Annotated in this window: 49 protein-coding genes (1 of these 49 running past the window's edge); 18 read left to right on the plus strand and 31 right to left on the minus strand. The window is 48.8% G+C overall.

Annotated elements, in window-relative coordinates; all coding sequences use genetic code 11:
* Positions 1–253 precede the first annotated feature (253 nt).
* Positions 254–841: a D-glycero-beta-D-manno-heptose 1,7-bisphosphate 7-phosphatase gene (gene gmhB, locus L9G74_RS08950; RefSeq protein WP_238895969.1), complete on the minus strand. Its 588-nt coding sequence runs from the start codon at positions 839–841 to the stop codon at positions 254–256.
* A 290-nt stretch (positions 842–1131) separates the two neighbouring features.
* Between gmhB and L9G74_RS08955 the strand changes: the two genes are divergently transcribed.
* A complete protein-coding gene (locus tag L9G74_RS08955; protein WP_238895970.1) occupies positions 1132–2208 on the plus strand; it encodes a ketoacyl-ACP synthase III in 1077 nt (358 codons plus the stop codon).
* Positions 2209–2256: 48 nt separating this feature from the next.
* Here the strand turns inward: L9G74_RS08955 and L9G74_RS08960 are convergent, their stop codons facing one another.
* From L9G74_RS08960 to L9G74_RS09010, 11 genes are all read right to left on the minus strand, one after another.
* On the minus strand, positions 2257–2940 hold the full coding sequence (locus L9G74_RS08960) for an exonuclease domain-containing protein (RefSeq protein ID WP_238895971.1): 684 nt from the start codon (positions 2938–2940) through the stop codon (positions 2257–2259).
* On the minus strand, positions 2940–4787 hold the full coding sequence (locus tag L9G74_RS08965) for a DUF294 nucleotidyltransferase-like domain-containing protein (RefSeq protein WP_238895972.1): 1848 nt from the start codon (positions 4785–4787) through the stop codon (positions 2940–2942). Before L9G74_RS08965 ends, L9G74_RS08960 begins: the two co-directional genes overlap by 1 nt.
* A gap of 690 nt (positions 4788–5477) precedes the next feature.
* A complete protein-coding gene (locus tag L9G74_RS08970) occupies positions 5478–7211 on the minus strand; it encodes a sodium:solute symporter family protein (protein ID WP_238895973.1) in 1734 nt (577 codons plus the stop codon).
* Positions 7212–7223: 12 nt separating this feature from the next.
* On the minus strand, positions 7224–7490 hold the full coding sequence (locus L9G74_RS08975) for a DUF4212 domain-containing protein (protein WP_238895974.1): 267 nt from the start codon (positions 7488–7490) through the stop codon (positions 7224–7226).
* A 261-nt stretch (positions 7491–7751) separates the two neighbouring features.
* Complete coding sequence (locus L9G74_RS08980) at positions 7752–8393, minus strand: thiol:disulfide interchange protein DsbA/DsbL (protein WP_238895975.1); 642 nt, start codon at positions 8391–8393, stop codon at positions 7752–7754.
* A 302-nt stretch (positions 8394–8695) separates the two neighbouring features.
* Positions 8696–9520 (minus strand): Rossmann-fold NAD(P)-binding domain-containing protein, encoded by an 825-nt coding sequence (locus L9G74_RS08985; RefSeq protein WP_238895976.1) that lies wholly within the window; start codon positions 9518–9520, stop codon positions 8696–8698.
* A gap of 28 nt (positions 9521–9548) precedes the next feature.
* Positions 9549–10745, minus strand: coding sequence for an HD-GYP domain-containing protein (locus tag L9G74_RS08990; protein WP_238895977.1), 1197 nt, complete (start codon positions 10743–10745; stop codon positions 9549–9551).
* A gap of 152 nt (positions 10746–10897) precedes the next feature.
* A complete protein-coding gene (locus L9G74_RS08995) occupies positions 10898–11365 on the minus strand; it encodes a DUF2919 domain-containing protein (RefSeq protein WP_238895978.1) in 468 nt (155 codons plus the stop codon).
* A gap of 87 nt (positions 11366–11452) precedes the next feature.
* Positions 11453–13456, minus strand: a complete 2004-nt coding sequence (gene ligA / locus L9G74_RS09000; RefSeq protein WP_238895979.1) for an NAD-dependent DNA ligase LigA — start codon at positions 13454–13456, stop codon at positions 11453–11455.
* A gap of 62 nt (positions 13457–13518) precedes the next feature.
* The gene (gene zipA, locus L9G74_RS09005) at positions 13519–14427 is read right to left on the minus strand and encodes a cell division protein ZipA (protein WP_238895980.1); all 909 of its coding nucleotides are present in this window, start codon (positions 14425–14427) and stop codon (positions 13519–13521) included.
* Positions 14428–14449: 22 nt separating this feature from the next.
* The gene (locus L9G74_RS09010) at positions 14450–17863 is read right to left on the minus strand and encodes an AAA family ATPase (RefSeq protein WP_238895981.1); all 3414 of its coding nucleotides are present in this window, start codon (positions 17861–17863) and stop codon (positions 14450–14452) included.
* 209 nt (positions 17864–18072) lie between these two features.
* Between L9G74_RS09010 and cysZ the strand changes: the two genes are divergently transcribed.
* Positions 18073–18843, plus strand: a complete 771-nt coding sequence (gene cysZ / locus L9G74_RS09015) for a sulfate transporter CysZ (protein ID WP_238895982.1) — start codon at positions 18073–18075, stop codon at positions 18841–18843.
* A 28-nt stretch (positions 18844–18871) separates the two neighbouring features.
* On the opposite strand, the gene L9G74_RS09020 is transcribed toward cysZ, so the two are convergent.
* Positions 18872–21445 carry an EAL domain-containing protein gene (locus tag L9G74_RS09020; RefSeq protein WP_238895983.1) on the minus strand — a complete coding sequence of 858 codons (2574 nt, stop codon included), beginning with the start codon at positions 21443–21445 and terminating at the stop codon, positions 18872–18874.
* Positions 21446–22040: 595 nt separating this feature from the next.
* Here L9G74_RS09020 and cysK point away from each other — a divergent pair.
* The gene (cysK, locus tag L9G74_RS09025; RefSeq protein ID WP_238895984.1) at positions 22041–23009 is read left to right on the plus strand and encodes a cysteine synthase A; all 969 of its coding nucleotides are present in this window, start codon (positions 22041–22043) and stop codon (positions 23007–23009) included.
* Positions 23010–23098: 89 nt separating this feature from the next.
* Here the strand turns inward: cysK and tehB are convergent, their stop codons facing one another.
* Positions 23099–23950: an SAM-dependent methyltransferase TehB gene (tehB, locus tag L9G74_RS09030; protein ID WP_238895985.1), complete on the minus strand. Its 852-nt coding sequence runs from the start codon at positions 23948–23950 to the stop codon at positions 23099–23101.
* 82 nt (positions 23951–24032) lie between these two features.
* Positions 24033–24485, minus strand: coding sequence for an Hsp20 family protein (locus L9G74_RS09035; RefSeq protein WP_238895986.1), 453 nt, complete (start codon positions 24483–24485; stop codon positions 24033–24035).
* A 330-nt stretch (positions 24486–24815) separates the two neighbouring features.
* Here L9G74_RS09035 and L9G74_RS09040 point away from each other — a divergent pair, with 330 nt between their 5' ends.
* A complete protein-coding gene (locus L9G74_RS09040; RefSeq protein ID WP_238895987.1) occupies positions 24816–25823 on the plus strand; it encodes a glutathione S-transferase family protein in 1008 nt (335 codons plus the stop codon).
* Positions 25824–25827: 4 nt separating this feature from the next.
* Here L9G74_RS09040 and L9G74_RS09045 read toward each other — a convergent pair whose 3' ends face one another.
* The 4 genes from L9G74_RS09045 to L9G74_RS09060 all read right to left on the minus strand — a co-directional run bounded on the left by L9G74_RS09045 (position 25828) and on the right by L9G74_RS09060 (position 28945).
* Positions 25828–26070, minus strand: a complete 243-nt coding sequence (locus tag L9G74_RS09045) for a DUF3389 family protein (protein WP_238895988.1) — start codon at positions 26068–26070, stop codon at positions 25828–25830.
* A gap of 77 nt (positions 26071–26147) precedes the next feature.
* Positions 26148–26630 carry an FKBP-type peptidyl-prolyl cis-trans isomerase gene (locus L9G74_RS09050; RefSeq protein WP_238895989.1) on the minus strand — a complete coding sequence of 161 codons (483 nt, stop codon included), beginning with the start codon at positions 26628–26630 and terminating at the stop codon, positions 26148–26150.
* Between the two features lie 161 nt (positions 26631–26791).
* A complete protein-coding gene (locus L9G74_RS09055; RefSeq protein ID WP_238895990.1) occupies positions 26792–27664 on the minus strand; it encodes a WYL domain-containing protein in 873 nt (290 codons plus the stop codon).
* Between the two features lie 75 nt (positions 27665–27739).
* Complete coding sequence (locus L9G74_RS09060; protein WP_275297350.1) at positions 27740–28945, minus strand: lytic murein transglycosylase; 1206 nt, start codon at positions 28943–28945, stop codon at positions 27740–27742.
* Positions 28946–29153: 208 nt separating this feature from the next.
* Here L9G74_RS09060 and L9G74_RS09065 point away from each other — a divergent pair, with 208 nt between their 5' ends.
* Positions 29154–29513, plus strand: coding sequence for a DUF2750 domain-containing protein (locus L9G74_RS09065; protein ID WP_238895992.1), 360 nt, complete (start codon positions 29154–29156; stop codon positions 29511–29513).
* Between the two features lie 9 nt (positions 29514–29522).
* On the plus strand, positions 29523–30164 hold the full coding sequence (locus tag L9G74_RS09070) for a hypothetical protein (RefSeq protein ID WP_238895993.1): 642 nt from the start codon (positions 29523–29525) through the stop codon (positions 30162–30164).
* Positions 30165–30178: 14 nt separating this feature from the next.
* Here the strand turns inward: L9G74_RS09070 and L9G74_RS09075 are convergent, their stop codons facing one another.
* Entirely contained in the window at positions 30179–31123 is a 945-nt protein-coding gene (locus L9G74_RS09075; protein WP_238895994.1) for a chemotaxis protein CheV, read from the minus strand.
* 152 nt (positions 31124–31275) lie between these two features.
* Here L9G74_RS09075 and L9G74_RS09080 point away from each other — a divergent pair, with 152 nt between their 5' ends.
* Entirely contained in the window at positions 31276–31845 is a 570-nt protein-coding gene (locus L9G74_RS09080; RefSeq protein WP_326521510.1) for a lipocalin family protein, read from the plus strand.
* A 91-nt stretch (positions 31846–31936) separates the two neighbouring features.
* Here L9G74_RS09080 and L9G74_RS09085 read toward each other — a convergent pair whose 3' ends face one another.
* Complete coding sequence (locus L9G74_RS09085; RefSeq protein WP_238895995.1) at positions 31937–32551, minus strand: class I SAM-dependent methyltransferase; 615 nt, start codon at positions 32549–32551, stop codon at positions 31937–31939.
* A 153-nt stretch (positions 32552–32704) separates the two neighbouring features.
* On the opposite strand from L9G74_RS09085, the gene L9G74_RS09090 reads away from it, so the two are divergent.
* The 5 genes from L9G74_RS09090 to L9G74_RS09110 all read left to right on the plus strand — a co-directional run bounded on the left by L9G74_RS09090 (position 32705) and on the right by L9G74_RS09110 (position 35445).
* Complete coding sequence (locus L9G74_RS09090) at positions 32705–33247, plus strand: LON peptidase substrate-binding domain-containing protein (protein WP_275297334.1); 543 nt, start codon at positions 32705–32707, stop codon at positions 33245–33247.
* Between the two features lie 93 nt (positions 33248–33340).
* Positions 33341–33949: a sigma-70 family RNA polymerase sigma factor gene (locus L9G74_RS09095; protein WP_238895997.1), complete on the plus strand. Its 609-nt coding sequence runs from the start codon at positions 33341–33343 to the stop codon at positions 33947–33949.
* Complete coding sequence (locus L9G74_RS09100; protein WP_238895998.1) at positions 33942–34595, plus strand: ChrR family anti-sigma-E factor; 654 nt, start codon at positions 33942–33944, stop codon at positions 34593–34595. The genes L9G74_RS09095 and L9G74_RS09100 overlap by 8 nt, the downstream gene beginning before the upstream one ends.
* Positions 34596–34818: 223 nt before the next feature.
* Positions 34819–34992, plus strand: coding sequence for a hypothetical protein (locus L9G74_RS09105; RefSeq protein ID WP_238895999.1), 174 nt, complete (start codon positions 34819–34821; stop codon positions 34990–34992).
* A 177-nt stretch (positions 34993–35169) separates the two neighbouring features.
* Positions 35170–35445: a hypothetical protein gene (locus tag L9G74_RS09110; protein WP_238896000.1), complete on the plus strand. Its 276-nt coding sequence runs from the start codon at positions 35170–35172 to the stop codon at positions 35443–35445.
* Here the strand turns inward: L9G74_RS09110 and L9G74_RS09115 are convergent.
* Positions 35435–36349, minus strand: a complete 915-nt coding sequence (locus tag L9G74_RS09115; protein WP_238896001.1) for a pyridoxal-phosphate dependent enzyme — start codon at positions 36347–36349, stop codon at positions 35435–35437. The two genes, L9G74_RS09110 and L9G74_RS09115, sit on opposite strands and share 11 nt — an antisense overlap.
* A 332-nt stretch (positions 36350–36681) precedes the next feature.
* On the opposite strand from L9G74_RS09115, the gene L9G74_RS09120 reads away from it, so the two are divergent.
* From L9G74_RS09120 to L9G74_RS09130, 3 genes are all read left to right on the plus strand, one after another.
* Positions 36682–37095: a YccF domain-containing protein gene (locus L9G74_RS09120; protein ID WP_238896002.1), complete on the plus strand. Its 414-nt coding sequence runs from the start codon at positions 36682–36684 to the stop codon at positions 37093–37095.
* A 471-nt stretch (positions 37096–37566) separates the two neighbouring features.
* Positions 37567–37902, plus strand: coding sequence for a hypothetical protein (locus L9G74_RS09125; protein WP_238896003.1), 336 nt, complete (start codon positions 37567–37569; stop codon positions 37900–37902).
* Between the two features lie 575 nt (positions 37903–38477).
* The gene (locus L9G74_RS09130; RefSeq protein WP_238896004.1) at positions 38478–38954 is read left to right on the plus strand and encodes an EVE domain-containing protein; all 477 of its coding nucleotides are present in this window, start codon (positions 38478–38480) and stop codon (positions 38952–38954) included.
* Between the two features lie 122 nt (positions 38955–39076).
* Here the strand turns inward: L9G74_RS09130 and L9G74_RS09135 are convergent, their stop codons facing one another.
* Positions 39077–40732: a DUF8614 domain-containing protein gene (locus tag L9G74_RS09135; RefSeq protein WP_238896005.1), complete on the minus strand. Its 1656-nt coding sequence runs from the start codon at positions 40730–40732 to the stop codon at positions 39077–39079.
* 446 nt (positions 40733–41178) lie between these two features.
* Between L9G74_RS09135 and L9G74_RS09140 the strand changes: the two genes are divergently transcribed.
* Both L9G74_RS09140 and L9G74_RS09145 read left to right on the plus strand, forming a co-directional pair.
* Positions 41179–43050 (plus strand): methyl-accepting chemotaxis protein, encoded by a 1872-nt coding sequence (locus tag L9G74_RS09140; protein ID WP_238896006.1) that lies wholly within the window; start codon positions 41179–41181, stop codon positions 43048–43050.
* Positions 43051–43288: 238 nt separating this feature from the next.
* Positions 43289–45445: a M3 family metallopeptidase gene (locus tag L9G74_RS09145; RefSeq protein WP_238896007.1), complete on the plus strand. Its 2157-nt coding sequence runs from the start codon at positions 43289–43291 to the stop codon at positions 45443–45445.
* A gap of 90 nt (positions 45446–45535) precedes the next feature.
* Here L9G74_RS09145 and L9G74_RS09150 read toward each other — a convergent pair whose 3' ends face one another.
* The 6 genes from L9G74_RS09150 to L9G74_RS09175 all read right to left on the minus strand — a co-directional run bounded on the left by L9G74_RS09150 (position 45536) and on the right by L9G74_RS09175 (position 53601).
* Positions 45536–46693: a hypothetical protein gene (locus L9G74_RS09150; protein ID WP_238896008.1), complete on the minus strand. Its 1158-nt coding sequence runs from the start codon at positions 46691–46693 to the stop codon at positions 45536–45538.
* Between the two features lie 124 nt (positions 46694–46817).
* Complete coding sequence (locus tag L9G74_RS09155; RefSeq protein WP_238896009.1) at positions 46818–47507, minus strand: hypothetical protein; 690 nt, start codon at positions 47505–47507, stop codon at positions 46818–46820.
* A gap of 28 nt (positions 47508–47535) precedes the next feature.
* Positions 47536–50361, minus strand: coding sequence for a hypothetical protein (locus L9G74_RS09160; protein WP_238896010.1), 2826 nt, complete (start codon positions 50359–50361; stop codon positions 47536–47538).
* A 242-nt stretch (positions 50362–50603) separates the two neighbouring features.
* A complete protein-coding gene (locus L9G74_RS09165) occupies positions 50604–51605 on the minus strand; it encodes a family 43 glycosylhydrolase (RefSeq protein WP_238896011.1) in 1002 nt (333 codons plus the stop codon).
* A 133-nt stretch (positions 51606–51738) separates the two neighbouring features.
* Entirely contained in the window at positions 51739–52644 is a 906-nt protein-coding gene (locus L9G74_RS09170) for a zinc metalloprotease HtpX (protein WP_238896012.1), read from the minus strand.
* Between the two features lie 33 nt (positions 52645–52677).
* Positions 52678–53601 (minus strand): DnaJ C-terminal domain-containing protein, encoded by a 924-nt coding sequence (locus L9G74_RS09175; RefSeq protein WP_238896013.1) that lies wholly within the window; start codon positions 53599–53601, stop codon positions 52678–52680.
* A gap of 566 nt (positions 53602–54167) precedes the next feature.
* Between L9G74_RS09175 and L9G74_RS09180 the strand changes: the two genes are divergently transcribed.
* On the plus strand, positions 54168–55064 hold the full coding sequence (locus L9G74_RS09180; RefSeq protein ID WP_238896014.1) for a hypothetical protein: 897 nt from the start codon (positions 54168–54170) through the stop codon (positions 55062–55064).
* Positions 55065–55290: 226 nt separating this feature from the next.
* Here L9G74_RS09180 and L9G74_RS09185 read toward each other — a convergent pair whose 3' ends face one another.
* A complete protein-coding gene (locus tag L9G74_RS09185) occupies positions 55291–56892 on the minus strand; it encodes a hypothetical protein (RefSeq protein WP_238896015.1) in 1602 nt (533 codons plus the stop codon).
* Between the two features lie 414 nt (positions 56893–57306).
* Positions 57307–57671, minus strand: the final stretch of a protein-coding gene (locus L9G74_RS09190; RefSeq protein ID WP_238896016.1) for an alpha/beta hydrolase. Its footprint extends 493 nt past the window's final position; 365 of the gene's 858 nt are visible here — the last part of the coding sequence; its start codon lies beyond the right edge, outside the window — the gene reads right to left on this strand; its stop codon occupies positions 57307–57309.

The following is a 57671-nucleotide window of genomic DNA, read 5'->3' on the forward strand; positions in this document are numbered from 1 at the left end:
AAAGTCGATAAATCGTTTGTCGATATACCACTTTGAGAGTGCCCACACAGATTGCTTGATAACTTGTTAAAGAGCATTCCAACAGATAACTGCCAGAGGCTGCCGCGTCTTATCGCGAGTCAGTGGAAGCGAATTATAGGGACTGAATTAATTTGTGCAAGTGCAAATAACCGATAATTTTCAACTTTCGGTACAACCGCTCAGTTTTTAATCCAACCCTACCTATTTAGTCTAAAAAATCAGCTAGTCGGTACTATTTTTGCTGTTGCTTAAGATAATTTGGCACGTCGGCAATAGAATCCAACACTACCGTAGCCAGTTGTTCGCCTTCTTTATCAATGGCTTTACCTGTGCGAACTAAGATACGAGTCGCCACACCAGCGGCAATGGCGGCGCGCATATCATCTGCTTTGTCACCCACCATGACACTCTGTGCCATGTCGATTTTGAGGAAGCGCTGTGCGCTGACCAACATGCCCGGTTTAGGTTTGCGGCAATCGCAGTCTTGCTTATATTCACCCAAACCTTGTTCAGGATGATGGGGACAATAGTAGATACCATCCAAGTCGACACCTTTGTCGGCGAAGTTCCAATCCATCCATTCAGTCAGCTGTTCAAATTCATCTTCGCTATAGTAGCCGCGCGCAATTCCCGCTTGGTTGGTCACCACGACTAAGAGGTAGCCTTGCTGCTTGATTTCACTACAAGCCTCAAACACACCTTCGATATATTCGAATTCATCAATCGTATGTACATAGCCTGAGTCGACGTTGATAACACCGTCTCGATCCAAAAACACCGCTTTTTTCACGCTGTATCTCCCAAATTTGTCTGAGCGCATTATAGGTAGTTAGCAATAAAATGCAGCCTCTATCCACAATAAAAGAGGTGATTTATCGCAACTTTTTACCGGCTTTCATGCTGATTTAATCCGGCTATGTTTATCGAACTTTATTTATGGCAAATGACGGGTTAACCTAGGGCGCATTGAACAGATCCTCAATAACACACCATATCCTGCTTGTTCAGTTCAGAACCTAGGTTTAGCGATATACACGTGCGAGTATGTTCGATCCACATCGAATAATAGTTAGCCGCGACGTCTAGCGTCGACAATGAGAGTATTTTTATATGCAGTACGCCACGATTACTGGCTGGGGTAAATGTGTTCCGCCCGCTACTTTAACCAACGACGATTTAGCTACCTTTATGGAAACCTCTGACGAGTGGATTAAGCCTCGCACTGGGATTAGCCAACGTCATATTAGCCACGTTGATACCTCTGAACTTGCTTCCGTAGCAGCCAAACACGCGCTAGCAGCAGCCGGTCTTGAGGGCAGCGATATCGACATGATCATTTTGGCGACAGCGACGCCGGATACCTTGATCCCCAACATTGCATCGACGGTACAAGCCAATATTGGTGCTAACTGCGCAGCGTTTGACATCAATGCCGCTTGTAGTGGCTTCTTGTATGCCTTGAGTTTGGCGACAGGCCAAATCAAAAGTGGCGCGGCGCGTAAGGTGTTAGTGATCGGTGCTGAACGTTTGAGCTTTTTCATTGATTGGTCACGCCGCGATACTGCCGTGCTGTTTGGTGACGGTGCTGGTGCGGTCGTTGTAGAGGCCACAGACAAGCAAGAAGGCGTATTAAGCTACGAGCTGAATAATGACCCTGAAGGTCGCGAAATTCTCAAAGCTAGCTTCGGCTCTGGTATGGACCGTTATTCTGCCGACTCGCTGGATTTCTTTATCCAATTTGATGGCCGTGAAATCTTTAAACGCGCTATCCAAGGTATGGCTAATCTCAGTGCCAAAGTGTTGGAAAACTGCGATATGGATAAAGACCAAGTTGACTTAGTGATCCCGCATCAAGCCAATGAGCGCATTATCGACACCTTAGTGCATAAGATGAAGATTGACCCGGCCAAAGCGTTTGTCAACATTGCCAACTACGGCAACACCTCAGCAGCAACCATTCCGATTGCGATTTGTGACGCTTTGGAAAAAGAGTTAATTAAGCCTGGCCAGAATATTTTGTCATGTGCATTTGGTGCCGGCCTGACAAGCGCGGCGATGTTGCTGAAATGGGGTGAGCGTGTCACACCGATTGCCACCTCAGATGCTGAATTGCCACCTTGTGACAAAACAGGGCTTGAGTTGATTAAACGTGCGGTTGATTACTTCTACCGCCACCAAAATAGTTAAGTAATTTTGGTGTATCGAAAGCGTCCAACCTTGGGCGCTTTTTTATGGTCAAAACCAAAAGAGATAATCATCTAACGGTTGTTTTGACCAATGGCTAAATGCCGTTTGTGCCAAAAACAGTTCACCGCAGGCGGTGGCGTCGATTAAAGCGTTGTGAGCCGCATATAGCGGTAGATGATAACGTTTACGACAAGCGTGTAACCGCAGGCTGCCCTGCTCTATCACGTGACGATCTCGCATCAGGCGCCGCTGTTCAATCTGCAAAGTATCAATGACCGGCACATGTAGCGGCCGTTGATACACTTGCTGACTTAATCTCGACAGAAACGCGATATCCAACATGCCATGATGAAAGATCATCAACTTGCCATAGGTCATCTGCAATAACCAAATCAACATCTCTTGCTGTGTTAACGTGCTCGCTTGTAACTGCTGATCGACAATGCCATGAATGGTGGCACTCTGCCCAACGCTACCGTCAATACACACTAAGCGATGTTGCGCCTTAGCTAACAGCAAACGTCCACGCTCAATGGGAATTAAGCCCACCGAAATGATCTGATCATGCTGAGCATTTAATCCGGTCATCTCCAGATCGAGCGCGACTAAGGGCACATGTTCCAACGACGATTGCTGCAGCAATGGCTGTAATGCCGATAGATAATCAGCTAAACCGTCATCAGCGCGCCACAACTGATACTGCAACCGCCAGCGATGCCACCGACTCGCCATTAAAAGCTCCGCATAAATTTGAGCCGCAATGCCGCTTGGCTATCATGTACCACTTTGAAAGCATCGCGTAGCTGGTGCCGCATTAATGATGACAAGGTTTGCGGCTTAAGAAAGTTGGTCAGAGGTTGTTGTTGCTCGAATTGCTCACCTTGGTTTGCCAGTCGCATATGCGCAATAAACTCCAACGCATCGGCAAGGTTGAGGCCATCTTTGCGACTTAACACACCTGCATCAATACAGCGTTTGATTCTTTTAGCGGTATTCACCTCGGCAATGCCCGCAGATAACGCGTATACCCGCGCGATATCATTGATCAGCGCACTACCACGATGCTTTAAGTCGATGCCTTTTACCTCAGTACCATCGCGCTCCAACACAAATTTGCGGAAAAAGCCGAGCGGCGGCGATTCCGTTAAGGCGTTGCCTGTGAGCGCCGCTAAAAAAATATCGTTATCTTTGGTGCGCTTAAGTACGGATTGCTGCAAACTTTCAAACAAACTGCTCGGCCCATAAACTGCCCGCATATCAAAGAAGATACTGGCGTGCATCAACGCTTTGGGATCGGGGCTGGCCACCCAATCAAAAAACTTTTGTTGCCAGCGAGCATGCGACAGCATCCATTTAGGGTTCTGCGCCATAATCTCGCCGGGGCAGAACATATAGCCACACTCGTTTAGGCCACTGCACACTGCCGACGCCAACGCTTGAAAGTAGTCACGAGCTGGCGCGTCAGGCTCTTCGGCCAATAACAAACCGTTATCTTGATCGGAACACGCCACTTGGTCTTGCCGACCTTGCGAGCCAAACGCCAGCCAACAAAACGCCATCGGCGCCTCACCTAACAGCGCTTGATTTAGGGTGATCAGTTTGCGGGTCAACGCATCCGTCACGCTAGTGAGAATGCGGCCAATCTCTTCGGCACGCGCATCTGCACTGATGAGGCTTTGCAGCAATTGGGGGATTTGGCGACTCACGGCGATAAGTTCCGGCAACTGCTGTTGCCGCTCAATTTCACGAATCAGCAGCAGTGGTTGTGACGATTGGCTTTTGATGATGTCGGTGGATGTCACCATGCCGATAGGAATGCCATTCTCCACCACGGGCAGATGGTGAATATTGTGTTCGCTCATCAGCAACATCGCCTCAAACACCAAGGCTTTGGCATCGATCGACACCGGATGCTGAGTCATCGCCAGCTTCACACTCACCTCTCCGTTGAGGCCCTCGGCCAGAACACGATTACGCAAATCGCGGTCGGTGAGAATGCCGACTAACTTGCCGCCATCCAATACTAATGCTGACGACACATGCTGGCTACGCATCAGGCTGGCGGCATACGTCACAGAATCATCAGCGGCGACACTCAGCAAATGCGCCGAGATCAAACTGGAAATGCGATTGGTGGTCACCGCATCTCGATTCTTAAAGCGGCGTTCATGTCGTAGCCGTTTAGCATAAGCACGGTTAAAGAAGCGGTCAAAATGCCGGTGTTGCAGACGTAACCGATCAAATTCGGCAGGTGGCAGATGATAAACTAAGCCGTCTTCAAGGATCAGCACTTGGTTACTGATGCCTTCGCCCGACAGCAAGGACGGAAAGCCAAAGTAATCGCCTTCGCCCAACCTATCGACCAGTTCACCATCTGCATCGCGCACTTCAAAAGCGCCACTACGGACGATATAAAGCATGGGATTATTTTCATCTAACGGCACGGCCACCGACGCTTTACTGTAGTAGCCGATAGACAATGCGCGGCAACAATGCTCCAAGGTATCGATCGGCAACTCACTAAATGGCACTAATTGCTCAAGAAAACTGCGAATGGGTAACAGTTCAGATTCATCCATAGCGGCTATCGTTAGCTTTATTATCAGTCGCTTAATAATGGTCGCAGAAGCTAAAACCAACCACTTGTCTTTGGTCTAATACCTCACACATCAACCGATATATAGATCCGTTATTTATCAATGTCAGCGTTCAAGTGTGGATGCCAGACCGACATAAGCCTATTTTTAATCGATTGTTTAATAGAAGGTTTTCTCATCGAAAAACTGCTTAGGTCTGCGGCTCATGCTTTGTGCGATTCAGCGCATGTGCAGCGCGAAATGTGCAACGCCACCTGGGCGGTTTATCTTTGCTGGTTGTGTTGCAGCAGGACGAGCGAGATGTAGGCAAGGCAGGTGATGTGCCGTGCGATGCTCCACCAACAGCACCTAACGCTGAATAAATTGCGCGCTGTCGCTGTCCAACGGGTTCATTTAAACCAAAGATAAACAGCCTCTCGTTCAAATAGCGAATGGTTGTAGTGACAATTCACGCTGGTGCTATTTCTATCGAGCTGTTCGTTATCTTCGTAGCCGCGCTTGTGTTAGCGCAGTTTATCGCGATGGCATTAGTCATGCGTGGCTCATCGTCGTAAGAATTGCGTAGCGATTTATCTGATGGGCGATGACTGTCGCCCATTGGCACCAGTCTTATGGTCAAATTCAGGCAAAAAGAAAGGCGCATTCTGCGCCTTTCTTCATATTAATATCTGCTTAGTGACCTGACGCTTCTCCCGCACCTTTCGGGAAGCGGATAGAATCCACCATCTGCTGCACTTCCTCCGGTACATCAGCCGTCATTTTACTCACCACGACCGCCACAACGAAGTTGATAATCATCCCCACCATACCAATACCTTCCGGTGAGATACCAAACAACCAATTATCAGGTACGTTAGCCGCAGGGTTGATGAACTTGAAGTAGATGATATACGACGCCGTAAAGCCGAGGCCCAATACCATCCCCGCAATGGCCCCTTCCTTATTCATACGTTTAGAGAAGATGCCCATCACAATCGCCGGGAACAATGACGATGCCGCGAGACCGAAGGCAAATGCCACCACCGCCGCCACAAAGCCTGGCGGATTGATCCCGAAGTAACCCGCAATCACAATCCCCACTGCGGCTGCGGTTCGGGCGTACATCAGCTCTTTCTTGTCAGAAATATCTGGCAAGAAGTTCTTCTTCAACAAATCATGTGACACTGAGGTAGAGATAACCAGCAATAACCCTGCAGACGTCGACAATGCCGCCGCCAAGCCCCCAGCCGCGACCAACGCGATAACCCACGCTGGCAAATCGGCGATTTCAGGCGTTGCTAATACGATAATGTCATTGTCGATTTTCATCTCGTTGGTAGAGGTGTCATCGATCTTGCCTTTACCGTAATACATCAAGCCATCACCGTTCTTGTCGTTCCATTTGATAAGGCCGGTACGCTCCCAGTTTTTGATCCAATCTGGCGCAGTTTCATGTGCCACACCTTTACCATCTGGACCATTAATGGTCTCAATCATATTAACGCGAGAGAACACAGATACCGCTGGTACAGTAGTATACAGCACCGCGATGAATACCAACGCCCAACCAGCACTGGTACGGGCATCTTTTACGCGTGGCACCGTAAAGAAGCGTACGATGACGTGAGGTAAACCAGCAGTGCCGACCATCAATGCAGCAGTAATGGCGAACACATCGATGGTACTCTTACTGCCTTCTGTGTATTCATTAAACCCGAGCTGAGTCTGCAACCCATCGAGCTTTTCAAGCAGATAGACCCCCGTATCATTACCTGCCGCATCAACCACCGTTGAACCGAAACCAATCTGAGGGATCACGTGGCCAGTCATCATCACAGAGATAAAGATTGCTGGCACCATAAAGGCGAAGATCAGTACACAGTATTGCGCTACTTGGGTATAGGTGATGCCTTTCATGCCACCAAGTACCGCGTAGAAGAACACCACCGCCATACCGATATACACCCCCGTATCCACTTCAACTTCGAGGAAGCGAGAGAACACCACGCCGACACCGCGCATCTGCCCTGCGATGTAGGTAAAGCAGATAAAGATGGCACACACCACCGCAACCACTCGGGCGGTTTGCGAGTAGTAACGCTCACCAATGAAATCGGGCACAGTGAACTTACCAAATTTACGCAAGTAAGGAGCCATACAGAGCGCCAACAGCACATAACCGCCGGTCCAGCCCATCAAGTACACGCTACCATCGTAACCAACGAATGATATGATCCCCGCCATCGAGATAAACGAAGCAGCAGACATCCAGTCAGCAGCAGTCGCCATACCATTCATTACTGGTGGCACACCACCGCCAGCGACGTAGAAATCTTTAGTCGAGCCGGCACGAGACCAGATCGCAATACCGATGTAGAGCGCAAATGACAGCCCTACGATCAGAAAGGTTAATGCTTGAACGCTCATGTCGATGTCCCCTTAGTCTTCGTGTACGTTATATTTTTTATCTAAGGCGTTCGCTTTGTATGCGTAGATAAAAATCAGCGCAACGAACACATAAATGGAACCTTGTTGAGCAAACCAAAAGCCCAATTTAAACCCCATGAAATGTATTCCGTTTAAAGCGTCGGCAAACACGATGCCGCAGCCATAGGACACGGCGAACCAGACTGCCAAAAGTCCTAACACTAGACGCAGGTTTTCGCGCCAGTAACTCAGTGCCTTCTCGTTGCTATCAAAGCCCATTGCGACTTCCCCTTTTTACAATTAAGTCACATTTAATCTAGCAATAGCGATGTGGGTCACAATCGCGACCTTAGTCTATGGAAAAGTTAACGTAAACGTAATCATTAGCGATTTATCATATTAATTAGTCAGTTAACGTATAAGTAATACAATAGGATTTAAAAAGGCGTTTGGCGGAAATTAGACCAATGTCGATAGGAATACGTTGAAAAAGATAAAAAAAGCCGGCGAATACACCGGCTTGACGCTGCAATTTATCAGTTAAGGTAATTCTGTTAGATAAACGATGAACTTTGCTAAACCTTGGGCATCTTTCGGTTTATTCACAATAAGATACTTACCGTTGACTAACAAAGATGGTACTCCACTGATGCCGGATAATTGCGTTTGTGAATCATAATTTGATAAGGCGAGTTTGAGATCAGCGGATGACAGCACTTTTTCTACATCATCGCGCGCGACGCCCTGTTGTTCAAAAAAACTGAGCAAGTCTTCATCACGTTGAAACGGCAGATGCTGTTCATGAATACGACTGAAGATCTCACGATGAACCTGATTAACCACCTTAAATGTCTTGGCGATGTAATACGCTTTTTGGCTCATGATCCAGTCTTTACGACCAGCCCCTACTGGCGTGCGCTCAAACGCGACTTTGCCTTTCAGTAACTCAGCCGTTGCATTCATTTGCGGATCTTGATTGTAACAGTGTGGGCAGTTGTAGGAGAAAAACTCGCGCACTACCGGACCTTCCACCTCAGGAAAACCGCTCACTTCTTGATAGTCTATGCCAGCTTGATACTCACCCGCTTGCGATTGGCTAAACGCAGCAGCTTGTACTTGGGTGAATGCGGCACTGAGCAGCAGTAGCGACAGAGTGGTGGTGATAAATCGTTTCAACAACATGTAATAAATACCTCTTCATGGTGTGACTAGGGGGTTGGCCTTTAGTGTTTAATTTTGTTCACATTAAACACGTGATGAGCGAGGCGCAGCCAGTGACGCTTAGTCAACTAAGCGAACTGGTAGCAACAAAGTTCAGGAGGCGTTTAAATGTACCCTTCGCGCAGCAATTAATAATTCACGCGACAACACGCAGCCGAAAAATACTCATAGGCGTAGCGCCCGTCTTTAACGGTGGCGCTGCACATGTATCGCTTGCCCGCGTCAAAAACGCCCAAAGAACGAGGACCGTAGCCGCATGGTGCTTAACTCAATAAAGCTTTAGCGTCACGGTATTGATACGTGAAGTCAAGCGTTGAGCAGATAAGATCCCCCACCACGACCTTACCATCTCCCTGATGAGATTCGAGAAAATGTGGTGCTGGCAATCCCAAAGATAGCGCTGCTTCGGTGTAAAACTGATCTTTACGCACATGCACAGGTGACACTAGGTTATACGTGGTACTGCGCTGCTGACTGTGCAGAATTTTACGCACTGCGGTAATACAATCTTCCAGATGTACCAGGTTGACTAGATTGTCACCATTGGGCAGATCCGTTTTGCCCGCTAAGAAGCGGCCAGGATTACGCCCTGCCCCCACTAAGCCACCAAATCTGACCGTGGTGACGACTAATCGTTCCGAGGACAGCGACTGCATTAATTGTTCAGCTTGCTGCAACACCCAACTGGACGTACCGTGCTCGGCTTCCACCATGTCTGCCTCGGTTAACCAGCCTTGGCTCTGTGGGTAGGCACCAGTACTGCTGACGAATACCAATTTTTTAAGTTGGCTTTGCTCAATGGGCGCAATGAGCAGGCGCAGTCTATCGAGATAGTCTTGCTCACCCCGTCTTAACCCCGGAGGAATATTGACGACCAATGCCGACACATCAGCCAAAATACTGTGCAATTGCGCGCTCGCGGACTCATGTGCCAAATTCAACAAGGCTGCATCAATGCCTGCATCACGCAACTGCTGTAACCCATCTTCTGTTGTTTTGGTACCGATCACTTCCGTACCACTAGCCACTAACGCTTTTGCTAATGGAAAACCAAACCAACCACAACCAATTACTGCAACTCGTTTCATTCACGCTATCCTTATTAGCTGTGATTTCCTAACAGATATAAAAACTTATACCACTATCAGCCTGCAGTGTTTTGCTGGCACCACGGCTTAAATCTGATGGTTTAATCGCCGCCTCAACCACCACATTTTCATCCATCAAAAAACGGTATTGGGCATCATTGCCCTCGACAGTACATGACCATACCTGTGGTTTCGTCGTCTCGCTAGTCGTTAGCATCACTTTGGCGATTAAACCATCACTGAGCTGCACTATGGTGCCGGGGGGATAGATACCTAACACTTTGACTAAGGTTTGAATCAACGTCTGCTGATGCATACCCGCGCGGTTTTTAAACAGATGCCCCAACGCAATTTGGGGCGAACTAATATCGTCGCGCCAAAGCTGACTATCAAAATCATTGGCAAGCGACACCAGTTGAATCGCCAGCGAAATCTTATCGCCTTTAAGCCCATCAGGATAACCAGAACCATCATAAAATTCATGATGATGCAGCACGATATTGAGCACCTCATCGCTAAACATGCCACTTTTTTTCAGCAGGTCATAACCAAAATTGGGGTGCATCGCGAGGAAATTTTTTTCTGCCCCTGTCAGCCCTTTACGCTTAGTACGAATATCTTCTGGCACACGAAGTTTTCCCACGTCGTGTAACACCGCGCCGGTGGCGATAGTACGCAATTGCGGTTTATCCAATTCCAGATGATGCCCCATCACTAACGCCAAGGTCGCCACCGATATCCCGTGCTGCGTGATACTACTGCGATTCTCGCCCGAACTGACCAACGCCAAACGGGGCTGTTCGTTGGCATAGAGCTGATCGAGCATCATTTCCACCAACAGCGCGGCTTCGCGCACTGCGCCCTCAGGATCGCTCACTAATTTGCTCATTAAGGTGCGGCTTTGGTTCATCGCGTCAATAAACTGGTTTTGACTCTGCCGTAACGCTTTGCGCACTTGTCTGACGGCCGCTTGTTGTGGCGATGGTAGTTCCACCTCATTCACAATCAGCTCGGCCTCGGGTTCGCTGTCTTGCAGCAGTTCGGCCCCAGACACCAGTTCGACATAAGGCACACCGAGGTTTTTGATCATCTCAATCTGCGCAGCCGACGTGATCGCTATCTTGTTAAACAAAAACGGATGTTCCGTCCAAGAAAGCGGTAACTTTACCTTCAGCCCGATTTGTAATCTATTGACCGACAATCGTTGATATTTGGATTTAGCCAATCATGCCCCCAATATTGGCGACAGTCGAACCTAGAGGCTGTTGGCCTTTAGTGTTCGAACGCTATGGATAATCCAAAATATAGTTCATTGATATGAAAGCGAAAGTCGCAAGCGAGGAGAAATCACCGTTCCAGCGTGTCTAGCGCTATTGGCTAACCCGGCTGCCAATCCCGCACATAAAGTTTCAGATGGCGTGACGCCCGTAAATACAGCGCTGACCAAAACAAAATCAAGCCGTCTAACGCCATAGACCACTCAAACATAAAACCATTGTGTTTGAGGCGAAACCACAGCAACGCCGCATCTACCACTAATAAACACCACAACATTGGCCGTATTTGACCAAATACCGGCCGCAACCACTGGGGTTTTCGGCGCCGCTCGCAGGTCACCAAGAAAAAAATCACCACCGCGCCGATGCCTGCCGCTAGTGAGACCATGAAATCAATGCGTTCAGGGAAGAACAGCCGTACGAGGCTAGCGCGATCGCTACCATCAGTCAGCGACATGGCAAAGATGCACCAACCGCGCGCCAGAAATAGCAACAGTAGATACAGCAGTAACGGCGGGCGCACATGCCCTTTATCATCTAGCCAGCGAACATCTTCAAAGCTGTACATAATGGCAATTCATTAGCAGATAGGAATCTAATAGATGGGCATCATCACCATCATTTTCAACGGGATGATGCCGGTTAAATCACGCTATCAGCCCAGAATTGCGATTAATTCGGCTTCATCTATCACGCGGATGCCAAGCTCAGCGGCTTTCGCCAATTTAGAGCCTGCCGCTTCGCCCGCCACGACACAGTCGGTATTTTTTGAAACACTGCCCGCGACTTTAGCGCCAAGCGCTTCTAACTTCGCTTTGGCTTCAGTGCGTCCGAGCGAGGTTAAGCTGCCCGTTAACACCCAAGTTTGTCCTTTGAGCGGTAGCTCATCTTCAGATGGCGTTTCAATCGCAGGCCAGTTGACGCCCGCGTCAACCAGTTGAGTAATCACCTCAAGGTTGTGCGCTTGTTCAAAGAAGTGTTTCACGTGCTGCGCGACCACAGTGCCCACATCTTCAACGTCAATCAGTTGTTCCACCGTGGCGTTTTGCAGCGCTTCCAGGGTTTTGAAATGGTTGGCTAAGTTGGCCGCCGTTGCTTCACCCACTTCACGGATGCCCAGCGAGTAGAGAAACTTCGGCAAGGTGGTGGTTTTCGCCGCTTGCAGTGCCGCCACCAAATTATTGGCTGACTTCAGCCCCATGCGTTCTAACGTGGTTAATGTCGAAGCACTTAGACGAAACAGATCCGCCGGGCTTTTCACCCATTCGCGATCGACCAGTTGCTCGACAATCTTATCGCCCAACCCATCAACATCTAGCGCTTTACGTGAGGCAAAATGCTTAATCGCTTCTTTACGCTGAGCAGCGCAGAACAAACCGCCGGTACAGCGAGCGACCGCTTCACCTTCGACACGTTCAACGAGCGAGTTACACACCGGACAGCTGGTTGGGAATACGATATCGCTGGCGGCTTCTGGGCGTTTCTCTGCCACAATTGCCACAATCTGCGGGATCACATCACCCGCGCGGCGCACAATCACCGTATCGCCCACTTTAACGCCCAGCCGGTCAATCTCATCGGCATTGTGCAATGTGGCGTTAGAGACGGTGACACCGCCCACAAACACCGGTTTTAAACGCGCTACCGGCGTTACCGCCCCAGTTCGGCCGACTTGGAAATCGACCCCTTCTAACACCGTCAACTCTTCTTGCGCGGGGAATTTATAAGCCGTGGCCCAACGTGGCGCCCGCGCCACAAAGCCGAGCTGCTGCTGAGCTGCGATAGCATTGACTTTGAACACCACACCGTCGATATCAAACGCTAAGTTGGGGCGTTTGGCTAAAATGTCCTGATAATATTGCTGCACACCGGCCAAATCATCTGCCAGTTGGGTTTCACTGCTGACGGGCAAGCCCCAGGTTTTAAGTTGTTGCAGTTGGCCGTAATGGCTATCGGCCATGACGAATGATTCTGGCTCAACCACGCCCAGCGCATAGGCATAAAAGGCTAATGAACGTGACGCGGTAATTTTGCTATCGAGTTGACGCAAACTGCCCGCCGCAGCATTGCGCGGGTTAACAAATACTTTCTCGTTGCGGCTGCGCGCACGGTCATTTAATGCTTCAAACGCGGCACGTGGCATAAACACTTCACCACGCACTTCGAGCAAAGGCGGATAACCTTCACCTCGCAGTTTCAGTGGAATCGAACGAATAGTTCGCACGTTTTCAGTGATGTTTTCGCCCACCGCGCCATCACCACGAGTCGCAGCACGTTCCAGCACGCCGTTGCGATAAACAATGCTTACCGCCAAGCCATCGAGCTTAGGCTCACAGCAATATTGCACTTGTCCGGCACGCTCAGTAACGCGGCGATGAAACGCGGTAAATTCCTCTTCGCTAAATACGTTATCTAAGCTCAGCATCGGCCGTAAATGCTCAACTTGCTCAAACTTAGCTAACGCGGCACCGCCCACGCGCAATGTGGGTGAATCAGGCCGTTGCAGATGCGGATGTTCGGTTTCTAGCGCTTTTAGCTGTTGCATCAAGCGGTCATATTCAGCATCGGGAATGGTCGGATTATCATCAACGTAATAACGGATGTTATGTTCGTTGATCTGTTGCGTGAGTGCGTCTAGCTGTTGTTCTACGGTTGCCATATCTCTGTCCGATAAATAAAAGGCCGCTGTTGCGGCCTTAAGCTATGTGGAGAAGCCTGAAATTAGGCGTTTACTCTGATGCGCTCTAAATACAGCGCTTTGATCTCGTTACTCCAGATGTTGCGTTCGCCATCCAGCAGCAGTGCGTCAAGATCATCAGCCAGCTGTTGCGCCGAATTGAGCATATTGGAGAAGTTAAACAAGGCATCGCCGTAACATGGCAGCGTCATAAACAGTACGATCCCTTGAGTGGTAAATTGTTCCATATTGTCTGGGTCAAACACACCGGGTTTGACCATGTTAGCCAGCGAGAACACCACTTTGCCGTGACCGGCGCTGTCTTCATGACGATGAAAAATCTGCATATCGCCATATTTAAAATTAAGCGCTAACAGTGCAGGTAATAACTCGGCGCCATTGATCTCCTGCCCCGAGCGAGCCACCACATGCAGCGCCAGTACATCACGTGGTGCTGGTAACGGCTCGTCATCGGTAACTTGCTCAACAACCTCTTCAACTTCATCATCGGCCAGACCAAGCTCCAGCTGTGGCTCCTCCAGCAACTCTTCTTCATCGTCGAAGTCGAGCTGAGGTTCTTGACGATGCGCTTTAGGCGCACGGCTAGCATTGTGCTCAGCTGATAATTCAAACGTTGGCTGTTGCGCTTCATCAGCCACAGGTTCAACACGTTTTGGCGCCGCAGCTTCAGCCGCCGTTTTAGGGCGTTTTGTGGTTTTTAATTTAGGTGGGCGATCATCGGCGGTCATTTTGCGTACGCGCACTTCACCAATGCCATCGGCATCAAAACCTTCGCGATCACGATTTTGCCCCGCCTCGCGGTTACGTCCTGTCAGTGGTGACTCTTTCAGTCCTTTAGGGTTTTGTTTACGGATAGACCAAAAGCCGTGAACAAGTACTGCAATAATGGCCACTGCACTCAACACGATTAAAACTGGCTGTAAATCTTCCATTGCTAACCTGTAATTCCTGTAATTATCCGGCATCGGCCATTGCGACGGCTTGTTCAATGTTCACCGCTACAATCCGCGAAACGCCCGGTTCATGCATGGTCACACCGATCAGTTGATCGGCCATTTCCATGGTAATTTTGTTATGACTGATATAGATAAACTGAACGCTACTGGACATCTCTTGCAGTAACCGACAAAAACGGTCAACGTTCGCGTCATCTAATGGCGCATCTACTTCATCCAACATACAGAATGGAGCTGGGTTTAGCCTAAAAATAGCAAACACCAATGATAAAGCGGTCAACGCCTTTTCTCCACCTGAAAGTAAGTGGATAGTGCTGTTCTTTTTACCCGGTGGCCGCGCCATGATGGTCACACCTGTGTCTAACAGGTCGTCATCGGTTAATGCTAAGTAGGCACTGCCACCGCCAAATACTTTCGGAAACAACTCACCAAGCCCCTGATTGACTTGCTCAAAGGTCGCTTTAAAGCGACTGCGAGTTTCCCGGTCAATACGACGAATTGCTTCTTCCAGACTGCTCAGCGCTTGCGTTAAATCATGATCTTGTTCATCAAGATAAGTTTTACGCTGCTTTTGCTGCTCATATTCGTCGATTGCTGCGAGGTTAATTGCCCCTAAGCGGCTGATACTGTTGCGTACAGTCTCAAGTTCATGCTGGCGCTGCTCAATGGTCACCTCGGCTGACAGTTGCTGCGCGACTTCATCTACACGTAATTGTTGCTCGGTGAGCAACTGCAACTGAGTTTCTGCCTGACCTTTTAAACCTTCGCGACGTAACTTTAACGTGCTGATCGACTGAGTCAAGTGCTCAGCTTCGCCAAGCTGTTGTTTTTGCTTGATTGCTATCGCATCGTATTGATTTTGTAAATCGGCTTGCTTGGCACGTGTTTGCTCCAACTGCTGCTGTTGCGCGGTTTGCGTCGCCAATAACTGCTGTAACGTTAGCTGTAGTTCGGCGACTTGCTGTGGTGCATCGTCGCTGACCTGCACTGGCACCAGCTGCTGCAATTGCGTGGTTAACGCCTGTTGCTGGGTGCTAAGTTGTGCCACTTGCTGTTGCGCCAAGGCATGCGCGGTATGCACTTCATTAAACTGCCGTGCCAGTTCGCGGCTTTTGCGCTCAGCATCACTCAGTTGTGCTTTAAAGGTTTGCCGTTGCTGCTGCACCGTCTGATATTGCGCTTCCAACCGCTGTGCGGTTTGCTGCTTGTCATACAGCTCATCATCACCGGCAAACTGCGCTTCAATCAAGGCTTCCAACGCTTGTTCAACATCGCTAATGCGCGCTTGAGTGGCATTAATGTCTGCCTGCAATTGCTGCCGCTGCAGCTCGGCATCCGTCACTCGACGCTCGGCCGCGATTAATTCAACGCTGGTTTTTGACTGCTGCAACTGCGCTTGTTGCTGCGCCGCTTGTAAGCGCTTAAATTGCTCAGCAAACTCACGACTCTGGTGTTGTGTTTGTTGCCAGCGCTGCTGCAACTGCTGTTGTGTGGCTTCAACTGCTGGTATCGCGGCGTCAAACTCGGCCAATTCGGCGCTCATTTGCACTAATGAATCGCCTGCGCTTGTAGTAGCCGCGAGTCGAATACCCTGCCCAAGTAATTGACCGTCTTGGCACAAAATCAATTGTTCAGGCCCAAGCTGTGCCAATAATGTCTGCGCAGCTTGTTGGTCAGCAGCAAACTGCCAATGAGCTAACCAAGGAGCACAATTCGCTGGTACGCTAATCGGCCCCCATTGCTGTGGCTCGGTAGCAATAAAACCCACATGCTGACTATTCGCATCCGCTAACCAGGCTTGTTGTAGTAGTGGCTTAAGCCAATGCTCTACTGCCGCTTCCCACCCCGGTTCGATGCTTACTTTCTGCCACAGCTGCGGTATATCGCCATCTTGTGTGGTCTGCTGCGCCGCCAGCCAGTTTGCCAGCAACTGCTGCCGTTGTTGTAGCTGGCTAAGTTGCTGCTTGGCCTCGTCTAGCTGATGACGTTGCGCTTGTTCATCACTTTGTGCTGCTTGCCAATCTGCCTCAGCTTGTTCGGCTTGTTCACTCACGGTTGTCAGAGCAAGCTCCGCTTGTTGCAGTTGCTGCTGTAGAGCGCTGACTTCAGCATCTGATTGGGCGTTAAAGGCCGCCAGTTGTTGCTGCAACCGCTGTAATTGCTGTTGTTCGCGGCCAAGCTGTTGCTTGAAATGCTGCTCTTTGGTGGAATCCAACTCTTGCCGGTGTTTGAACTCGCTGGCTAACGTGCGCGCTTGGCGCGACTGTTCGGCCAACAACTCTAATTGTTCATCAAGCGTTTGTTGTTGCAGCGATAACTCGCTGTAAATCTCTTCCGCTTGCTGCTGCAACGGTTCTAGCTCAGCCTGTCGCGCCGACAAACTGGCTAGCTGTGCGGTTGCTGCTTGTTGTTGTGTTTGGTTATCACTCAGCTGTTGTTGCAAGCGCGCCTGCTCTTTGGCTAGCTGCTGATCGCGTTCTTGTAAGAAGCTGATCTGCTGCTCAACTTTGGCTATTTCGGTATTGCTTTGATAAAACTGCGCAACTTGCCGCGTTTCAAGATCTTCCACATCATCTTGCTGCAGTTTCAACTGTGTCAGTTGCAGCGCCAATTGTTCAGCCTGCGCTTGCACCTGCGCTAATGTGGTTTCTAGCCGAGTGATTTCGGTACTTTCCGCATTAGCTAACTGTTGCAGCTCGAGATAACGCATGACCAACAGTTGCGCATTTAACTGGCGCTCTTGCTGTTTCAGCTCGCGATAACGCCGCGCAGCGTTCGCTTGCGTGGTTAGCTTGTCCAGTTGTTTGCCGAGTTCAGCGCGAATATCCCCTAACCGTTCTAGGTTGTCGCGGGTGTGGCGAATACGGTTCTCCGTATCGCGGCGGCGCTCTTTGTAACGCGAAATCCCCGCGGCTTCCTCAATAAACACTCTTAGCTCTTGCGGCTTACATTCAATCAGGCGCGAGATAGTGCCCTGCCCGATAATGGCGTAGCTGCGTGGCCCGAGGCCAGTGCCCATGAAGATATCGGTAATATCTTTCTTACGGCACTTCTGCCCATTGAGGAAATAGAGATTTTCACCGTCGCGCGCGACCTGCCGTTTTAAGGCGATCTCATTGTAATTGGCATACTGTCCGCCGATGCGGCCTTCACTGTTATCAAACACCAACTCAACACTGGCAACCGAGACCGGTTTACGCCCATGGGAACCGTTAAAAATCACATCGGCCCACGAGTCACCACGCAAGTTTTTGGCGGAGCTTTCACCCAATACCCAACGCACAGCATCGATTACGTTAGATTTACCGCAGCCGTTGGGGCCAATAATGGCAGTGAGAGGATTGAGAAAAGGAATTTTGGTAGCATCGACAAATGACTTAAATCCAGCAAGTTTTATCTGTTTTAGTCTCATGAGTTGCCGAAGTGCCGCTTAGAGGAAAATTTTTGATATTAACGCTAATCAAAGCCCGTTAGCGCCGTTTTTTATTTGCAAATCACTTTAACAAAGCCGCTGTATTTTGTAACCTTTTTTTAGTTTAACCGGGTGTTTTTTGCTTGTTTTCACGCGCTTGCTTACTCAAAATCGACAGATATCACCATGTTGTATGGAAAGGATAAATTATGAACTTGTCAGCGACTCCTGCTAAAAGCGGCATTCAGTATTTTATGGATGGATTTAGTCTGATTAAACAACCGGGATTACGACGTTTTGTGGTGGTGCCGTTGCTGTGTAACTTGGTGCTGTTTGCTGGTGCGCTCATGCTAGCCATCAATTATCTATCACAACTGATGCAATGGGTTGATGCCTCAGTGCCAAGTTGGTTGGATTGGATCAGTTTTCTTCTGTGGCCGTTGTTGATCATTGCAATACTGGTGGTGTTTTCATTCATCTTTAGCGCCATCATGAACTGGATAGCCGCGCCCTTTAACGGCCTGCTCGCCGAGAAAGTGGAGCAACTGCTCACCGGTAAACAGCTGTATACAGGTGGCGCCATGGATGCGGTGAAAGATCTGCCACGCGTGTTCGGCCGTGAATGGCAAAAACTGAAATACTATCTGCCACGGGCGCTGCTAGTGTTAATCCTGTTCTTTATTCCTATTGTTGGGCAGACAGTGTTTCCGGTGGTGTGGTTTATTTTCAGTGCGTGGATGATGGCGATTCAATACTGCGACTATCCGTTTGATAACCACAAAGTTTCATTTAGTGATATGAAGCTGGCCTTATCAAAAACGCGCGGCAGCAGCATGAGTTTCGGCGTTGCCGTCACACTGTTTTCCATGATACCGATTGTGAACTTTATCGTGATGCCAGTGGCGATATGCGGCGCCACAGCAATGTGGGTCGATAAATATCGCGAAGTCTACCGCAACAACCGCATCGCGCCAGAATAAACGCCGATTTATCAGCAACAACGCTCACTTAACGTGAGCGTTTTTTGTTAGTACGTGGCAACAGATAGCGCTCCACAAATTGCTCAGCACTGACTGGCCGCCCCAGCAGATAACCTTGGAATCGGCGGCAACCATGTTTCAGTAAAAATTGCAGCTGTTCGCGAGTCTCAACCCCTTCGGCAATCGCTTCGATATTGAGTGATTCACAAATCGCCAGAATCGCCTGCACAATGGCGGCATCACTCTCATCGCTGTGAATATCACGCACAAATGATTGATCGATTTTGAGCTGGTCCACCGGCAATTGTTTTAAGTACGCCAGCGATGAATAGCCGGTGCCGAAATCATCGAGCGAGAACTGAATCCCCGCCGCTTTGAGGCGGAGGATTTTCTCTCGCGCTGCGCGAATATCCTGCAAAATGGCGCTCTCGGTCAGTTCAATTTTGAGTCGATGCGGATCAGCACCCGTGACGGACAAGGTCATCAGCAACTCTGACACAAAATTAACGTGGGTAAACTGTTTGGCGCTAACGTTAATGGCGATATGCACATTAGGCGGCAACAGCTGCATCTGCCACTGTACCAACTGTGAACAAGCCGCTTTGATCACCCAAGCACCAATGGATTCAATCAGACCGCAATCTTCAGCTACCGGAATAAACACCGAAGGCGGCACTGATGTACCGTCCTCTTTGGTCCAGCGCAGTAATGCTTCCGCGCCAATCAGCTTGCCGCGCGCATCCATTTGCGGTTGATAGCAAAGATGAAACTGTTGCAGCGCTTCGGCGCGTTTCAAGGCACTTTCGATCACGTTGCGCTGCGTCAACGCTTGCTGAATGCTGGCATCGAAAAACTTAATCGCATCCCGTCCTGTATCTTTTGCTTTGTACAGCGCCATATCAACATGGGTCATGAGAGTATCAATCGACGTTTGCGTGCCCTGAAACAGCGCACCACCAATGCTGACAGTACAACTATAGTCGTTCAACTCGCTGGCTAATCGGTATGGTCGCGCTAGCCGGTGTTTCATCTCCCGCGCGATATCCATCGCACGTTGTTGCGCTAGCTGTGGCTCTTTACCGAGCTGACCCAGTAAGACGATAAATTCATCGCCACCAAGACGCGACACCGTATCGTTAGGGCCGATCACCGCTCGAATACGCTTGGCCACTTCCACCAGCAATTTATCTCCCATGCCGTGACCAAAGGTGTCGTTAAGGCTTTTGAAGTTATCAAGGTCGGCCATCAATATGGCGCCATACTGCCCGTTGTGGTCGCTACCATTGAGTGCTTGACGGAACTGCTCCATCAGCATGCGCCGATTCGGCAGCTCTGTGAGCGGATCATAATAAGCCAACTGACGGATCTGCTCCTCGGCTTGTTTGCGCTCAGTAACGTCACGCACGACGGCCACAAATACCGATTTGTACTTCATCATCCAGCTGTTCATTGTCAGCTCGATACGCCGCTCCGAGCCGTCTTTGCACAGTCCTGTGAGTTCAACCACCTTGTGCGTAAAGGGCAAATCATCACCACTCAATACGCGTTGCATTCCTTGGTTGTGTTTGGCACGTTGTGCTTGCGGTACTAACGTCGCGATGGAGTGGCCGAGGATCTCCTGTTCCTTATAACCAAAAATCACTTCAGCGCCATGATTCCAAAAAGTGATACGGCCAGTCTGATCGGTTTGAATGACCCCTTCTTGCGCAGTCGTTACCAAGGTGCGATAGCGCGTTTCGCTCTCCTTCAACGCCAGATCTTTGGTATTTAGGTGCTCGACCATTTGATTAAAAGCGCGGCTGATGGATTTAAATTCACCGGGGAGATCTTCAAGCACTAAGGTATCGGCAGTCACGCCATGCTCCATGCGGCGAATGGCGTCATTGAGCATATTTAGCGGCCTGCTCACATTACGCTGGTTCAGATACAGCAGTAACAGGGCGAGAATTGTGCCAGCGATGGCGAGCCAAATTAACTGACTAATAAAAAAGGCTTCCATGCGCTGGTTGAGCATATCGGCTGGCAGTTTAATACTGACAATGCCCATCACATCACCAAGCTGATAGTCATCATCGGTAGCATACTGCTCGCTAATAGCAGCGGGCGCATCGGCTTGAGCACCGTGGCATTCAAGACAGCTGGCCTCGGCATGGATCGGCTGCGCGTACAAGTAATATGCTTGCCCCGCGTCATTATCAAATGCGGTAAAACTGCTTTGCTGCTCGGGATGATGGCGAAAATGTTCGATGGCTGACAGCTCTACCGCATCAGCTTGATGGTCACTATCACGAGGTTTGGCCGCCACGTTATTTAAACTGAAACCTGAGCGATCTAGCTGCGCCGCTGCGGCAGCAATTTTACTGAGTGCATGCGCGGGCAAAAAGCCAAGTGTTTGCTGATTGATCGGCAATCCACTAGCAACAAACTGTTGCTGATACACGCTCTGGCTGGCCATCAATACTGACTGCAACTGCTGCGCGGTATTGAGTAATTCACGCTCTCCTTGCTGTTTGATATTTTGATACATAAACGCCTGCATCAAAATAAACCCAATAGCAAACACCGAGAATACGGTCAGCAACAACTTTGTTCTAAGTGACATTGGTCCATCCTTGTCGACCACATCAGTCCTACGGCAGGTGCGAACAAGTCTGGGCGACATTCCGGATGAGTCAGCAATAGTCATTCAAGTTAGCTAACGGTAGCGGTAGCGATGCCATTAGCTAACAATGCATACGGTGGCGACACATTGCTTATGAATGCGGCGGCCGCGTTGCATTTTTGCAAAGCGTTCATCATCCACGGCGTGCTATGCCTTACTTGCCACCGCCAGGTAACCATACCGAGCGCGCACAGGACGTTCTCGCAGCGTCCCTACAATAAAATCTCAACTAAAATTCAAGCAACTGTTGATTTTTTGATTAACGTTTGCGAGCCAAAATATCCTAAAAATGTCGTACATTCATTAATATTTTGCACAAAATTTAGCTAATATTGTCGCCTCATCACTTGCCTTACCAAAGCCCCTAAGGTGACAGAAAATATTAGTCCTTACTTAATTTAAAGTGCCGCACACGAGTTCAGAAATAACGAATGTAAATCTAATAACCAAATCGAATATAGAAGAACAAACATTCACTTCTCATCACCGCTTTGGGCATTATCCTAAGGAAGTTAATTAAAGGAGCTATTGAGCTATGAGCAAAATCTTCGATGACAACTCGTACACCATTGGTAACACACCACTGGTCCGTTTAAATCGTGTTAGCAACGGCAATGTGCTAGCAAAAGTTGAATCCCGGAACCCAAGCTTCAGCGTTAAATGCCGTATCGGTGCCAACATGATTTGGGACGCGGAGAAGAAAGGCCTGCTCACTAAAGACAAGGAACTGATTGAGCCAACCTCTGGCAATACCGGTATTGCGCTTGCCTATGTAGCAGCCGCCCGCGGTTATAAACTCACCCTGACCATGCCTAACACTATGAGCCTCGAACGCCGTAAATTGCTAAAAGCACTCGGCGCCAACTTAGTGCTAACCGAAGGCGCGAAAGGGATGAAAGGCGCGATCGAAAAGGCAGAAGAACTTCGCCAAGCCGATCCAAGCAAATACATCATTCTGCAGCAATTCGCTAATCCTGCTAACCCTGAAATCCACGAAAAAACAACCGGTCCAGAAATCTGGAATGATACCGATGGTAACGTTGATGTTGTGGTAGCGGGTGTAGGTACTGGCGGTACTATTACCGGTATCAGCCGTTACCTGAAGAAAACCAAAGGTAAAGCCATTACTTCTGTCGCAGTTGAACCGGCTGAATCACCAGTAATTGCCCAAACCCTAGCGGGTCAACCAGTACAACCTGGTCCACACAAAATCCAAGGTATTGGTGCTGGCTTTATTCCTGGCAACTTAGATCTGGAATTGATTGACCGCGTTGAACCTGTAACCAGTGACGACGCCATCGCGATGGCACATCGTTTGATGAAAGAAGAAGGTATTTTAGTGGGTATCTCTTCTGGTGCAGCGGTTGTTGCTGCAAACCGCATCGCTGAACTGCCAGAATTTGCAGGCAAACAGATTGTGGTTATCCTGCCATCTGCCGCCGAACGTTATCTGACTTCTCCACTGTTTGTCGGTCAATTCGGCGACATGGAAAACGTGCAGTAATTCATTACCGCTCAGATGACAAAAACCCGCTGTCCGCAGCGGGTTTTTTAATGGGCGACATTCAGCGTAAATCATCACAGCATGAGATATTAAGCGCTAACCTTTCTCGCTAACAGCGTGGCAAAACGCAGCTTAATACGATTGCCCTGCTCATCCAATTTATGCAACTCACCAACGTGTTCATTGTATTTCACAATATCCCAGCCAGCGTAGTAGTTAAGTAGCTCATTTTCTTTAAAACAAAATGGGAAGCCAACATTACATGGATAGTCCGCAGTATCCATCGCTGACACGATCAGGTTTACCCCGCCCTCTTTAGTGTGCTGCTGCATCTGGCGAATTAAATTCGGCACCGTGGCTGGCGGTAAAAACATCATCACCACCGTTGAGAGCATAAAATCATAATCGCCCTCGATAACTAAGCTTGAGAGATCGTGCTCATCAACGCGGATATTGCTGATTTGCTCGGCATCAATAATGCGCTTGACGTTGGCAATGCTCAAACTATTACGGTCATAACCTTGTACCGCAAAACCTTTGAGGTTGAGATACAAACTATTGCGACCATTACCACAACCGAGATCAAGTGCTTTACCGCCATTCAAATAAGGCATAGCGGCAATCACTTCAGAATGGGTGCGGGTCAATTGATGTCGGTAGCCATAGTAGTCCTCAGCGCTACACAACAGCTCCAATTGCAGTTTTACATCGGCCGAACTGGTCAGCTCGGCTAATTCAGCAACGGCAATCGGTGCTAACTTGCTAGCGGCCGTCACTTGTTGCCGTTGCCCATTTAGCGATAACTCGAGTGAACCTTCACTGACATGAAACAGCAACCAACTGGACGGTGCCGTTGAGGCAATACTCGTTAGGGTTTCAGTTAATTGGGCATGATCAACAACAGGCGTGGTGCGATAGCTGATTAACGACGCTTGGGACATAACAACCTCAATAGAATGGCATAACAACGACAAAGCCAGTCACGAAGACTGGCTTTGTACTACGCGAATGAATCAGCTTAGCTTATTCGCTTTGGCTGTCAGCTTCCAACACTTTGCCGGAACCAATTTCAATTTTGCGAGGTTTCATCGCTTCTGGAATTTCACGCACTAAATCGATATTAAGCAAACCATTTTCTAAATGGGCGCCAGCAACGGTGACATAGTCCGCCAGTTGGAAGGTCCGTTCAAAGCCGCGTTCTGCAATGCCCTGATACAGATATTGGCGTTCTGGTTGTTGCTCAGCTTTAGTGCCTTTTACCAGCAATTTTTCCCCTTCGCTGGTGATTTCCAACTCATCCATGGCAAAACCTGCCACAGCCATAGTGATACGGTATTGGTTGTCACCTAACAGTTCAATGTTATATGGGGGATAGCCAGCATTACCATTGTTGGCGGCAGCATGTTCTGCCATACGAGCCAGACGATCAAAACCAATGGCGCTGCGGTAAAGTGGGGTCAAATCATAGTTACGCATAATTCATATCCTCGTAAGCAATATGTTTAAAAATAGCGGGCCGATAGTTCGCACCCTAGTGGTTAATACGACCGCCCAATGGCACGGTCTTTTGGGTTTGTCGTAGCGCTCTTCACTGCCGACAATGAATAAATGGGGTGGCTAAAATGGTTTTCAAGTGAATATTTACCAATTGCGCAATTTTTAACCAACCCGCAAGTTTTTGACTGCCCCATGTGCGCCACCGCTTGAATAGTTCTAATTATTCGAACTCAACAGCCCATATTAGCGGCTTTTTATGTTCTTAAATCGTTTATACACTACTCACTCTTACAGCAAAGAGGTGATGTTATGGGATTACTACAAGCAGGCAAATGGGTCGATCAGTGGTACGACACCGAGAAAACCGATGGCAAGTTTGTCAGGGAAAATGCCCAATTCAGAAACTGGGTCACTGCCGACGGTAGCGCAGGCAGCACTGGCCGCGCCGGTTTTAAAGCGGAAGCTAACCGCTATCATCTCTACGTGTCATTAGCTTGCCCTTGGGCACACCGCACGTTGATCTTCCGTGAATTGAAAGGCTTACAGCAGTTGATTCCGATCACTGTGGTAGAGCCGCATATGCTAGCTAATGGCTGGGAGTTTGCCGGACCAAATCAATCGGAAAATGCTCATCATATTGCTGGCGCCAACGCTGATCCGCTGTTTGATAAAGATTTCCTGTATCAACTCTATTTGGAAGCTGACCGCAATTATAGTGGCCGCGTGACGGTGCCAGTGTTGTGGGATAAGCAGCAACACACCATCGTGAGTAACGAGTCAGCCGATATTATTCGCATGTTCAACTCAGCGTTTAATGAGCTAACAGGCAATAACACCGATTATTATCCCGAAGCACTACGAGCCAAAATTGATGAATGGAACGCGCTAATTTATCCCAACATCAACAACGGCGTTTACCGCGCCGGCTTTGCCACACAACAAGCAGCCTACGAGCAAGCGTTCGATGATGTGTTTACCACCTTGGATAAGCTTGAACGCCATCTGAGCCAACAGCGCTATTTAGTGAACAACCAGATCACCGAAGCTGACTGGCGGTTATTTACCACGTTGATCCGTTTTGATGCCGTTTACTTTGGTCATTTCAAAACTAATTTACGTCGCATCGCCGATTATCCAGCGATTGCCGCTTATGTGCGTGAACTGTATCAGCAGCCCGGTATTGCCAGCACGGTGAACATTGAACACATCAAGCAGCATTATTATTTCAGCCATGACAGCATCAACCCAACGCGGGTCGTGCCCAAAGGCCCTGCGCTGGATTTCGATGCGCCGCATCAACGAGACAATTTGCGCTAAGGCGTTAATAAGCTTCTACAGCATCTACAGCAATACCGTAAAATTCGGCCACTTGCTGTAGTTGCTCATCGTTTTCCAACGGCAATTGCCAACTCACTGAGCCAACATTAGCAACTAACAGATTGGCAGTGCTGATTAGGCGTAGGTCTTCAGCGAATACTTCAAGAATTGCCCCAGACGGCTGTAGACGTACTTGCAGTTGTTGTGGCGTTAGAATGAGCTTCGCGTGGGTCAGATTAAGCAACATAGTTGCCCCTTTTGAGTCGTCTATATATCAAAAAAGCCCGTAGTTACGGGCTTTTTCAGTCACTCAGCACATGTGGCTTAGTGGTGATGACCACCAGCACCGTGAGCGTGACCGTGCGCGACTTCTTCTTCAGTCGCATCACGCACGCCAGCAACAGTCAGGTCAAAGGTCAACTCGCGGCCAGCTAATGGATGGTTAGTATCCACAGTCACCATAAATTTACCCACTTTCAGTACGGTAACTTGACGTTGGCCTTGGTCAGTATTCACTACCGCTACCATGCCTGGTTTCCACACTTTAGCGCCTTGCAGGTGTTTTACTGATACACGTTGTTCAGCGTCAGCTTGGCGTTCACCATAAGTTTCACTGGCTGGCAGTGTAACTGAGAAACTATCACCTTCGGCTTTGCCTTCCAGTGCTTTCTCAATACCTACCATCATACCGTTATAACCGTGCAGATAAGCAATCGGTGCGCTACCCTCGTTAGTTTCCAGCACATCGCCTTGTTCATCACGCAGGGTGTAAGTCAGTTGTACCACTTTGCCTTTAGCAATCGTCATGGTTGTTCCTTTAAGCCAGCCAAAAATTTCGCGCTAGTGTAGCAAAGCTCTATCGAAGGTGCGAGTGTGCACAGTACAGCAACTATGCAACCACATATGCAATCATAAACAGATAGACACGATCAAAATCGGCCAGCTCAACTCATGCGCAGGCCTCGGCGCTATTGCCCAGCGCCAGGCACAATAGAAAGATGTTCAAGCTGCTCTAACACCGCATGATTCTTCAGTGCCAATTGACACACACCTGAGCTGATCTTGTGCTCTTGGGAACAATCGACACTCCAACTGCGTAGCAGGTAGGCAGCAAGTGCAGCATTAGATTGCAAAATCAACTGACCATCACGCATACCGTAGTCCAGCGCAATAGCTTCTGGATGCCGCAAACTCGGATGAGGCACCACCACTAATTCAATCGGCGTCAGCCACGCGGTATCCGCCGCAGGTTGTTCATGCTGTGCAACGGCGAGCTGCTCTTTTCTGACCTGCTTAATCCGCGTCACCACAAAATCGGTGAACTGTTTGTGAGTACGATCGTAGGCGCGTACGTGCCAACGCTGGCCGTTGTTGATCAATATGTGCGGCACAATTTCCCGCACGTTTTCACCCGATGAAGTTGAGACATAGCTGATCTGTAATGCCGCGTTTTGCTGAATCGCCCGCATCACGGCGGCGATGATATCTGGCTTAGGTTGAATGAGTTGTTGCGCATCAATACACACTTGGCTCGGCACGATTGGTTGCGACAGCCCGTCACCGAAGCCGCGGGCTAAGCCGCTAAGAATGGCTTGCGGATCATGTTCAAACAATGCGCTAAATTGGGGTTGCCGTTGGTAGTGGCGTGTTGGATGCACCAATTTGAGATTGTCCGGCGCTAACTCGCGGTACAGTGCCAAGTCACGTGTGGCCGCCGCTAAACCGGTGGCAAATTTAGTGATCAAATCTTGGCGACTGATCTGGCCGAAATACTGTAAACAAAAGTCGATAAAGGCGAGGCGCTGCTTCTGCGCGTGATTGAGTTCGTCCAGACGAGACATTAACGGGCTTCCTTAACGTGTTAACAAAGGCTCATTGTTAACTGAAAACCCGTTACCTCGCAATCATTTTGATTATCAAGAACCCGCTATGCCGAGCGCAGCAAAGGTATCATCATCCGGAAATCCGTCTGGTATCAATCCCTTACTCGCTTGGAATGCGCGTAAACTCTGGCGCGAATTGCTGCCGAGAATGCCATCAGGCTTGCCGGCATCAAATCCCAGTTCGTTGAGTTTTTGCTGCAGCTGTTTGATCTGCTCACGGCTGCGACGTTGCTGCTCGGGCGGCGCTTTAGCCAGTTTGCCTGCACCAACAATCCGATCAGCTAGATGACCGACGCTGATGGCATAAAAGTCTGAGCGGTTCCAGCGTTTAATCACTTCAAAATTGTCATAGCCAATAAACGCAGGCCCCTGATGCCCCGCAGGCAAGTAGAGCGTGGCGGTCATATCTGCCACGGGTAACACACTGCCGTTGGCCTCTTTTACGCCGAGCTTTTGCCACTCACTGAGTGACTTAATTTGACCAATGGAATTGAAATCAAACCCTTGTGGCAGCTGGACTTCCCTACCCCAACGTTGATTACGTTGCCAACCTAAATGCTGTAAAAAATTGGCAGCAGAAGCCAGTGCATCTTCGGTGCTGTTCCACAAATCCGCCTTACCATCACCGTCGGCATCCACAGCATAACTGGCGTAAGCGCTCGGCATAAATTGGGTATGCCCCATCGCGCCAGCCCATGAGCCTTGCATTTTTTCTGCGGGGAAATCGTATTTCTGGCTCAGCTGTAACGCCGTGATAAGCTCTTTAGTGAAGAAAGCGCTACGACGGTGATCACACGCCAGCGTAGCTAACGAATCCAGCACTGGCATTTTGCCTTTGTAACCACCAAAGTTGGTTTCCATGCCCCAAAACGCCAGCAGATACTGCGCGGGCACACCGTACTGTTGTGCCAGTTTATTCAGCAACTCACGATGCTCAGCCAAATACTCACGGCCTTTTTGCACCCGCCAATCGGTCACCCGCTGGTTGAAGTAACCCGCAAATGTGGAGGTGAACTCCGGTTGCTGGCGGTCGAGTTCAATCACTCGGTTAACCACTTTAAGATTGTTGAGATGAGTGCGCAGCGTCGCGTCGGTAACGCCTTGTGATTTGGCTTGCTCGGCAAAAGACTGCAAGCATTGAGGAAAGTCCGCGGTGACCTTGGCAATCTCTTGCGTCACATCGGTCTCGGTGGCATAAGCCCAAGTGGGCGCGGCAAACAAGGCCACGACCAACGTCATCTTTTTGAACACTGACAGCCTCCTGTGAAAGTTCAGCGTCATCGTGGCCCACATCCTAACATTGCCGGTTAAATTTTTAACTGCTAATTCGTGTTTACGTTAGCGATCAGTGTTTTTTTGAGCAGATAGAAAATCTGCGCAAGATTTACTTGGTCACATCGCCGCATTCCGTATAATGGCCGCAATAACCTATTAAGGAATCATTAACATGAGTGAAATGTCTGCGGTACTGGCCGGCTTTATCAAAAATGCGCAGGAATACCAAACTTTGTGGGCTCTGCAAGACGAAGCGGGTGAAGGTTGGGTGGTGTGCGATTCAACCATGTACGAAGATACTGACGTTATGCCATTGTGGTCATCACAAGAACTGGCTGCTGCCCAATGTAACGACGAATGGCAGGACTTTACTCCTACCCCAATCAGCGTTGAAGAGTTCTTAGAATTCTGGGTTGAAGACCTGAATGAAGATGGCGTCACCATTGGTATTGACTGGCAAGGTGATGAAAACTGTGAAGAACTCGAGCCAATCGAATTTGCTAAAGCGTTAGCTGATATCGAAGCAGAGTAATTTACCGTTTTGTCCCGCTCTAGTGTGCTGATTGATATTCCGTTCGAGTATCGCCACATCTGTTGGTTTTGCGGCGAGCCATGCAATCAGCAACTGGAGTACCCTTTCGCGGTAGCCGAATACCGCACTATCGAAATCCCCTGCTGTAAAGAGTGTCGCCTGCTCGCCCGCCAACAACTACTGACTTCTTATGCCGAATGCCGTGTTGCGGTAAAAGATGCGCTGATGAAGCGCTATGCCAAGCACCTAGCGATTGGCCTTAACTGGACCAAAGAAGAGTTAGAAGAAGCCGACTTTACCTGCCGAATATTGCAAAGTTTCCAGCAAAGCGCTTGGTTTATGTATGAAGTCGCCCGCGACCGTATTAACTTTGCGGGTTGGCAGATTAGCGTCAATGGCGTTCCACAAGCGATCAGCATCAACGATACCGAATTTCAGTTTGATGGCGTGCAATACAGTTCAGTATTTGCAGCGATTGAACACTACTGCCGCCAATTGGCCTTAGATAAAGACTTTCTTAGCGGCGTAGTCGCCGTGGTGGGCAAAGCGCGCTTTGGTTATGCGGTGCGCTTGGCGCGGATCCATATCGTCTCCAACGCCAAAGTGAAACGCACCGTGATTCAAGAGTTGATTGATGATGTACCGCTATAAACGGCGCTCAATAACTACTCGCCCACGATCTGACGCAAACGCTCCTGTACTACCTGCACCAGCAAATCTGGTTGGAATTTCGAGATAAACTTATCACAGCCCACCTTTTCCACCATGGCGTTGTTGAAACTGCCGCTCAGAGAAGTATTCAAGGTGATAAACAGATCGGACATGCGTTTGTCTTGACGAATTTCGTGGGTCAATCGATAACCATCCATTGAAGGCATTTCGGCATCGGTGATCAGCATTAAAATCTCATCGGTGACCGTTTTACCGCTGTCAGCCCAACTCTTCAGCAGGTTTAATGCCTCAGCACCATCGGTGGTTTCCAACACCTCAATGCCTAACTGGCCCAAGGTATCTTTCACCTGACGACGCGCCGTTGAGGAATCGTCAGCAATCAGGATCTTACGCCCCGGCATATGGGGAACTAGCTGTTCATCCAGCACCTCTTCCGACAAGCGAATATCGTAGTTGATGATCTCGGCCAACACTTTTTCTACGTCGATAATCGACGCTAAACTTTGCTTGCCTTCATGCTCTAAACGGGTGATCGCCGTGACGTAATGATTACGCCCAGCATTGCGTGGCGGCGGCATAATATCTTGCCATGTCATATTGACGATATGTTCCACCTTGCCGACTAAAAATCCCTGCACCGAGCGGTTATATTCAGTGATGATAAGGTTGGAGTCTTCGCTCCTGTCCATGGGACTAAAACCGATGGCTTGGCGAAGATTGATGACAGGAATCGAGGTCCCGCGGATATTAGCCACGCCGCAAATACAAGGATGGCTCCCCGGCATCGCCGACAGATGTGGCACTTTCACCACCTCTTTGACCTTGAAAACATTAATGGCATAAAGCTGAGTCGAGTTAATGCGGAACAGCAGCAACTCCAAGCGGTTTTCGCCCACCAGTTGGGTACGTAAATCAACTGAGTCCAATAGATTTGCCATAAATGTTCAATTCCTTCGTACGGCTTAGGGGATTTTATTGCGTTAATTATAGTGCGTTAGCCCGAGTTACATATTGAGCCAATGCAAATTTATTCATGTCTAATCGACTAACCATAATGCAAAATTGGTATTAAATCACTTGGAGAATCAACATGATGAACAGGAATATAGCACTTTTGCTACGTGGCGCACTGCTGAGTGCCGCCCTTTTATTGCCGACCGGTTGCACCATTATCGACACAAAAGTGGCAGTAGTGCAGCCTTTTGATGCGCAAAACTATCTTGGCAAGTGGTATGAAATAGCGCGGTTAGACCATTCGTTTGAACGTGGGCTTACGCAAGTTACCGCCGAATATCAGCAGGATGGTGATGCCATTAACGTCATCAACCGTGGTTATGACCCACAGAAAAAAGCATGGAAAAGTGCCGAGGGCATCGCCTATTTCACCGATGGCGAGCAAACTGGTCGCTTAAAAGTAAGCTTCTTCCGGCCGTTCTATGGCGCTTATCAAATCCACGCGATAATTCCTGAACAACCAAGCACCAACGAACCGTATCAAGTTAGCCTCGTCATTGGCCCCGACACAGACTACATGTGGATATTGGCACGTTCACCGCAAATAGATGACGCCACTAAACAACAACTACTCACCAAAGCCAAAGCGTTAGGCGTGGATACACAGCAACTCATCTGGGTAGAGCAAACCGCGGCGACGCACTAGGGGCTTAACTCGTGGTAAACACGGCAGATACACGATGGGGCGTGTCTCCCGCCACCATCGTCTGCCGCCCCGCCCCATGCGAATTCATATGTTAGTCCAGCGGTTGCTCGTGCGGCTTAATCGCCAAAGTGATGCCCGCTAGCCCCGGCAACTGTTGCGCTTTTTTTACGGTAAAACCACACGCTAACAAACCATCACGTAACTCTTTATGGTTAAAGCGATTTTGCTGTGGATGCTCAAACAAACGTTTGCTAATGGGGTTACAAATGGCCGCGCGATATAGCTCCTCAATCACAAAGGAGCCACCGGGTTTCAGCACACGAAATACTTCCGCAATGGCCGCTTGCCAATCAGGAATATGGTGAAACACGGCAAAATCACACACCAGATCGAACGTCGCATCACTAAATGGTAGCCGTGTAGCATCAGCCTGCACCACTTGTAACCAAGGGCTGTCAGCATAGCGCTGCGCAGTGTAACTCAGCATCTCTTCATCAAGGTCCACGGCGGTAATTCGTGCAGCACCAAAGCCATTACGGATTAATTGTATTCCTTGCCCAAAGCCACAACCGATTTCCAACGCGTTCTGTATCACCGGAATATTGTGCTCAAATAATCGCAACAACAGCGGTTGCTCCACCGAGCGTTGCACCCAATGTCTCAGTGGATGCTTGACTACCATGCGTTCCAATTTATTCAGCTTCATAACGACTCCTGCGACGATTTTTATGGCTTACGCTATATCAGCATAGGGTAAAACGATGACGACTAAATGGCATAATTGCAACCTAAGTGATCTAGCTAAGCGGCATTTTCGTACTCATTGCCATGATCTACTTATCTGGTTTCAAGCCCTGCGATGCTGACAATCCCGTTATTCCCCTTACCTATTTGTTTAATGCCGGAAGGATTGGCAGAACTGCGTATTTTTGAACCCCGCTACAAACGCTTAGTTGTCGAAGCCAGCCAAAATGACATTGGTTTTGGTGTGTCACCTTATGACTCAAATAGCCAGCAGCTGTTTGATGTTGGCTGTATCGCGAGGATTGTCGACTTCAAACATCGTGATGATGGTTTACTCGGGATCCTCATCAAAGGGCAGCAGCGATTCCGGTTAACCAGTTTCACGGTCGAACATGATGGTCTTAAACGCGGCAACGTCGAACTACTGCCCTCTTGGCCTGAGCATGCTATCCATACGCGGAGCGAGCATCAGTTGGCTGAGTTACTAACACCGCTATTGCCTGAAGCCTATCAAGATAACGCCTCTTGTCAGAGTATGACGTGGGTCTGTCAACGCTGGTTAGAAATACTGCCCATCAACCTGCACGCCAAGCAGCAATTAATGTGTCAAAACGATGCCCATATGACCCAAGAACTGTTAAAACAGCTATTGCAGTGATCGATAATATACTTCGCCACGTATACTCGAACACTGACGCGAAAGTCTGGCTGAAATACTGTCACCCAACCAACTAGGAACTAACCTTATTTCATGAGCATTCGCACTGGCCACAGTATGACGAGTAACAACCACGTGGAACCACAGCAACAGCAATGGTTGAATCAACTCTTGCAGCGAGTGGCAAGCAACCAAGATAAGGCCGCTTTTGCAGAGCTGTTTGATTGGTTTGCGCCCAAAATTCTGGCCTACGGTCAGCAACGGTTGCGTTCACACGGTTTAGCGCGTGATTTGTTGCAGGAAACGATGACCTCAGTGTGGACCAAAGCCCATCTGTATCATGCCGATAAAGGCCAGGTGATCACTTGGGTATTCACCGTCATGCGTAACCAATGTTTCGATATGCTGCGTAAGGTGCAACATAACCGTGAAGACTGCTTAGGTGACGACATCTGGCCGTTAATCGATAGTCGAGAAGCGGTCAGCGATCAGCTGTCGAACAACGAACAGATTAAGCAGATGATGAAATATCTCGGCAATTTATCATCGCAACAACAGCAAGTTGTCCAAGGCATCTACCTTAGAGAACTCACGCATCAACAGCTCGCCCAAGAGTTAGGCCTGCCAGAAGGCACTGTGAAATCGCGCTTGCGCCTTGCCTTAGCCAAACTCCGCAGTTTTATGGAAAAGCACCATGATTAAGCACCATCCTTCATCAACCTTAATTGCGGCCCATGCGGCAGGTGAACTCTCTACCGCACTATCGAGCGCCATTAGTGCCCACTGTGAACTGTGCGACCAGTGCCAGCAATTGCGGCGCGATGCCGAAAGTGAGTTAGCCTTTGCAATATTTGCCGAGCCTGCCACACCAGCGAGCACCACTATGTTTGCAGAGCTTTGCCACAATATTACCGAGTTACCCACAGCGGCGGCTGAAGTGGCGCAAACCAGCCGTTATGTGTGTATTAATAACCACAACTACCGTTTACCCAACGCCCTGCAACACGCCAAATTGCAACCATGGCAGCGTTTTGGTCCTATCAGCCGTATGCGCTTTGAGTTAGAGCAAACGGACGGTGTCAGAATGAGTCTGTTACACATGGCGGCTGGCGGCCAGATCCCCCATCATACTCATCAAGGACAGGAATTTACCTTAGTGCTAGCTGGAAGCTTTGCTGACGAAGATGGTCACTACCAGCAAGGTGACATCATCTTACGCAACGGACAGCATCAGCATTCGCCGCAAAGTGACGAAGGTTGTCTGTGTCTAACAGTGGTCGACGCACCGCTGCACTTCACCAAAGGGCTGAGCCAAGTGCTGAATCTTTTTGGGCAATCACTCTATTAAATAAGACATTAATAACAATGTCATAAAGTTATGTTGTTCTATACTTCGCTAAGGAGCAATTGCGTACAGCTTATACACAAGTTACTCATGTAGAGCTTGCATGTAATAAATGGATGTGTTAGCTTCTTTTCACCCAAAAGCTTCTTTAGCATGAAAAACTAAGGATATCTTATAGTTAAAAATAAGTGCGCCGAACAGCGCGATAACAAAAGGAGTGTGGCTCATGTCATACAAAAATAACGGACATGAAATTACAGTGAACTTCCCTGTAGATTCAATTTCTATCAATAAAAACTCAATCGCCTTTACTGACAAAAAAGGCAAAAAATTACAAACCTTCTCTCAACGCACCGAAGCCCTGAGTTTTATGAAGTGGCTGGTAAGTGCTAACAAGTAAAACCTACTTGCCCATTCGGTACTTCTAACCGTTACCATCGTACCGAACACCCTACAGATTGGACTAGCATAAGCAGCAATCGGGCATCCTAATTTGGTTCAGGCAGAATTCCCTCACGGGAGCAAGCCTGACCAAATAGGCAAAACCCGAGATTGTTGTTTGCCGTAGATAAACTCCATGACACAACGTAAACCCAATACTCAACAAGCCATGCAACAACTTATCAGCACCATTGAGCAACAGATCCCGCTCAATATTGCTGAGGCGGCAATATGCCTAGGAAAATGCTGTGGCTGCCCTAAAAAGATGCTAGAGATGCTTGATAGCGAACTCAGTTATTGGCGTTCGGCGGTGCCAGATATCACCCCGGGTTTTGCCGACTTAAAACAGCTAGAGAAATTGGCGCGGCGGACGCATCGACTATTCTGCAAAAACGGTTTAATTACTGCGTGAACAGTTCCGGATATTTGCGACGATAACGTGGCAACATGCTCTCATTTCCCAACACCCCACCTTGATGCACATACATAATCGGCTGGTTAATCTCTGCTGCTACGGACTTGAGACAGATCCATCCTAGCGGATCATAAAGCAACTCAAACTCAATGCCTGCACGATTCAATTGCTGCCACGCCAGCAAAAACTCACGGTAACATTTGCCAAAGTGATAACGTTTAACGGGCGTAACAATTGTGGGATGACAAGTAATATCGCCGCACAGTTGCACAAACTGTTTACGCAGATAATCATCACCGCCCACCACTGCACAGGTCATCACCTTGATTGGTAGCAGCATGGATTTAAATGACTTTTGTAGAAACAGTGCGGTGGTGCCGGTCCCCGCTGGCAAAAACACCACTAATTCCGTTAATTGCTGCTCATGCCACCACTGGGCGATCTCTTCAGCCAACAGCCGCACGCCAAACTCCGCTTCAGCGGTGCGCCCTCCTTCGGGAATAAATAAGCAATCATCTTCCTGCGCCGCTAATTGCGCCAGCATAGGTTCCAACTGCTCGCCACTTTGACCATCAGTCGCAATGATATTGGCACCGGCAGCCAACGCCGCGGCGTAGTTACCCAACGGCTGTTCACGCAAACTCTGCGGAATATGATTAACGTAATAATCGAGCTGCCATCCGCGCAGCTGCGCCAACGATGCCAGCGAGTACAACGAGTTAGCTTGTACGGAACCATGACCAAGCACACGCTTAATATGGCAAAATGGCTGCTGCAAATAGTAAGCAAACTTACGCGCTTTGTTGCCTGAAAACGCCGGATGCAGCAAATCATCCCGCTTAATAAATAGCGGCACATTATCAATCAGATGATACTCAACAGGCGTATGCGACAACTTCATGGTTCAACACGCAGTAATAAAAAGAGCTGCGATTGTACCTAGCTTGGTACGGTGCTAACAAGTCGCGCCCAGCGCAAGCTGTGCGGCAATACATCCACGCAATGCATAGCAGCCCCGCGGCTTTAAACATTGTCACGGTGACCGTGCTCCACGGTATACAGCTGACAGCCTTGTTCAAGGTCAGTGAAATTTCCCAATTATTAGCGAGATACGCTAATTACAGTTCAACCGACCACCCAACATCATCATAACCCATTAATAAATATTGGCTTTTAAGTTTGGCATAGATTCCGCATAGCTAAGGCCAAATATTCATAATGTTGGAGCAACAGATGTCCGTCTTACGGCTAATTTTTAATATTGCGTGGTTTTTACTTGGTGGGTTAGTGATGGGACTGGCGTGGTGGTTCGTCGGCCTGCTCTGCTTTATCAGTATTGTTGGTATTCCGTTTGGCCGCGCCTGCTTCGTGATCGGTGAACTTGCTTTTTGGCCCTTTGGTCAAGAACACATCAGCCGCGATCAGCTCTATGGCCGTGAAGATATCGGCACTGGGCCGCTGGGACTGTTAGGCAATATTGTGTGGTTCTTATTATTCGGTATCTGGCTGGCTATCGGTCACTTGGTACATGCCGTCGGTTGTTTTGTCACTATTATAGGGATTCCATTTGGCATTCAGCACATCAAACTCGCATTACTCAGCCTGATGCCCATTGGTAAAACTATCGTGAACAGCCGCGCCTACTGACCTTTGCTGCGGCCAACCGGCTTAGTTGACTAAGCTGCGCTGGCCGCGCCTCGTTCATAACGCGTTTAACTTGGACAAAAATCAAACGCCAAAGGCCGACAGCCGCTATTTTTCTTACTGATTTTCTTAATGAAAGAGGTATAGCTGATATACCTCATCCACGCTTTATTCATCACATCCTAAACTAACTAGCTAAAATGTAAGAGAATTTCAGCCTATTCAAGCGTGACAAGATTCACATTAAACCAATAATCCCGCTCAAGCTCACTCACACCAAAAAATCGATCAAATTTTAATCAAAATATTTTCAATAACTTACAGCTTTTCCACTAGAAAAAGGTCTAATAAGCCAACTGGTCATACCACATAGGTCAAAAACAAGTTTATTATGTAATTAACTTTCAGAAACGACCAAACACAACAGGTCGTGGACCAGAATTCAAAATAATACAATTATCGAGGGAAGAAACCATGAAAAAATTAACTGTAGCGAGCATCGCCATGTTAGCAGCTCTGGGTTCAGCAAGTGTTGTTGCTGATTCCCTGCAATCTAACATTGAGTCTCTGCAACTCCCATTAACTCTGGACACAGGCGTTCTAACTCGCGCTCAGTATACCCCAAAAGGTGTTGAATACTTCATCACTACTAGCGTTAAACAGAAAGAACTGACTGAAAACACCACTGCTAGCGCATGCGCTAACTTGGCTCCAGAAGCGCTGGCGAAAGGCGTTACTTACAACTACTTTAACCAAGCTGGTTATTTAGTCGCTAAAGTAAACGTTGCTAGCGACACTTGTGGCAAATAAGCAATGCTGACACATGAAAAGGCTCCTTTATGGAGCCTTTTTCATTTGTTTCATATAGATACCTTCGCTTTTCGACTTTCCTCGCCTCTTGTAATAACTTTCATTTTTACGCCTTCATTTTGTAATATAATTACATAAATGATACTTAACGCCATAACCTCACTAATTCAACGTGGCAACTCAACGCGGTCGAAACGGTTGACCTTTCATGTTTTATTCGTGTACCAAATAAACCAGTTATCAACGAAGTGCGGCCAGTAAAGCTGAGTGCTCTAGACACACAGAGCGACACGTCGAGCCATTTGCTTGTACGTGAAAGCCCGTCCCTTCTACGTTTCCAATCCACGCGAGGCACATTCGCTAAGCGCTAGCAGTGTTCGCAACTGCTGCGCTACAGCCGCATATCGACATTGACTAACGCAGACGGAGAGCAGCGGCCCACTTTAGCTATTGGCTTACTGTTATTGCAAAGGATTCATCATTCACGGCAAACTACACCTCATCGTGGAAACGAGTGTGCCGTGCAACGTTCGACACTTATTTCGCGCTTCGTTAGCCCCCAATAGAGGTATCTAGTGAAATATTGGCTGTTCAAATCCGAGCCTGATGACTTTTCGATTGACGATCTAGCCACCAGCGCTAATCAAACCAGTTTTTGGTTTGGAATTCGCAATTATCAAGCACGTAATTTCATCCGTGATGAACTGCAACCCGGTGATCAGATACTGTTTTATCACTCCAGTTGTGCGGTTCCCGCTGTGGTAGGTACCGCCGTCATCAAGAGCACAGCGCAAGTAGATAACACGGCATTTGATCCACAGTCCCCCTATTTTGATGCGAAATCAGATCTGCATAAGCCACGCTGGTTCGGTGTCGATATCGGCTTTCTGAGTAAATTCGCCCAGCCAGTGTCACTGCGGTTTATTAAGCAAGATCCACAGTTGCAACAGATGTATTTAGTCGCAAAAGGTAATCGTCTGAGTATTCAACCCGTCGCCGACGACGAGTGGCAAAGAATTGTGGCACTCGGTGCCAAACAGCAGCCAGCATAGGCTAGCCTGATAACGAACATTGGTTTTAATTAATAAAAAGCGGCGTGCTCCATCGAGTGACGCCGCTTTTTTACTGTGAGAAAACAATTCGCCGCCATGGATTAACAACGGCGGCACATCTATCAAATTTTATCTGGGTAGATTGGCTGAATATCCACCGGCACGTCGCCTAGGCTAGCGTTAACCGCGCGCACGCCGTCATCGATATGCCCATATTTTGCTAAGAAGGCTTTGGCTTCATCATAGTTACCATCACCTTGAACTACGACAACGTCGTGCACTAAGTCGGTGATCGCTTGTTCGAGCTTAGCGAAATCGATTTTGTATAGGCCGTCGGCTTGGCGGTTTAACGCGCCTTTATCGACATAGTAGCTATATTGGAATGCGGCACCGATACCGTGCGCTTCATGCACGCCAAAGCGCATCGAGCGGAATAAACCTGCGGCATATGTCGCCAGCAAGTTGTTTTTCTCGGCCACGGGAAGTTCGCCCTTCTGCATCAGGAACAGAATGTTATACGCCCCCATCACATCCGCTTTGCCTTCTTCGATACCTGAGTACAACTCCTGCAACTGGGCGGCAACGGTGGTTTGTTTACCGTCTTTCACAATCGAGCCAGGGCCTAAAGAGTGCGACAGTTCATGGAACAGCGTTTCATAACCAAAGTATTGCTGATCAAGCAGTTTCGCTTGCTCTGGGATCAAAATATGTTGCGCCATAGGTTTCATGATGCGCTCGAACTTAGCCGCCATCACGTTGTTCAGCAGCACTTTCTTTGCGCCTTTGGCTTCACGTACTTTTTCATCATTTGGCAGGTTAAACGCAATGGTTTGTACGCCGGGCACGTTATCACCGCCGCCCTGAATTTGGTCGGCTACGGCGATTGGTGATTCAAAGCCACGTTTAAAGTTTTTGTAGCTGTCATCCACAGGCAGATTAGCTTCCATATCACGCAGATATTTTTTAAAGCGATCGAGCTTGGCGGAAGCGTCAGGATCTTTGATGGTCACAAATGCTTCGAACGCGGTCTTATAACCAAACAAGCCGTCGGTGTAGTTTTCGTACGGGCCAATTGCCACTTCTATCGGGGTATCTTTCAAGTCCATCCAAGCGATTTCTGAAGTGAAGTAGTCATCGGTACGGAACGCATGTGCCCGCAGCACTAAGAATTTTTTCAGGCTCGGATTGCTGGTGATCTGCGCCGCATCTTCTAGCAGTTTGGCCGCAGGTTCTAACCATTGTGCGTAGTACTTGGAGTAAGGAATGGCGACTAGTTTGTTACCGTCGCGACGGATTACGGTATACAGGCTAGTAAACGCCGCTTTATCTTGCGGGTGTTTGGCAATCCAGTCGTTGAACTCTTTTTTGGTGATATCTTGCGGATAAAAACCAGCACCCGCGGGATTATGTTGCTCACCAAAAAAAGGACGACCTGCAGCTAAGCTATCCCACGGGCCAAAGTGCTCATCAAACATATTGAGCAACAAGGCTTTATTCGGCGCATCAGAGGCGGCAATTTGCTGTCGAATTTGTGGGTTATTTTCATTCACCTGACACAGGTAAATGTCACTCATCAGCTTGGCGGCTTGAATCAGTTTATTAACGACCTGCTTTTCTTCCGCCGTTAAAAATTCCGTTTTCACAGGCATAGTGACCGGCACGATCTTGTCGCGCTGCAGTTGCAGGTTGTAGTTTTCCGTGGTGGGCTCAGCAAGTGTCATAGCACTCGGCAGCGCCAGCATTCCTGCTAGCGCCAGAGAAATGAGCGATTTTTTCATAGTGGCTTCCTTAACAGCGGTACCTTAAGGCACTCGCCACAGTCATGTACTGTGTTCTTATAATTTGAATGATGTAGCCGAGGGCGACATCGCGCGCCCCATTATTGAGAAGCCACCGCTCACTGTCCAGCAACAGGCGAGCTGATTAAACAACTTTAATGACCCGCTCTATAAACGATACCAACCCACAACACAATGTTTGATTGAATTTTATACATATCAGCATCAACAGCAGGTTAAAAATGATAATACTTGTATGCAATTGTAAATTACGGCGTTTTTTTGGACGTTCAACTGGCATAATAGCCACTTAACCCAAATAGCGCGTTCCGATCACCTACAAGATCAAATATGCTGCTACGGTTACAAAAATTTCAACAACACAACATCATTTTGAGTTTCGGCGTGGAACTTTCAGGGAGGCTAACGTGCTACGCGATTTAGCAATGAAATACAAACTTGGTCTAGGTTTTGGCGCTGTGCTGGTGTTGACCTTGCTTGTTGGCGGTATTGCAATGTGGGCCATTTCAACCATTGAGGCTCATGGTCGCCAACAAGAAACTGTGTCCAAATTCAGTCAGATGATTACCGAAGCTGATGGGGCTGGTAGAGAGTTCGTCAGCAGTTATGACTTCAAATATGCTGACAAAGCCCTCGCCCGCTTAGATACAGCGGTCGGCATGATCAGCGAAACTAAAGACAGTATCAACGATGAAGCACTCAGCAACATGATGGTTGAAAATCTGAAAATGATTGAAGACTACAAGTTGCTGTTTGGTGATGTACGCGATGGCGTGCAAGAGAAGCAAAAAACTGAAGCCGCCCTCGTCAAAGATGTGCAACGTGCTAATCAAGCCGTGCACAACCTCAATACACAGCTTGCCAATGAAGCAGCAGAGGTACGGGAAGCCAATCTGACCGTAGCTCGCGATTTCTACCAAGCGCGTTATTTACTGGCGTCGATGGCAGTGATTAGCGTATCACAACAAAGCGTGGATGATGCCGTAGATCAGTACAACACCAGTTACGACCAACTGCATGGCATGTTAACCAATGAAGACCATATTGCCGCGTTGGAAGACGAACATGATGCATTTGAAGATTACTTGGAAAAAGTCACCGATGTGCATGATATTCGCGACGTGCTTAAAGACGACCAAGAGACCTTAAGTGGTCAAGCACAGCGTCTGTTAGATGTCGGCACTCAACTGGCGGCAGAGTTACAAGCTCGCCGTGATCAAGTGACCGAGCGGGTGTATATCTCCGTGGTTAGCGCCTTGGTGATTTCCGTCATTATCGGCATCATGGCAACGACGATGATCACCACCCGCTTGATTGGCCCGTTAAATGAATCGTTAGAACTGGCGAAACGCATTAGCTCAGGCGATCTCACCAAAACGCGCATCAGCGCACGTAAAGATGAATTTGGTCAACTGCTGGATGCCATGGACACCATGCGTGATAACCTGCGTGAGGTGGTGAGCAAGATTCAGCACAGTGCACATCAAGTGTCATCATCGGCCACTGATCTGTCTGCGGTTACCGAGCAGACCAGCACCAGTTCAAATCGTCAGAAACAAGATACTGAGCAAGTGGCAACTGCCATGCATCAAATGACATTGACAGTCGCTGAAGTGGCCCGTAACACGGAATACGCAGTAGATGCGGTACGCCGTGCCGACAGTGAAACCGCCAAAGCGAACCAAGTGGTTGTCGATACCGTGGCGCAGGTGCAAGGCTTAAGCAAAGAGATGTTGCAGTCTTCTGCCTCAATGAGCGCGGTAGTAGAAAGCTCAAACCACATTGGTAGCATCATGGATGTGATTAAAAATGTGGCCGAGCAAACCAACCTGTTGGCACTTAACGCAGCCATTGAAGCCGCGCGTGCTGGTGAGTCAGGTCGTGGCTTTGCGGTAGTTGCTGACGAGGTGCGTAACCTTGCCCAACGCACGCAAGAGTCCACCACTGAGATTGAGCAGTTGATTGTGCGCCTGCAACAAGAAGCGGGTGCCGCCGCTAAACAAGTCAATAACAGTGAAGCGACCACCAACAAACTGGTAGAGCTGATTGAAAGCGTTGGCGGCGCGTTAGCCAACATCACCAACTTGACCGGTGAAATTCGCGACATGGAGCAACAGATTGCTACCGCCGCAGAAGAACAGGCCAGCGTTGCTGAAGAGATCAATCGCAACATCATGCATGTCCGTGAAGACACCGAACAAACCGCCGCAGCAAACATTCAAACAGCACAATCTAGCCAAGAGTTGGCGGGCTTGAGCCGTGAAATGCAAAAAGCGGTATCCGGTTTCCGCGTGTAACAGATTATCTAAATTAACAAGCGGGTGTGGTTTTCGCCACAACCGCTTTTTTGTCTGCGATTAACGCCAACGGCCCCCAGCGGTAAAGTACACCGTAGCAGCAAACCCTCACCACCAGCCCCGCAAAACTCCGCCAAAGTAAAAAACCTTGTTACAACTTAAACACGGCAATGCTCGTCAGCGGCAACGCCGCCATGTTAAGTATGTGCAGCAAATGCGCTATCAAAACGAGGAACGAATGAAAGTCAGCCATACTCTTTTCGCCACCAGCATGGTTCTGGCACTCGGATGTGCCACCGTGGTATCAAGTCATGCCGCCGATGCCAAACAAGGCATGGTTGCCGAAAGCTCAGGGCTCGTCCGTGTCAATCCGTTTTATCATCCTTGGGGCACCTATCTTGAAATCCCTGACTTTGGCCGCATTCAAGCCAGCGACTACAAACCGGCATTTTTGCGTGGTATTGAGGAACGTCGGCTAAACATCAACGCGATTATTGAAAATCCCGCGCCCGCATCGTTTTACAACACCATTTTAGCGATGGAAAATGCCGCACCGCTGCTGCAAAACGTGTCAAGCGTGTTTTACGGCCAACGCTCCGCCAATCCCACACCAGAAATCACCGCTTTATCCAAAGAGTTAGCGCCTATTCTTTCCAGCGCCCGCGATGATATCTACTTGAATGAAAAGCTGTTTAAACGGGTTAAAGCAGTCTATGACCAACGCGATAAGCTACAGCTTGATGAAGCCAAACTGCGTTTGTTGGAAGACACCTACTTAAGCTTTAGCCGTGGCGGTGCCAACCTCAGCCAAGCCGATAAAACCAAGCTGCGCAGTATTAACAGTGACATCAGTAAATTGGGATTGGCTTTTCGTGAAAACATTCTGGCCGATACCAACAAATTCAAACTGGTGATTGATAACCAAGACGATCTTGCCGGTTTGCCTGCTGATGTGATTGCCGCCGCAGCGGCCACGGCGCGAAACAAAGGCTTAGCGGGTAAGTGGGTATTCACCATTCAAAAGCCGTCATACATTCCGTTTATGACCTACGCCAACAATCGCGAACTGCGACAACAGATGTATCAGGCCTACACCACCCAAGCCGATCATGACGATGAACACGACAACAAAAAACTGCTGGCAAAAATCGCCTCGCTGCGCGTCGAGCGCGCCCAACTGCTTGGCTACCGTAGCCATGCCGATTATGTCATGGAAGAGCGTACCGCTAAGAAGCCCGAAAACGTCTACGCGCTGTTAGATAAGTTATGGCCTGCTGCCTTAGCCAAAGCCAAAGATGAACGGGCACAGATGCAGCAACTGATTGATAACACAGACCATCCGTTCAAGTTAAAAGCGTGGGATTGGCGCTATTACGCCAACAAAATTCGCACCGAAAAATACGATTTTGACGAGCAACAAACCAAGCCATATTTCTCGCTGGATAACACCATCAAAGGCATGTTTTACACCGCAAATCGTCTGTACGGTTTAACCTTTGTTGAGCGTGATGACTTGCCCAAATATCACCCTGACGTGCGTACCTACGAGGTGCACGATAAGGATGGCAGCGTGTTAGGCATCTTTATGGGCGATTACTACGTGCGAGACAACAAACGCAGCGGCGCTTGGGCAAGCCCTTATCGCAAACAACAGATGAAAGATGGTAAGCGCGTACCGCCCATCGTGGTCAATGTGCTGAACTTAGCGGCGCCGATAGATGGCAAACCGGTATTGCTGACCTTTGATGAAGCGAGCACCGTGTTCCACGAGTTTGGTCACGCACTGCATCACATGCTGTCGAACGTGCAATACACCTCACAAGCTGGCACCGCGGTGCCGACCGATTATGTCGAGTTTCCATCACAAGTGAATGAGAACTGGATGACCGAGCCTGAAGTATTGGCGCAGTTTGCTCATCACGTTGACACGGGCGAAGTGATCCCCCAAGCGTTAATTGATAAAGCGCTGGCGGCAGGCAAATTCAACCAAGGCTTTAATACGGTGGAATATTTGGCGGCAACTAAGTTGGATTTGGATTGGCATAGCCTGACCGACACTAAGTTGCGTGATGCCGCTGAGTTTGAACAAGCCTCGTTGGAAAAAATGGGCTTGATTGACGAGATCCCACCACGTTATCGCAGTACTTACTTCGGCCACATCTTCTCTAGTGGCTACTCGGCGGGTTACTACTCCTATATTTGGGCAGATATTCTCGGTGCCGATGCGTTTGAAGCCTTTAAAGAACATGGCATTTTTGATAAAGCCACCGCCGATGCGTTCCGCGACAAGTTGCTCTCCAAAGGCGGTAGCCGCGATCCCATGCAGATGTACCGTGATTTCCGCGGTAAAGACGCCGACATTCAACCCCTGCTGAAAAGCCGCGGTTTGTTGTAGAGGTTCTTGGAAGATAGCGAACGCTGCGCAATTGTTCGCTATGTTCCTTGATATAGGGCTAGCAGTTCCAACCCTGCTAGCCCTATTTTTTTATGCGGTTGTGTCAAGCAGCTCAAGCGCTAACTGTTGTCTCACCATGTTAGCAATCTCATAGGGATTGGCCTGACACACAAACAAGCCAATCTGCTCGTAGCCGCCCATCATTTGAGTCTTTGGTAAAAACTCCACATACAAGCCGCAACCGGGGCCGTTATTGATGATCATGTTATACGCTGGCGCTAAGCCCATTTGGCTCATTAGCGCCATAATGGCGCGAATGGCTTGCTGAATTCCCTGCGCTAATTGGGTTAGCTCTGCCGTATCCAACTGATGCAGATAACGCTTATCGCTATCTTTAAAAATCAGCAACATATCCACTGGCCGCTTCATAAAATACGGCACCATCAACTGCACTGCGCCATAGTCTTTTACCAGTAATTCCGCCGGGTTTTCCGCGATCATATAACGGCTAAAGGAGCGTTCTTGCCGCTTCCTAAAACACAGATTATTGAAAAAGTGCTGCGGCAAAATATTGCTGTAGGCGATCTGTTGATGGCCGTGGCTCAACGAGGCACCGGCGCTACTGCCATAGTTTTTAATAATCGACACATAACCGCTGACTTGCCGCTCGCCCATCTGCTTGCCCGATTGCGCCATAAAGTCGGTTGGTTGATGCAGCAAAGATGACTCGACTGCAGCTAGCCGCTGCAAGCAGATCAACGCATCGGCTAACGGTAAGTTGTGCCAGTCGCGGTCATGCAGTGAGGATGTCCACTGCAATAGATGAAAACCATAAGACGCCCGCCCCTGATGATACGGATCTTGGTGCTGAAAATAATCCGGCAACTCCTGCGGCACATATTCGATGGGATGAAAAATTGGATACAGGTTTTTACTGATAAAGGTAAAGCCTTCGCTCTGCTCGGCAATATCGAGAATATCGGCACTGTGACCATCACAGATCGGGCAAGGTTTGCTATCGATATTGGTAGGCGCGACGGCAGTGGTTTGCGGCCGTTTGGCGCGGGCGGAGTTATACACCACCAGATTGCCATTACGCGGGTCAATTTGGCATACACCATCGGGAGCAAACTGTTTGAGTTTTTCATCATTGCTGATGTGCTGCAGCAGTTGCTCAAAATGCAGCTGGGTAAAATCCTGCGCCAGCGCCATTTGTCGCGCGAGTGCTAAAGAAAAGGCTTGTGTCATTGGGGGGTTCCTATACCGCTGCCCAAGGGACGATGGGCTGGATCAAGTATAGGAAATTATTTGGCGCTGACTGCGACGATACCATGCAAAAGGGATAGCGTTAATGCTATCCCTTAAAGGTCACTCACACGTTGGCTTGGTAAGCCTGTAAAGAGCGGTAATATTTGTCTTGATACATTTCAAACAGGAATTTTTGCTTGGTTAAATAGGCCAGCGCCAGATATTGCTCATCAATATCACGACTGAAACCGGTCACATCCGCCGCAAGCCAAGCTTGCTGCAGCGCTTTATGGATAAAGAACACGGTTTTACCCGAGTTCATGCGTAAGTTAACCAATAAACGCTGCGCAACGGGTACCTCGGCAAAGCGATACTCAAACCGCGCTGGCGTTAGCGCTTTATGAAACGTCAACAGACTATAGCCTGTGCGCACTTGCCTCAGCGCATCGGTCAAGCTGGTGGAAGAACAGGTCACGCCAAGCCCGGCATGAAACTGCAATTTTTCGGCTAACTCGGCCGTAATAAGCATACCATTGCTATCGCAACTGCTCACGTCGGGCAGACGTAATGGTTCACCGGCTAGCTGCTGCAATAATAGCGCTTGAGTTTGGCGTTCTACCGCTTCGTGAGGGCCGATTGCCACTGTGGTATCACCCCCATAAAGCTCATCATCATTCTGCCCCTGCCAGTAAAAGTGATAACCGCTCAGCACGCCGATCTCTTTGCCACTGTCGGGGTCATTGGTTAACACACCTTCCACACTGACAAAGGTTAATGGCATGTAGTCCTGCAAAATTCCGCTGCAATCTTTCATTTGCGTCGTTCCTTATATCAATGTGGCGTTATGCCAAAGCTGCCAGTTGCTGTTGTAGATCCTGCTGCAATGCGCGCAGTGCTTGCTTGGCCTCTGCCGATAAATCGCCGACTTCGACATCGTATTTTTTGGCAAGCGCCAGTTCACCACGGCGGCAAGCCTGCACTAAAAACAACTGCAAGCAGATCTGCTCAAGGATGCGTTTGCCTTTGCTTGGGTGGATGGTAAGCAGTTTGATAAAGCGTAATTGCCGCGCCTTATCGCGCTCGACTTCAATTAACGGCAACAAGGTACCGATAAAACTGTCGTAGCCTTCAAAATCAATATCATAGTCCTTAAGGTCAACTTGATATTCAATCTGCTGTGCATATTCGGCAAAGCTGATTTCACCGTTGATAAATTGTTGGCTGACACGATTAAGCAACTGCAGTCGTGCTGCTCGCGTTAACACTTGGGGAACGACTGCCATAATGCGTTCGTCGCTGACGCTATCGCGCATAATCACTAAATCGCGGGCACGAATGCCCTCTTCTCGCTCAGCATCAACACAGGCACGCACCGCGACCAGTTGCTCCCCGTCTAAACGCAACACCGCATAGTGCCAAGTCTCAGGATCATGTTGCGTCTGCTCGGTGACAATAATCGGTAACTGATATTTTTTAGGGCAAAATTCGCTATAGCCGGCAAACAGCACTTCATCTCTGGCAAAATGCGCAGCAAAGGCCTTTTCATCGGTATGCGAGACATGGAGGTTTAGCAACTCCAACACTTGCAGCCACTCGTTGGTGAACGGATAAACAAAATCCTCATGCAGCGTTTGCACATCCGCATAAAAACGTTGATATACCTTAGGTTTTACGTGGCGCAGCGCTTGGTTATACGCGGTTTGCTGGGCCACATCTGCTTGATAATATTGCTCAATCAAGCCCGAATATTGGTCGGCATCATGTTGCTGTGCAGCGCGCACGTTAAAGGCGAACACCCATTCTGGTGCTACATTGATGGTCTGCAACGCGGCATAAAACGCCTGCTCGGCGGAGTCATCCGCAAACTTGTCAAAGAAGCCGCCATATAATTTGGCAAAGCTCACCAAACTCGCTATCGGTGCCAGTTCGAGAGCAATAGCGATTAACCGTGCAGATAACGGCGTGCCACCGGCCAATTCGCGCCAAAAGCAGGTACGCAGCACGATGTGAAAATCTTGCACTGAGCCAAAAATATGGTATTCAGTTTGCCCCGTGTCATCGCCGTGAGATGAACGGCCTAAACACACATCAAGCGCTGCTGCCATTTGCGAGACTTGTGCAAAATCCCCTTCCCCGTTAAGCCAAGCCAAGACGGATTCAGGCACGGTTTTGTCTTGCGCCAAGTGGTAATAGTTGCCCAGTTCAGCAGCAACGTGCGCCGGTAACTTATCATCGACAAAGGCGGCCAGTTTGGCCGTGTACTCATCATCAATGCCCTGCTCGCTATCAAGCGCCAGCAGAATGGCGGCCAATAGTTGATCTTGGTATTCATCCGTCAGCGGCCATTTAGCGGGATTACATACATGGCGCCCTTGACCATGCAAATTGCGAACGTCCTGCAAATTATCGGCATCGACAAACGCGCTATCTTCGAGGCTGTCCAACAACTCATTGATGAGTTGCTGTTGGCTGCTGGTCAACGGTGTATCTGTCGCTATGTTTGCCGCGTTTGCCGTGCTGCTGTTGCTGTGATGGGCTTTGTCCGCAGAGCTGGTGAAATAGGCGTCATATTCACTCTGCAGTAAAAATGCGGTCTCCTCTAATACCAACTGTTGATAAATCAGCTTGGATACCAGTTGCTCATCAAAGAGGTGGAAGAAAATATCCAGCACGCCGAGATAACACCGCTCGCGCGCTTGCGCCTGATCCCGCTTATCAAGGAGTTCTTCAGCAAGCGGCTCTAAAATAAAATACTGCTGCCGGGCGATTTCGTACTGTTCTGATAAATCGCCACGGGAAACATGTTCTTGGATCTGCGCAAAAAACGCCGGAGCATGTTGCTTGGCGTGCAGCACCACCAGCACGCGATCTAAATCCAACAAGCTGTTATCCGCCAGCAACTCGGCGCGTCCCTTGCCCGTTAACACATAGCGCCACAGCGCCTCGCCGTTGGGCAGATGGTAGATAAAGGGTGCTAGGTCAAGTAACGCTTGCTGCGGTGCAAACGGCAGTAATTCCCACGCCAGCGCCTCGGCTGGCGTTTCATTGCCGCTACGCGCTGGCGCGGCGCTTGCGTCCTCGCTCTCCCATTCAGCTACGTCAGCATCATCTGCGACAGGTGCGGCTGCTTTGCGACCAACCAACTTGCCTAAGCCACGTCTGATAATACCGCCCTGCGCCGCTTCAGCCTCGGCTTTCATACGCGCGCGGTGGCGATCAATCCCCGGCCAATTACGGCGATCTTTATAGTCATTAAGCGCCACCGTTTGCTCAGCATGCTGCAGCAGATCATCGAGCTGCATGATGGTCATAATCAGCGTTTCTGCAACGGCGCCAATTGGGTTATGACGGAAAATAGACACCTTAGTCTCTAGCGCTTGCTGCTCGGCCAAATGGGCGGCCAGCTCATCGACGAGGATCAGTGCATCGTCTTTATCCATGTCGATATAAACAAACAGCAAGCGCCCATTAATGATTTGCCAATCTGAGGTATACAACTCAATAGAGAGCGCTTCAGTGAGAAACGTATGAATGTCGGTGGGGGCTAGTTTGCCGCAATCCATCACCACAAAGCAGGGATCGTCATAACTATCCAATTCTTGCAGGGTTTGCTGTACTGGCTGGCTTTGTTGTAACAGGGTAACAAGTTCGCTATAGCGATAAGACATAGTGACAATGACTTCCTTTCAATAATCAACAGCTTGGCGTTTCATACACCAAATGAGCGCGGATAATAACAAATGCGAAACAAGCGTGTCGATCAAAAGTCGGCAGCAAAACGTAAATATTTGAAGTGAATTAATGAGTTAGATATTTCGTGCGCCATGCCGTGTTACTACAGCACGTAGGCGTGACAGCCACATAAAAAAACCAGCCATGAAAGGCTGGTTTTTATATTTACAACAAAAACTTAGTAAAGTTCAAACAACGGCTTGCCATCGGCATCGTACTTCACTTCCAACACACGCGCGTGGCGGTTTGGATCGTACAATGGGTCAGCTTTGATCTCTTCCAGTGGACGGGTGTCAGTTTTTGGCACCACGGCTGGGTCGCCTACTGCGACTTCGTAATCACGGGCGTGGTATATACACAGCGGGGTTACGCCATCTTCTGCCACAGTAAAACTGTTGTGGCCTGGGCCGTAGATCTTTTTGTCATAGTCGGTGCCCAGCACTGGCTGACGCGTTTTGGTCCATGAGTTACGGTCCAGCAGATCTGAATTTTCATCCGCTTCCATATAACCCATGCAGTAGCAGGCGCCGGTAGCACTGGCAGAGAAAGTGATAAAGATTTTGCCATTATGCTTCAGTACCGCTGGGCCTTCGTTTACCCAAAAGTCGACGCGTTCCCAGTCATAGTCTGGCGTGGTTAGCATAAACTGTACGGTTTTCAGTTTGATGGGTGATTCCATCTCTGCCAGATACAAGTTAGATGCGGCAAATTGACCACCGGTTTTTTCTGCCCAGCAGAAATAACGCTTACCTTGGTTTTCAAAAATAGTGGCATCCAACGAGAAGTCGATAAACGATTTGTTATCGCCATCAGCCGCTTGCATCATGCCCAATTCAACCCATTCATCGTTCAATGGATCTTGGCCTTGGCACTCCAATACATAAGGGCGCAGCGCCCAGATGTCGTCTTCTTGGCTGGCAGCAAAGTAGACATACCATTTGCCATCCAAATAATGGATTTCTGGCGCCCATACGTGACGGCTCATTGGGCCTGCATCGTGTTTAAACCACACATCAAAAGTTTGTGCGTCTTTTAAACCTTCAAGCGTTTTTGATCTTCTCAGCTCAATACGGTCATAAGTTGGCACTGAGCCAGTAAAATAATAAAAACCATCGGTATGCTTGTACACAAAAGGGTCGGCACGTTGTTCTACCAACGGGCTGTTTGTTGCTACTGTCATCGGTCAACCTGTTCGCTGATGGGTGAATGGCGCAATTGTATTACTTTTACAACAACACTCAAAGTAGTAGATGCAATTCAATGGCTTGAGATGGCGCAAACTTAACCACTGTGCGAGCCAACTCACAGCTCTACTACCAGCGCAGCATACTACCAAATAACGGCTGCCATTGCTGTTGTCGCTCTAACGCGCGCAGTCTGGCAATACGCGCATCGGTGTTTGGGTGAGTTTTTAACAGCTCTGGCACGGTACCCTGCATACGCGGCAACACCATACGCCGCAACCAGCCCTGCTGCTGCCATTCAATTTTGCCTAACGCCGAGGCCAAGCCCGATGGATCATTGGTTAACGCCACCGCATTGAGGTCGGCATCATATTCGCGGGTACGCGACAGTGCCAACTGCGCTAAAGCGCTGAGTGTGGGGGCTAACAGCAGTAACAAAATCGCCCACCAGTTTAAGGTGGTCATGCCGAGCATGATCAACGGCAAGTTAATCAGCAGCAACAGTTGCCCCAAGGTGGATAAAAACGACGTACCTTGGCTCATCAGTTGCGCTAACTGCATCACACGTAGATCGTTATTACGAATGTGGCTGATTTCATGTGCCAGCACACCGGTGAGTTCACGCCAATCCAGCTGATTTAACGCGCCAGTGGTTATCGCGATGGCAGGCCGTTCAATGCGCCCCACCGCAAACGCGTTAATTAACTGTGTATCCAACAGATAAAGCTGTGGTGTTACTGGCAAGCCCGCCCGTTGGCTCAATAGCGCAACCCGCTGCCACAGCGCAGGTAATTGTTGTGGTAGCAGCGGCTGCGCCCCATGGCCGCGCATTACCGCTTCGGGCGAGATATTATCGCGCCACAGCGACAACGCCACACCACCGGCCAACAGCAACACTATTCCCACCATTCCCGCTAATAGCCAACCAAGCAGCGCCAGAAACCCGGCCATGAGTAGCAACAGCGCGCAAGATTGCAGCCGGTTACGTTGGGCATTTTCTTGCCAACGAGCGACATCGATTCTGCTAGTAACCATTTCCACCTCCCTTGCTTACTCAATGGCTATCGATTAACTGGCCTTGCCCCAATGGCGACGCGGATTGAAATCCGTCGCCGCTTTTAGTGCCTCATAGGCTTGTTTAGCTTGCTGGCTAGTTGCTGGCGGTAACACCACATGCAGCTCAACATAAAAATCCCCCGGCTGTTTGGCAGGCAAGCCTTTACCCACAAGCCGTAAACGACGGCCATTGGCAGAATTTGCTGGAATTTTAAGGTCAATATTGCCGTTAGGCAGCGGCACGCTCACACTGGCACCCAATGCGGCCTCCCACGGTGCCACTGGCAGCGTTAAGTAAACGTCTTTGCCTTCTACGCGATACATAGCATGAGGTTTAAACGCGACTTCCAACAACAAATCGCCCGCTTTACCACTGCCTAGCCCAGCAGCGCCCTGCCCGGCCAAACGGATGTACTGACCAGCGACCACGCCTTTGGGAATACGCACATTGAGGGTTTTGGGCTGGCCTTGACCGTCGTTCAACGTCAAGGTGCGAGTGGCACCGTGATAACTGTCGGCCAGATCAATTTGGATTTTGGCGCGCACATGGTCGCCATGCAGATCAAACGATTCAAAGCCTCGGCGACCGCCACGGTTGCCTCCAAAACCCTGCCCGCCGAAAAACGAGCTAAAAATATCTTCAAACTGGTGCATATCTGGCGCAGCTTGTTCATATTGCTGCCCAGCAAAACCATTGGAATGCGCCTGCCGCGCCGTTTGCCAATCAGCACCATATAGATCATACGCCTGCCGTTTTTTGGGATCGCGCAGCACGTCGTATGCTTCACCCAACTCTTTGAAGCGGGTTTCTGCATCGGCTGCTTTGTTAACATCAGGATGGTATTTACGTGCTAAACGTTTGTAGGCTTTTTTGATCTCTTGCTCGGTTGCGTCGCGAGCAACGCCCATGATTTGGTAATAATCTTTGAACGCCATAATGCTCAATGCCTCGTTGAAACTAACCTCTTATCTCAACTTCAGTCGTCTAGACAGAACGGCTGTAAGCACTATTTATATGGGTATGCTTGACGCAGTTTCAAGTGGCCGAAAGGCCGCATGGGCAGGAGAATTTTAGCGGGGAGACCTCCGCCCTTGGCATCGTAAGGCCACGGTCCCTCACGGCGACATCAAACGTTTATGCGCTCAAATAGCGGCCCAATCAACCAACACAATAAACAGCTGACTGCCCACAAACAGGAAACTGGCATGCCAACGATCAACCGCCAAACGTTCGCGGCAGAATTGGCACAGCAAGGATATTGAGTTCGCGCATCTTGCTGCTTATTGATTATTTTTGAGCGAAATCATTAGCTCATCGAACAGGGTCAGCGGAATATGCGGGGGAAACAGTGCTTGACAAGCAAACAAGAAAATAACATAAATAACAATCTCATATACAAACCAAAACCAGTAGAAACATGGAATATTGAAAAGTCATAGCGTTATTCCAACGGTGCTTTTCAACGGAAGAAAAATGACTCTTCATTTAAATGAGGTTAATAATGAAATTTTCGAGCTTGTTATTTGGTGCTGTTTTTTTATTGTGCTTGGCACTGCTTTATCGTTTTTTCTTTGCTGGTGACGTAGCATCTGAAAATTTTAATACATCAAAAAATGATCCAATTAATGTATTAACCACAAATATTCCTAACCAAGAGATTAAAACAGATTCGTTAAAAACAACGACAACGAGCAAAGTAGCAGCAAATGAGCAATGCCGAGAACTAAATTGCGTGTTCCCTGGGGAAACGGTAGAGTCAATAGCAACGTCGTACCTACGTGGTCATCTCGGACTTAAAATTTCTAGCAAAAAAAATCGGTTTTATTACGAAACAGATAAAGCATATGTTATATCACAAGCTGAACAGGGTGACTGGGACGCTATTGAAATATTACTCAAACGTCTTCATCCGATATCGTTTGAAATGACTCGCGCCATCGCTTCTAGAGATTCAGAATTAGCTCAAGAGTACGCTGAAGAACTCCAAGTGATGCATGAATTTTATATAGAAGATATTGAGCAAAGAATGCGAGCATATCATGAAGTTGCAATGATAGCTGCCGCATACGGGAAAACTTCTGCCTTAATGGATTTAACCTCTTTAGACTGGTCAGGAAAAAAAACGAGCTACGCTACTATGCTTGCATCAATATATGATGGCGATGACCATTATAAGGAATATTATGCTGAGGTCAGCAAGGATCTTTCACAAACAGATATTGAAGCCATAGAGAAAGATGCCAAGTCGCTGCTTTTAGACGTGGAAAATGAAAGGGCCAGACTGGGTGTTTCATCCGAAGAAGTGAGAACAGCTAGCTACGCTTTGATCTATGCAAAAAATCATAAACAGTGTACCAGTGAAGATAGCGAGCAATCTTTAGAGTGTCTGCTGGATTGATCCACTTAGTGTATTTGATGCTCATGGTAAGCGCATGAATGTTCAACTATTCATCAGATAGATTATTAGCCAGCCTGATGAGTTTTCGAACAACACCATGCGTATGATTTGGACGCAATAAAGCGCTTTGGATGTCAACCCAAAGCGCTTTTTCTATGTTTCAACCGCCAGTGTAACCCGCTAAGCCCATGAACGATTTACACGAACCGTGCTTAGGGCTTAGGGCTTAGGGTTGCACCTCTACATACAGCGGGTTGGAGTAGAACCACAAATCGGCGTAGTTGCGCTCATTTAACAGCTCAAAATAGTTTGCATCTGTGCCATCCACATCGGCCGAACGTTGCGGCTCACCGTTTGCTGTAACGCCAGTAACGTTGTACGCCAAGTTAGTACCGCGTAGGCGGAAATACTGATGTTTGGCCGCAGTGAAGGTGTAGCTCATGCTGGCATAACCTTCGCTATCAACCGTCCAATCATCGGCACTAAATGAGCGCACTACATGGGCTGATGCGTTGGTTTGGTTGCTGTATTCACTCGACCCTGGCTGCGCCAAAGTGCCCACGTCGCCCACAATCAAATCCACATGGTCTACGCCGGGATTGGCGGCATCGTAGATTTCATTATTGACGACCGCTTCGCGGTTATTGGTATCAGGTGATTTGAAGCGGATAGTAATGGTGACTTGCTCACCCGCTTTAGTGGTTAAGGTTTGCCCCATCGTAATCGCGTTATCGCTGTTGCCTGCCGCGGTAAAATCAAGCACATCAATCAAATCACCATAAGTGCCCCACATGTTGCCGGTATGCATGGCATCCAGCAGTTTTTGGGCAGAGATAGGTTTGTCTTGCTCGGTCACACCCTCAACCCAAGTAAAGGTTTTGGCGTATTCACCCGGATAATAACCACTGGCATTACTATCACGTGTTTTAAAGTGGTGATCCGAGTTGGCTACGTTCCAAATTTTACGGCCTTCACCGAGCAATGCATCCCACCAGCCGCCGACTTGTGCAACCGCTGGGTCAACACCGCCATACACGCCATCAAAGCTGCTGCCAGCATAATCGCCACGATGACCGTTAAATTGGTTACCGACCATTCCCTCAATCAAGAAAAACACATCGGGTGCAGCGTTATTTAGATCGCGAATATCTTCGATGGTGTAACTGCTGCCATAACGGCGCGGGTGATTCAGCATGCCAAAGCTTGAATGAGGAAAATTCTGCTCCAGCCACGCCAGCGCTGCCACACCATCTTGGTGAGTCTGATTCTGACGCAGCACGCCCGCCGTTTCCCAGCGGCTCACGTCTGCGGCATCGAAATCCGACAGCTCATTTTTGTTGCTAAAGCGATACTCAAACTCTTTCACCGCCGCCAAGCCTTGCGCTTGAGTGGCCTCGTCCCACACTATGCCGATGCCGTAATGTTCGTGGGTCGGCATATCCCATTCGAAACTGGAGAAAATCAGCTTGTTCGCGTATTGCTCTGCACGCAGCGCCGCCACCGCTGGCAACTCATAACGGGTCAGCGCTTCGTTATACAGCAGGCCACCAACATCGTTATCGTCGTTGTCCTGGCTGTTATTGCGCATATGGTTTGAAATGCTGACATAGTCCAAGCCAAATGAATTAAATGCCTTGTCCAACACGTCAGAAAGCGGCGAACGCGCATCTTGCGACACCGCCGTATGCACGTGAATATCACCTTTCAACCAAACGCCCGACGACGCATTAGTCTGCTCGTCATCTTGCTTATTATCGGAGTTACAACCAACTAACAGCGAACCAACAATCGCCAGCGCCACCAGCGATACACCTGTTTTAAATTTCATAGATATCCATAACAACGGTAATTGACCGCCGCCATGCTAATCTTTAAAAATTTCAGTAGTTTTAAACATTTATAACAGCTAGATGAACAGTGCTCTGACTAGATCAGCAATGCAGCAGCAAGATATCTGCTCGTGGCACGGCATCACGATGACTTGTTTGCAGAAGAAAAAACTCATAGAGGATTACTCATAAACTCGACGCCGCGTTCATCGAAAAACACACCGAACGCCAATCGGCGGCGATCCTCGACTAAGCCCGACATTTGCGCTAAATGTTATTCAGCCTTAAACAAAAAGCCCTCTCGCTATTATTGCTAGAGGGCTTCAGCAATTCCATTTTCAATCATGTGCACGATAGCTTTGTATGGCTAATCAGCTAACGTCGCGAATTGTTCTATATAAAAACGCGACAATTTATTGTTGCGTTACAACGCTCACAAAATGATGATAAGCCGCTACCGCCTTGGCATCTGCTAACATTTCACCATGATCAGCGTGTTCCGCCAGCACAAATTGCTTATCGGTGGACTGACTGTCTTCATATAACGCTTTGGCAAGCTGAGGCGGAACCATTTCATCCTCACCGCCAGCGATAATTAGTAGCGGGCCGTGATAATAGTTTTTTACCACGTCAGTATTATCTAATGCGCCGATATCCGGTGAAACCTTGACAGTCACAAACGGCCAGAACGCATACCACGGCAAACGAGCATCCACCCAATCGGTCGCATTTGTGGCTACGCCCTGTAAGATCAGTCCATCAATGCTCATGTCTTTAA

The sequence above is a fragment of the Shewanella electrica genome, assembly GCF_022321485.1.
In the GTDB taxonomy this organism is placed as follows: Bacteria; Pseudomonadota; Gammaproteobacteria; order Enterobacterales; family Shewanellaceae; genus Shewanella; species Shewanella electrica.

Bases quoted from the DNA above. Each gene is read 5' to 3' on its own strand.
- L9G74_RS09085 (WP_238895995.1), bottom strand. From the start codon at position 32,551: ATGAAGCTGAATAAATTGGAACGCATGGTAGTCAAGCATCCACTGAGA.
- cysK (WP_238895984.1), top strand. From the start codon at position 22,041: ATGAGCAAAATCTTCGATGACAACTCGTACACCATTGGTAACACACCA.
- L9G74_RS09075 (WP_238895994.1), bottom strand. From the start codon at position 31,123: ATGGCAAATCTATTGGACTCAGTTGATTTACGTACCCAACTGGTGGGC.
- L9G74_RS08965 (WP_238895972.1), bottom strand. From the start codon at position 4,787: ATGGATGAATCTGAACTGTTACCCATTCGCAGTTTTCTTGAGCAATTA.
- L9G74_RS09055 (WP_238895990.1), bottom strand. From the start codon at position 27,664: ATGTCTCGTCTGGACGAACTCAATCACGCGCAGAAGCAGCGCCTCGCC.
- gmhB (WP_238895969.1), bottom strand. From the start codon at position 841: ATGCGCTCAGACAAATTTGGGAGATACAGCGTGAAAAAAGCGGTGTTT.
- L9G74_RS08985 (WP_238895976.1), bottom strand. From the start codon at position 9,520: ATGAAACGAGTTGCAGTAATTGGTTGTGGTTGGTTTGGTTTTCCATTA.
- L9G74_RS08960 (WP_238895971.1), bottom strand. From the start codon at position 2,940: ATGGCGAGTCGGTGGCATCGCTGGCGGTTGCAGTATCAGTTGTGGCGC.
- cysZ (WP_238895982.1), top strand. From the start codon at position 18,073: ATGAACTTGTCAGCGACTCCTGCTAAAAGCGGCATTCAGTATTTTATG.
- L9G74_RS09050 (WP_238895989.1), bottom strand. From the start codon at position 26,630: ATGACGATTGCTAAAGGCAAAGTGGTACAACTGACTTACACCCTGCGT.
- L9G74_RS09045 (WP_238895988.1), bottom strand. From the start codon at position 26,070: ATGTTGCTTAATCTGACCCACGCGAAGCTCATTCTAACGCCACAACAA.
- L9G74_RS08980 (WP_238895975.1), bottom strand. From the start codon at position 8,393: ATGTTGTTGAAACGATTTATCACCACCACTCTGTCGCTACTGCTGCTC.
- L9G74_RS08975 (WP_238895974.1), bottom strand. From the start codon at position 7,490: ATGGGCTTTGATAGCAACGAGAAGGCACTGAGTTACTGGCGCGAAAAC.
- L9G74_RS08970 (WP_238895973.1), bottom strand. From the start codon at position 7,211: ATGAGCGTTCAAGCATTAACCTTTCTGATCGTAGGGCTGTCATTTGCG.
- L9G74_RS09035 (WP_238895986.1), bottom strand. From the start codon at position 24,485: ATGCGTAACTATGATTTGACCCCACTTTACCGCAGCGCCATTGGTTTT.
- L9G74_RS09110 (WP_238896000.1), top strand. From the start codon at position 35,170: ATGACACAACGTAAACCCAATACTCAACAAGCCATGCAACAACTTATC.
- L9G74_RS09080 (WP_326521510.1), top strand. From the start codon at position 31,276: ATGATGAACAGGAATATAGCACTTTTGCTACGTGGCGCACTGCTGAGT.
- L9G74_RS09180 (WP_238896014.1), top strand. From the start codon at position 54,168: ATGAAATTTTCGAGCTTGTTATTTGGTGCTGTTTTTTTATTGTGCTTG.
- L9G74_RS09100 (WP_238895998.1), top strand. From the start codon at position 33,942: ATGATTAAGCACCATCCTTCATCAACCTTAATTGCGGCCCATGCGGCA.
- tehB (WP_238895985.1), bottom strand. From the start codon at position 23,950: ATGTCCCAAGCGTCGTTAATCAGCTATCGCACCACGCCTGTTGTTGAT.
- L9G74_RS09145 (WP_238896007.1), top strand. From the start codon at position 43,289: ATGAAAGTCAGCCATACTCTTTTCGCCACCAGCATGGTTCTGGCACTC.
- L9G74_RS09060 (WP_275297350.1), bottom strand. From the start codon at position 28,945: ATGACGTTGGTCGTGGCCTTGTTTGCCGCGCCCACTTGGGCTTATGCC.
- L9G74_RS09105 (WP_238895999.1), top strand. From the start codon at position 34,819: ATGTCATACAAAAATAACGGACATGAAATTACAGTGAACTTCCCTGTA.
- L9G74_RS08995 (WP_238895978.1), bottom strand. From the start codon at position 11,365: ATGTACAGCTTTGAAGATGTTCGCTGGCTAGATGATAAAGGGCATGTG.
- L9G74_RS09150 (WP_238896008.1), bottom strand. From the start codon at position 46,693: ATGACACAAGCCTTTTCTTTAGCACTCGCGCGACAAATGGCGCTGGCG.
- zipA (WP_238895980.1), bottom strand. From the start codon at position 14,427: ATGGAAGATTTACAGCCAGTTTTAATCGTGTTGAGTGCAGTGGCCATT.
- L9G74_RS08955 (WP_238895970.1), top strand. From the start codon at position 1,132: ATGCAGTACGCCACGATTACTGGCTGGGGTAAATGTGTTCCGCCCGCT.
- L9G74_RS09170 (WP_238896012.1), bottom strand. From the start codon at position 52,644: ATGGTTACTAGCAGAATCGATGTCGCTCGTTGGCAAGAAAATGCCCAA.
- L9G74_RS09185 (WP_238896015.1), bottom strand. From the start codon at position 56,892: ATGAAATTTAAAACAGGTGTATCGCTGGTGGCGCTGGCGATTGTTGGT.
- L9G74_RS09165 (WP_238896011.1), bottom strand. From the start codon at position 51,605: ATGACAGTAGCAACAAACAGCCCGTTGGTAGAACAACGTGCCGACCCT.
- ligA (WP_238895979.1), bottom strand. From the start codon at position 13,456: ATGGCAACCGTAGAACAACAGCTAGACGCACTCACGCAACAGATCAAC.
- L9G74_RS09020 (WP_238895983.1), bottom strand. From the start codon at position 21,445: ATGTCACTTAGAACAAAGTTGTTGCTGACCGTATTCTCGGTGTTTGCT.
- L9G74_RS09040 (WP_238895987.1), top strand. From the start codon at position 24,816: ATGGGATTACTACAAGCAGGCAAATGGGTCGATCAGTGGTACGACACC.
- L9G74_RS09095 (WP_238895997.1), top strand. From the start codon at position 33,341: ATGAGCATTCGCACTGGCCACAGTATGACGAGTAACAACCACGTGGAA.
- L9G74_RS09175 (WP_238896013.1), bottom strand. From the start codon at position 53,601: ATGGCGTTCAAAGATTATTACCAAATCATGGGCGTTGCTCGCGACGCA.
- L9G74_RS09065 (WP_238895992.1), top strand. From the start codon at position 29,154: ATGAGTGAAATGTCTGCGGTACTGGCCGGCTTTATCAAAAATGCGCAG.
- L9G74_RS09140 (WP_238896006.1), top strand. From the start codon at position 41,179: ATGAAATACAAACTTGGTCTAGGTTTTGGCGCTGTGCTGGTGTTGACC.
- L9G74_RS09010 (WP_238895981.1), bottom strand. From the start codon at position 17,863: ATGAGACTAAAACAGATAAAACTTGCTGGATTTAAGTCATTTGTCGAT.
- L9G74_RS09115 (WP_238896001.1), bottom strand. From the start codon at position 36,349: ATGAAGTTGTCGCATACGCCTGTTGAGTATCATCTGATTGATAATGTG.
- L9G74_RS09125 (WP_238896003.1), top strand. From the start codon at position 37,567: ATGAAAAAATTAACTGTAGCGAGCATCGCCATGTTAGCAGCTCTGGGT.
- L9G74_RS09155 (WP_238896009.1), bottom strand. From the start codon at position 47,507: ATGAAAGATTGCAGCGGAATTTTGCAGGACTACATGCCATTAACCTTT.
- L9G74_RS09135 (WP_238896005.1), bottom strand. From the start codon at position 40,732: ATGAAAAAATCGCTCATTTCTCTGGCGCTAGCAGGAATGCTGGCGCTG.
- L9G74_RS09120 (WP_238896002.1), top strand. From the start codon at position 36,682: ATGTCCGTCTTACGGCTAATTTTTAATATTGCGTGGTTTTTACTTGGT.
- L9G74_RS09160 (WP_238896010.1), bottom strand. From the start codon at position 50,361: ATGTCTTATCGCTATAGCGAACTTGTTACCCTGTTACAACAAAGCCAG.
- L9G74_RS09090 (WP_275297334.1), top strand. From the start codon at position 32,705: ATGCTGACAATCCCGTTATTCCCCTTACCTATTTGTTTAATGCCGGAA.